This window comes from Pseudozobellia sp. WGM2 (assembly GCF_017810075.1).
Taxonomy (GTDB): domain Bacteria; phylum Bacteroidota; class Bacteroidia; order Flavobacteriales; family Flavobacteriaceae; genus JADNYK01.
Genome location: NZ_JADNYK010000005.1, coordinates 57,672 through 115,342, shown reverse-complemented (window position 1 = coordinate 115,342; position 57,671 = coordinate 57,672). Strand labels below are relative to the sequence as shown.

Genomic DNA, 57,671 nt, shown 5'->3' with positions numbered 1-57,671 from the left:
TTATTTGGTTCGGACTCAAATACACGTTCTCCGGTTCGTATATAAAAGAAGCAGAACGTGCAGCGGATACCTACGCAGTTTCCCACGGTATGGGTGATTATATTCTACAGACCAAAAGTTTTATTCTTGATAATGCGGAAATTGAAGAAAAATACAAAAGCCGTATTCGTAAGTACTACTTATCACCAAAAGAGATTATGACCTTGGTAGAGGAGAAAGAACAAGTGGAAGAAGAAAAAGTTGATTAAAAAATATAGCTCTTTCATAGGCTATCTAAAAAATGTAAAACAGCATTTGCACTACGGCCATTATTTTCTCTCATTTAATAAAAGTAGAATCGCAAAGTATATTGCGTGCAAAAGTTGTGCACCAACCGCTCCCCAATTCTCAATAGAACAACTACCTAAAATTAATAGAGACATCAAAATTATACCCGCCATTAATGTGTATCGCACATAAAACCCAATAAGCATGAACAAACCAATTAACAATTCAATAATCGGTAATGCATAGCTAAAAGGCAAAATCAGAAACTGCGGTATAAGAGACTCGGCCATTGTTTCCATCATCCAACTACTGAAAACTTGGATCTTAGGTAAGCGTACCGCCCCATGACCAAACATACTGATGGCAAGTGGTAGTCGAAGAAAATAGTGCAACGTACTTCTTTTCAAGATATATAAAGTAAAGCGGAAAAAACCATACAGTTCTTTCCGCTATTTGTTTAATCAGTTATTCTTTTCATATTACATCTGGCCACTCATTAGGCAACTCGCCACTGAAGCCCATTTTGGGCAACTCGCTGATCATACGCAATTCTTCACCATTGAGTTCAAAGTCAAATATATCTATATTCTCCAATACTCTTTCTTTTGTAGTCGATTTCGGAATGGGAATAGCACCATTCTGAACTATCCATCGTAAAGAAACTTGAGCGACTGATTTGTTATACTTATCAGCTATACCCTGCAAGGTCTTATTGCTGAAGACTGCACCTTTTGCCAAAGGAGACCAAGCCTCTAATCGAATATCATGTTGTTTACAGAAATCAACAACCTCTGGCTGCCAATACCCTGGGTGAAATTCTATTTGGTTCACCGCAGGTTTTATTTTAGCTGTTTGCAACAAAGGTTCTAAATGTTCTGGCCAAAAATTACTTAAGCCAAGCGATTTAATTTTTCCTTCGGATTGAAGTTCTTCCATAGCTCGCCATGTCTCACTATTGGCTTTTTGCCAGTTTTTCCCAAAATTTTTCTCGTTGGCCGGCCAATGAATCAGGTAAAGGTCTACGTAGTCAAGATTCAACCGTTCTAGAGATTCTGCAAAAGCCTTTTTGGTCTCTTCATAACCTAAGCGATCTCTCCAAACTTTTGTCGTAAGCATAATTTCTTCACGGGCAATACCACTTTGCGCTATGCCCTTACCCACCGCTGCTTCATTTTCATAACGTGCGGCCGTATCTAACAGGCGGTATCCGTTTTGCAAGGCGAACTTGACACTCTCTATACCTTCTTGTTCATTGGCCTCATAAGTACCAAAGCCAATTTCAGGAATGGTTTTACCATCGTTCAAACTGTAATTTTCGATTGTTTCATTTTTTATCTTTTCCATTGATTACTGTTTATTGTTAAACACCATTTTAAAATTTTGTTGGCAATTATCCAAGCAAGATTTAAGGCCCTTATAAAATAATTGTATTTCAGCTCGAAAAACTAAAAGTTCTCCATTTTACAGGAGACTTAGCTTTCTACCCATTATATCTATAGTCATATTAAGAGGATTTTTTTTGGAAACACAACTTGTAAGACCAAAAGCAATCTAATTTTAATTAAACCGGAGACCAAAACGGAAATACTAATAAAGTTCCAAATTATCTAGTACTCGCACTTAACAAGCCAAATGAAAAGCCCTTTAGAAATCATGTATTCAGCAGTAGGTTCAAATACTGACGAAGCCTAAACTTTAGAAGCCGTTTCACGCTGTAAATTAGCTACAAATTCTTCCCATTCTTTAAATTTCTCTTCTCCCATCACCCGTTCCATTTTTACTTGACCACCTTTCTTCTTGTTTCGACCGTTCCATTCAGAAAAGGCATTGGGTTTTACGGTGGTTACCCGCACACCTTCCAGAGCTTTTGAACGAGCCACCTTGTAGTTCTTATTGGCTTGTTTTAAAAAATCGTCAAGTGCTTCTGCCAGTTTATCATCCTCCTTTGAATCTTCTGTACCCAAATACCAGCAATGATAAAAATCATCGTCTATTCTATTGGCACAAAGTGTATACTCAGGAATTTTCATAGAAAACTTTTCCTCTAAATGCTGCACGGCATCATCCATCTTATTTACAGAAAGTTGAGACCCGACCGTATTAAGAAAAAACTTGGTTCTTCCCGTAATTTTTATTTCGGCCCTTTCAATATCAGTAAATTCAATCGTATCTCCGATAATATACCTCCAAGCCCCAGAGACTGTAGAAATTATGAGAACATAGTCTTGATCTTTCTCTACTTCGGATAATCGTAGTGCCGGAGCATCATCAATAAGCGAACCGTCTTGATCGATATATTCCGGTTTGAAAGGAACAAATTCAAAATAGATACCTCCGTTAGTGACCAACTGCATGGCCGAAGTTTCGGGGCGTGCCTGAAATGCCACAAAACCCTCTGAAGCCAAGTATGTATCTATGACCGTTATAGGTTGACCAAGTAAGGCATTGAAACTCTTCTTGTACGGACCAAAAGCGACACCGCCTGAAGTGTAAACCTGCAAATTTGGCCAAATTTCGTGTATGTGGTTTAAATTATGATAATCTATGACCTTTTGTAACATCAATTCCATCCACGATGGTATACCGCTTAAGGCCCCAATATCCCAATTTTGAGCTTCTTCGGCTATTTTTTGTACGCGCTCGTCCCAATCATCTATTTCCGCAATATCTTCGCCCGGCTTATAATAACCCCGAAACCATGTAGGAATATTGCTTGCGCTAATACCGCTAATCTCACCCTCTTGATGACCATCTACTTTTTCTAAATCGGTAGAACTACCCAGCATCAAAATACCTTTCTCGAAAAAATCGGCAGGTAAGTCAAAATTACTTAAGGCATACACTTGCTCGATACCGGCATCACGAATAGAGGTAATCATATCATCGGTTACGGGAATTCGCTTACTACTATTACCTGTGGTACCTGAACTTAAGGCAAAATAATCAGGTGTGCCGGGCCAAGTAATATCGGTCTTGTCTTCGTGAAGTTTCGACCACCATTCTTCATGCATTTTGTTATAATCATGATAAGGTATCGAACTGGAAAATATTTTGCCCCTATCATCGGATTCCAATATTTTCTCAAAGCCGTAATGTTTTCCGAAGGCTGTATCTTGGGCCTTTGTCAATAGTTTTTCAAGAACCTCGTTTTGTTCTTCGACCGGATTTCTCTCACCTGCGAGTTTATCTCTAACATCTATAAAGCCTTTAATAATATTTCCTATGATGGGCATGGTTGTTTTTTTTTACAAAATTAAAACAGCGCTGCACCGAAGAAGTGCTACATAGATGGGGACTTTAGCTCAGAAGTGAAAAATTTATCTTATTCCTGAAATTCTTTGCTTAAAACATCAACAGGATAGGGTACTTTTTCGTCCGTACCCTTTAGAATAGGCATTTGAGCATCTACATCTTTTAAATAATCAGATAAGTTTTGGGCCAACTCCCTAGTTCTTAAGGTATCTACCTCTACCAAATTTTTGGTTTCCCCAATATCTTCCTTAAGGTTGAAAAGTTCCATCTCTTGACTCTCATGGTAGTAAATCAACTTAAAACCACCTTTTCGAATGGCACTTGCCGCGCCAATACCTGGCCCTGACGGGCCCCATTCGTTAGGGTAATGCCATACCAAAGGCCTTACCCCCTCATATTCTTTTTCACCTTTAAGTACCGAGACAAAGCTTTGCCCATCGACCTTTTGAACCGTATTCAAACTATCGATGCCAGCCATTTCTAAAATCGACGGGTAAAAATCTTCTATAATAACTTGATAGCTAGAGGTACTATTTGGTTCAATCTTTTCAGGCCATTTAACCAACATAGGCTCTCGAATGCCGCCCTCTCTCATTGAACCTTTACCACTCGACAAGGGCATATTATGGGTATGTGGTTCACCCCCTCGTGCATGTGCACTTAATCCGCCATTATCAGACATAAACAGAACCACGGTATTTTCTGAAATTTCCTTTTCATCTAAATATTTCATTATATCGCCCAAACTTTTATCCATTCCCTCGACCATAGATGCATATCTTGCCTCCGTACTATCCAATCCTTTCTCAAGATATTTCTGAACGAACCGCTCATCGCCCATAATCGGGGTATGCACGGCGTAGTGAGACATATACAAGAAAAATGGCTGTTGTGTGCCAGCAACGGAATCTAGAGATTTAAGTGCTTCTTGTGTTATAGCTTCCGTTAGAAAAATATCCTTTCCGTGGTATTCTTCCAAGCCGGGTACCGCCCAAATCTCTTTCCCTTTCTTGCCGTTACCGAAATTCTCAGTGCCCAAGTAACTTTCCGGGGCACCGGCGGCATGGCCGGCAATATTAATATCAAAACCCAAATTCAAAGGATTTTCACCGGGCGTACCGATGGCGCCTAAATGAGCTTTACCCGCATGAACTGTGTAATAGCCTATATCATGCAATGCCTGAGGCAAAGGCATGGCATGCACACTTTTAGGGTCACCTGCTACAGGGCTTAATCCATTTACATTCCATTTCGGAAACTTTAATGAATCATGGTTTTTCTCCATAGGTTGAATCGAATCTTTACGGAGCGTCCAATTTGTTACCCGATGCCTAGCGGCATTCATTCCCGTCATTAAGCTAACTCTTGTTGGAGAACAGACGGGTGTGGCATAGGCTTGAGTAAACTTCATGCCCTGTGCCGCCAACTTTTCCATATTTGGGGTATGGTAACGGTCATTGAAAGGTGTGCGCTCAGAATAAAAAGGTACCGAGGTATCTTGCCAGCCCATATCGTCTACTAAAAACAAGACAATGTTGGGCGGCACCTCTTCTACTTCTTCCGATTCGCAGCAACAGAAGAGCATTATCAGTGCACTAAGAAATATATATTTATGCATAATTAATTTGACTTATTTTGACAGAACGACTTCTCTTTGTTGCCAAGTTTTACCTTGAAGGTTTAGATTTGAATTTTTTTGTTTGGGGCCTGGCGTACTTCTACCCATATCGATATAAGACACTAACAAAGACTTTAGTTCTTCAACTTTTTCAGGATGCTGGGCATATAAATTCTGCTTTTCTTCCGGGTCGGTAGATAAATTATAAAGTTGTATCGGAGGTAGTTTTTCTATGCCCTCTGAATTGGGTTTGGGGGCACTCCAACCTCCAGAACCTGGGCAAAGAATCAATTTGAATTCATTTTTTCGAATCGCGAAGCTTCCGTTTATCGAATGGTGAACCGTAGCCTCTCTGAGATATTCGGTTTCCCCACGACTCAAGAATAAAGGCAGCATCGAAAAACTGTCTTCACCTTCATTGTCATTTAACCGTATTCCTGCAATATCGGCAGCAGTAGCCATAAAATCGGTAGTGCATATTGTTTTGTCAGAAACAGAACCTGCTTCTATTTCCTTCGGCCATTTGACAATAAATGGCACCCGATGGCCCCCTTCATAAATATCGGCTTTATGGCCACGATACTTACCGCTTGGGTCATGATCTTTTTCCGCCAATAATTCGAAATTTGCCTGTGGAGAGCACCCATTATCACTAGTGAAAATTACTATAGTATTTTCTGCAAGGCCTTTGTTTTCAATAGTGGAAACCAATTGTCCGACATAATCATCAACCATCATCACAAAATCAGCATAGGGGTTTAAATCACTTTTACCCAACCATTCTTTAGTGGGTAGAATTGGAGTGTGTGGCGACGGTAATGCCAAATACAGAAAGAATGATTTATTTTCTTTTGACCGGTCTTCAACATAATCGATTGCCTTTCTGAAAAAATTAGGGGTAACATCATCATGTACAAAATCAGCTGCCGTAGGCCCTTCTCGCCACCAAGTATATTTTCCTTTATCGACGGTAACCGTATCTACGGCAGCTGTAACCTTACCATTTTCGACATATACATAAGGTGCCATATCTAAAGATCCAGAATGCCCATAAGAATAATCAAAACCCAAGTCTTGAGGCCCATTGGTAATCGGTTTAGTGAAGTCAAGATTGTCAAAATCACGAGCATCCCAACCTTCACCCTCAATTAGGGTGCTGTCTTTTACGGCCCAATCCCAACCGAGATGCCACTTTCCAATAAATGCCGTATGATAATCAGCCTTTTTCAAGACAGAGGCGACTGTGCTTCTTTCCGTTGGAATTAAGGCTTTAGATTTTCCTGTGAGCACTCCACTTTTTAACGGACTACGCCAATTATAGCGCCCTGTTAATATACCATACCTGGTCGGCGTACATACCGCTGAAGAAGTATGGGCATCGGTGAATTTCATTCCACTTGCCGCCAACTTATCAATATGCGGGGTAGGTATTTTACCTTCTCTATTGAATGCCGCAATATCACCGTACCCAAGGTCATCGGTAAGTATGTAAATAATGTTCGGTGACTTCTTAACAGTTTCACCGGGTTCTTTTTTTTGTTCTTTACAGGATATGAAGATAGCCGAGAAAAGAACGAAGTAAATTTTGAGTTGGTGGGTGAACATTGGTTTTGGCTTTTGGTTTGTGTACCCTCTATACGGGTATGGGTTAAAAATACATAATCGACCGTATTTCTTTGACAAACCATTGACTATTTTTGTAATAGTAGAACTTTAAACTAACTTTAAGTTCTGAGCAAAAGAATTCAAGTATTGTATTGCATTGTTGACATAGAAACCACCGGAAATAGCATCAGGGGAAATAAGATTACCGAAATATCTATTTTTAAATATGACGGTTATGAAATTGTAGATGAATTTACTTCGCTGGTCAATCCGCATTGTGAAATACCTTATTTCATTACCCGGTTGACAGGAATCGATAACGAGATGGTTCGTGATGCCCCCACCATTGATGAAATCGCTCCTGAAATTTTACGCATCACCGAGGGTACAATTTTCGTGGCTCATAGTGTCAATTTTGATTACAACATCATTAAAAATGAATTAAAAGAGATCGGTCGTGAGTTTACCAGAAAGAAATTATGTACCGTTCGGCTCTCACGTCAATTGTTGCCCGGTTATCATTCCTATAGTTTAGGCAAACTCTGCTCTTCGTTAGAAATTCCGTTGACCGATAGGCATAGGGCCCGAGGCGATGCACATGCTACAACCCTATTGTTTAAAAAATTATTGCGAGCAGATGGTGCTGAACAAGTTTTTAAGACTTTTCTGAACGCACGCTCTCAAGAGGCTACTTTACCAGCCTCTTTGCCCCGTGATGCTTTTAAGCGATTGCCAAATAAGCCGGGAGTGTATTACTTCAAGAATAACAAAGGCAAGATTATTTATGTGGGCAAAGCTGTGAATCTCAAAAAAAGAGTGCTTAGCCATTTTTATGACAAATCGAGCAAAGAGGTTCGCATGTGTGCTGAAACGGCTGATATAGATTTTGAACTTTCTGGTAATGAACTTGTGGCCCTCTTGATGGAATCATCGGCAATTAAACATTATTATCCCGAGCATAACCGTGCCCAAAAACGCAAAATTCAGCCTTATGGCATTTTTAGTTATGAAGATCGTAACGGCATTAAACATCTTGCCTATAATAAGCTGAAAATGGCCCCAAACGCATTTTCAGTTTTATATAGCCCGACCACTTGTAGATTGTTTTTGGAAGAAATCTGCAAAGTTTATCGACTATGCCCCAAATACTGTCATTTACAGGAGAATGTGAAAACCTGTTCGCACTATAGAATCAATGGGTGTGACGGCATCTGCGAAGGTTCTGAGAACATTGGGGAGTACAATGCCAAAGTTATCAAAGCCATTGAACAGGTCAATTCTGAAAGGGAAAATTTTATTATTCGTGAAAAGGGAAGAGAACCTGATGAAGAAGCCTTTATAATGGTTAAAAACAATGCTTACATAGGGTACGGATTTATTGAAAAGGAAGTAATCATCAACAGCCAAGAAGACCTTACCGCTTATTTGATCGCTCAACCGAATACCCTTGAAACCGAAAGTATTATTCGGTCATACGTTAGTAAGAATTCAAGAAAAGTTATCAATTTGAAAGAGGAAGCCTGGGCATTTTAATCGTTATTTTTTCATCTGCCTGTACATTCTTATTACAAGAAACATCCACACCACAAAAATGAAGCCCACCAAAACTGAATATAGAAGAAGGTAATCCATCACCATTTGTATTTGAGATATTTCATTAGAATAAATCTGGTCGGTTAAAATGTTTCAACTGGAATCTTGAAATTTGATATCATCAGAAAAAATGCCCTACAAATTTTGATTGCACCAGAAAACTAAGCATCATTGTAAACAACAGTAGACCAATACATTTGAGAGTGCCCGTAAAACATATCGTCTTAAATTTCCTACTTAAGATAGTAAAATATATCTTAAATCAAGATGATTTATTGTGTTTTCTTTAACATTAGCGAAATTGTCAATAAAATGCTTCTTGAAATGCTTCATTCGCAAAATAAATTGACTTATTAAGTATTTATTTAAATGCGTAAATACTTCAATCTTAATTTTCAATGGTAGAAAATTGAATATATCTTAGGAAACAAATACTTAGCTCATAAAGATATTTGAGATAAGGTGACTTTTATGGCTCTATTTGAGATTATAATGTAGTCGGACAGACATAATCAGTTACCCGTACTCCCGATGATTTTAGAGCTGCGAAACCACCCTCTACATCAAATAAATTATGAACACCCCTACTTTTAAGAATTGAGGCAGCTATTACCGATCGGTAACCCCCGGCGCAATGCACATAAAAATCTTTGTCCTCGGGAAAATCGTTCATAAAATTATTCAAGAAATCTAGAGGAGTATTAGTAGCCTTTTTTACATGCTCTGAAAGGTATTCGCTTTCTTTTCGCACGTCGAATACGGGTACAGAGTCATTCTCGACCCTCCTCTTTACCTCATCAGCTGATAGTGTAGTTATCGTATCAAAATCTTTCCCCGCTTCTTTCCAAGCTTCAAAACCACCTTTCAAATAACCTATAGTACCATCAAAACCAACTCTAGATAAGCGGGTAACCGCTTCTTCTTCTTTTCCTTTTGGGCAAACTAATAAAAGAGGTTGTTGGGTATCGGCGATAAGCGCTCCTACCCATGGGGCAAAATCTCCATTCAAGCCAATGTATATAGAACGTGGCACATGCCCTTCAGTAAAGTCTTTTTGATGTCTTACGTCTAGAACTATCGCGCCCGTTTCATTAGCGGTATCTTCAAAAGATTTTGGGTCTAAAGCCGTGGTTCCGCGAGTTAGTACATCACCAATATCTTCATAGCCCTCTTTGTTCATTTTTACATTTAAAGGAAAATATTTTGGGGGTGGCAAAAGCCCTTCAGTTACTTCAGCAACAAACTCTTCCTTGGTCATATCGGCACGCAAAGCATAATTCATCTTCTTCTGGTTGCCCAAGGTATCTACCGTTTCTTTCATCATATTCTTACCGCAAGCCGACCCTGCACCGTGCGCAGGATAAACCACCACTTCATCAGCTAAAGGCATTATTTTATTTCGAAGACTATCGTACAAAATACCCGCAAGGTCATCTTGGGTCATATCGGCAGCCTTCTGCGCTAAATCGGGGCGCCCCACATCTCCTAAGAACAAAGTATCCCCAGAAAATATAGCATGGTCTTTTCCTGTTGCATCACGTAAGAGATACGTAGTACTCTCCATAGTATGACCTGGAGTGTGAAGTGCGTGAATGGTAATATCACCCAGCTGAAAAACCTGCCCATCTTCTGCTATAATCGCATCAAAAGAAGGGTTTGCATTGGGCCCGTAGACAATAGGTGCACCCGTCTCTTTTGACAAGGTTACATGGCCACTTACAAAATCAGCATGAAAATGTGTTTCAAAAATAAACTTGATCTGTGCCTTATCAGCCTTTGCCCGCTTTAAATAAGGCTCGACTTCGCGTAAGGGATCAATAATCGCTACCTCACCTCTACTTTCAACGTAATAAGCCCCCTGCGCCAGACACCCGGTATAAATCTGTTCTATCTTCATGGCAATTTTATTTTCTTTAAATACTATTCTTACTTACAAAAATACCTATACCCCCTAGATTCTAATGTAACCTATGTTACCGCTTTCTCAAATTCTGATAAGCGATTTTCTCACTGATAGCAGATGGCAATTCGGTTTGATCAAAATAATAAACGGCTTCTTTCGTACGCACGAACAAATGCTGCTTGGTCAGCACATCTATTATACCGCTACTAAAGATAATATCCCTTGTTGGGCCAATGGCACCTGCTATATAAAATTGCAGACCCCGGCCTTGAAGATCATCTATCACCCTAATCAACATTTGAGCAGCACTTGAGTCGATATAATTGATGGCCTCGGCATTTAAAATGATGCCTTTTAATGAATCTCCCTTACCATCAATACTTTTATAAAGTTGCTTTTTGAAAAAATTCTTGTTACCAAAATAGAGTTGCGAATCAAATCTTATAATGAGTAAATCTTCACGTAACTCTACCTCATTACTAAATCGATCTATATTCTTGTAATAATCGGAACCCTCAATTTTTCCTAAAACGGCGAAGTGGGGTTTTGAACTTTTATAGACCATTATCAAAAGAGATAAGAGCACACCTAAAAGAATACCTTGTGTAATACCTATAAATAAAGTAATCAGAAATGTAAACATTAAAATCGCCAACTCATCTTTGCGATATGACCATAAGTTTTTTGGGTATTCGATATCGATCAATCCCACTACGGAAACCATGATTATACTAGCCAAGACCGCATTGGGCAAATAATAAAATAAAGGTGTTAAGAACAACAATGTTACCACAACCATCATAACACTAAAAAGTAATGCAACCGTTGTTTTGGCTCCCGAAGACCCATTTATGGCCGAACGTGAAAAGCTTCCGGTAACGGGATAAGATTGAAACAATGAACCCAATAGGTTCGAAGCACCAATAGCTATCAACTCTTGATTCGCTACCACAGTTTCCTCCCCGTTTTTTTCTTCAAGTGACTTACCTATCGAAATTGCCTCTAAGTAACCGATTAAAGCCAATGTAAAGGCTATAGGTGCAATTTCAAGCAAATTTTTAAAGGTTACGCTGGGTAGTTCGAAATGAGGTAAACCTGTAGGTATACTGCCCACGATTTTAACTCCGTACGATTGTAAATTGAAAAGATAGACCACTAGAATACCCAGAATTACTACGACAAGAACAGCCGGCATTTTACGATTCAACCGTTTAAACAGTATAATAAAACATATACCGATCAAGCCTATAAGCAAATCAACAATATTGGTCTCCGGTAGTTTTATAGCGGCATTATATACCATTTCATGAAAGCGGTTACTTTTTTCGATTGTGGCCCCCAGTAAATGTTTTAACTGACTAAAAATAATAATCAATGCCGCTGCAGATGTAAAACCACTTATCACAGGTTTAGACAAAAAATTGACCAAAAAACCCATGCGTAGAACGCCCAATACAATTTGTATGGCGCCGACCATAAATGCCAGCAATACAGCCATGGCCACATAGTTCTCTCCTCCAGTAGTTAAAAAAGGCACCAGCCCGGCTGCAACCAAAAGAGAATCCATCGCAACGGGCCCAACCGCCATTTGTCTCGAAGTACCCAAAAAAGCATAAACGACTATTGGAACCAATGAAGCATATAATCCATAAACGGGAGGTAAACCTGCGATCATGGCATAAGCCATACCTTGAGGAATCAAAATAATACCAACGGTGAGACCCGCCAAAATGTCTTTTGTGAACCAACTTTTATTATAAGCCGGCAACCATTGCAAAAACGGAAAGAAGTTTCGCATGAGACAAAGGTAAAACAAATTGAAGCCCTATATGTGACTTGGGTTACATGTTCACTGATTGCAATTCTAAAGATTATTTAGAGGGCCAGTACTTTAATCTGATTTCGGTACATCTCTATTTTGTCTTCATTTTCAAGCTTTTTCAACAACCGTGAAATCACCACTCGAGATGTATTGAGGTCGTAAGCTATCTCTTGGTGCGTCGTTTGTATAACCTCATCATGATTGACCTTGGCCTTATCTTGAAGATGCTTGAGCAAGCGTTCATCCATACGCATAAAAGCCAAGGTGTCGACGGTCTCCAGTAGTTCCATCATTCTGGTATGATAACTGTCTAAAATAAACTGTCGCCATGACTGATATTTGGCCATCCATACTTCCATTTGACTAACTGGAATCATCAATAGCTCGGTATCACTTTCGACCACCGCCCTTATTTCACTCTTATGTTGCCCCATACAGCAAGAAAATGTCATGGCACAGGTATCTCCACTTTCTAAGAAATACAACAAGAGTTCATCACCCTTATCATCTTCACGAAGAATTTTTATAGCCCCTTCGAACAGCAATGGCATATGGGTAAGAGTTTTGCCGATGTCCATTATAACCGTACCTTGAGCTATCTTTTTCTGATGGCCTACACTTTCTATTTCAGAAAGCAGAGATTCTTCAAAAAGATGACCGTAGTGTTGATTTAGCTTTTCATTCATCGCTTTATCTATTACAATTTGGTCAACTGAACTTTGAACACCTTCTCAGTAGTTTTCAAGAATTCGAAACCATCGTGCAGGTTTTGCTGCTCAACAGCATATGGGTAGAACGTAATCGGTTCGATACAGAGCATATTGTCAACCTCTGTCCACAACATAAAATTGCCAAAACCTTCGGTGGTAATTTTGAGCTGTTCTTTGTCTTGAAGTATTATTTCTGTGCAGTTGGGCACTTGTAAAGCTCGACTGCCCACATCTAAAACCTCTTTCAAGGTTATAATTTTATCATCGGCAACTATCGTAGGATTATCGCCATGCAGTTTAAATGCTGGATGATACCCCAGCATAAAAGGCGTGTCTCGCTCTCCGGAAACCGTAAATGATATATTCAGGCCCTGCTCATTCAATTCAAATTTCTTTTCGAACCTGAAACTATACGTCCAGAACAAGTACTGTTTATTCGACTTCTCAGGATATTTCGAATTCAATACCGGGGTTCTCTCGTTGTAATTTTTAGCATATTTTGCTTCAACGGTAGATGTACCCACTTGCTCATAATCAAGCTCTCGGAGCAAACCATGTTGGTCTTGAATTGCGATATCTCGCGGAGTCTGTACCTGAAATTTAGCATCAGCTGTTGGACCAATAATAGGAAACATTTCAGTATCGGCATTACGCCAGCCTGGACTTCCTTTTTGATGAATGAATTCGTGCCCATCCACTTGATAACTCACGAGTTCACCTGTATCTATTTTGACTTCTTGATTTCCTGATTTCAGAATTTCCATAGTTAAATTATATTATAAGAACCCTTGTTTCTTCATCCATTCGTCATTGAACATTTTTCCCACATATCGGCTACCGTGGTCATGAAAAAGCACTACGACGACATCATCTTTTGTGAAATGCTCTTTCAATTGTAACACCCCTTTAATGGCGGCGCCGGCAGAATTGCCCAAAAACATGGCCTCTTCTTTGGCCAATCGTTGTGTATATACCGCAGCATCTTTATCGGTCACTTTTGTGAAACCATCAATGATTTCGAAATTCACGTTTTTAGGTAGTATGTCTTCACCTATACCTTCGGTAACATAAGGATATATCTCGTTCTCGTCAAAAACCCCTGTCTCGTGATATTTCTTGAATACCGAACCATAAGGATCTACGCCCCAAACCTTAATCTTCGGATTTTTCGATTTTAAATACGAACCAACGCCCGAAATAGTACCCCCGGTACCAACGCCCACAACAAAATGTGTGACCTTACCGTCGGTCTGCTCCCATATTTCGGGTCCCGTACTCTTGAAATGTGCTTTGGTATTCGATAGGTTATCATATTGATTCACATACCAGGCTCCCGGTATTTCGCTGGCCAACCTTTTAGCAGTAGAATAATAACTTCTAGGATCATCAGGGGCTACATCGGTAGGGCATACATGAACTTCACTCCCCATCGCCCTCAATATATCTATTTTCTCTTTTGATTGCTTATCGCTCATCACACAGATCAAACGATACCCCTTAATTGTAGCCGCTAGAGCCAGACCCATACCTGTATTGCCCGAAGTTCCTTCGACAATGGTACCACCCGGTTCAAGATCACCTGCCTTCTCAGCATCTTCAATCATCTGCAAGGCCATACGATCTTTGACCGAATTACCGGGGTTGAAAGTTTCGTATTTGGCTAAAACAGTACAAGGTAATTCCGAAGTCAGTTTATTGAGTTTGATCAAGGGTGTATTGCCAATGGTCTCAAGTATATTATTTGCATAGTTCATTCAAAATTAGTTTTTGATTTCATCAGTCTTAAAAAGTTGAGACTTAAAAAGGTCTCTATTTTATTCAAACTGAATTGCCTTTACAGGTGTAATCTTTGTAATTATAAATGAGGGTACCAACAGCATTAACAGGCAAAGAAACAGTACACCTAAATTTAAAAGCAATACAGTTGAAAAATCGATATACACGGGTATATAGTCAATGTAATACTCCTGCGGATTCGGAAATTTTAAAATTCTGAACTTTTGTTGAATGAATATGGCTCCCAAACCAATTAAATTGCCCCAAAAAAGTCCAATACCGATCAAATAGGTCGCATTGTAAAGAAATACCTTTCGAATGCTCCAATTTGCAGACCCCAACGCCTTTAACACCCCGATCATTTGGGTTCGTTCTAAAATAAGCACCAACAAGGCCGTTATCATATTAAAGCCACTTACGATGATAACAATGCCTATAATCAGTAAAATATTAAAATCAAAAAGATTGATCCACTCGAATATTTTATAGTACTTATCTACTATGGTCTGGGTGTCTAGGGTTGATAAGGTCTTTCCGTAAATCTCTTTACTCTTTTCATCGATATCGTCAAAACTGTTTAGAAATATCTCAAAATTGCCGACCTCATCTTTTCCCCATTTGTTCATTCGTTGAATATGCCGAATATCGGTAAATAAGTAGACCCCGTCAAATTCTTCAAATCCACTATCGTACAAACCAGAAATGGTAAAACGTCTCTGATTGGGCAATTTTGACACGTCGTCATCCTTAAGAAAAAAGGCATAGAAATTATCGCCGGTCTTAAGATTCAATCGATTCGCCATAAGACGAGACATTAACACCTGCTCGTTCAATTCTCCGCTAAAATCGGGTAATTCGCCATCAACTATATATTCCTCAAACACAGACCAGTTGTAGTCTTTCCCCACCCCTTTCGCTAAAATACCTTCAAAGGTTTCTTCGGTACGAATGATACCACCTTTACTTGCGACGGCCTGTACATGAGAGATACCATTAATAGTAGTGAACTTAGGGTAGAAATCTTGATTCAGTGAAACGGGTACTATTGAAACATCAGAAGCATTATTATCAAAATTTGAAATTTGAATATGACCGTTAAAGGCAGCAACTTTTTCACGAATCTTATATTTGAGCCCCACACCGGTACTAACGGCAATCAGCATCATAATTAAGCCCAATGCAATAGCTGCAATCGCTATTTTTATTATCGGAGCGGAAATACTAATTTTATGCGCTGCACCCTTGATGAGCCTCTTGGCCAAAAAATATTCAAAATTCAATATATGGCATTTTTATCCTCTTTCAAAAGTACATTTTTCATTTGGTTTTTGGTCTTTTCCTCATGTGCAAACCAAGAGAAAGCCAACAATACGGTTACCAAGACCAATGTGCAGGTAGAAGACTCGGTAATTGCCCCTCCGGTAACCGTTGGTGCTAACCGAACAGAGCGTTATATCAATGAACTTCTAAATAAAAAAGTGGGGATTGTAGCCAATCAGACCAGTGTTATTTTCAAAGCTACAGATCCTGAAGGCGATTCGACCCAAGCACCTTTTAGATATGAGCATTTGGTCGATTCTTTACTCGCCATGAATGTTGACATTAAAACGGTGTTCGCTCCGGAACACGGATTTCGAGGAGCGGCAGATGCAGGTGAGAAGATAAAAGACAGTATAGACCCAAAAACTGGTATTCCTTTAATTTCTCTATATGGAAAGAACAGAAAGCCTTCAGCTGCTCAATTGAATGATTTAGATGTTATCGTTTTCGATATTCAAGATGTAGGTGTCAGATTTTACACCTATATCGCAACATTACAGTTGGTCATGGAAGCTTGTGCCGAAAACGGCAAACCCATTATTGTTCTAGACCGCCCCAACCCCAATGCCCATTATATCGATGGCCCGACTATGGAAAAGGCCCATACCGGATTTTTAGGAATGACCGAAATACCATTAGTATACGGCATGACTATTGGAGAATATGCACAAATGCTGAATGGTGAGGGTTGGCTCGAAGGTGGAAAAAAGGCGGATTTGAAAGTTATTTCTTTAGATAATTGGACGTACGAGACCGAGTATTCGTTACCCATACGACCTTCCCCAAACCTACCGAATGACAAATCTATTAATCTTTACCCCAGTTTAGGTCTCTTTGAAGGTACTAACATTAACGCCGGTCGTGGAACGGAATATCAATTTCAACGCTATGGAGCTTCTTTTTTAGATAGTACGCAATACAGTTTCAGTTACATTCCGAAACCGAACTTTGGATCGAAGCACCCAAAAGAAGAAGGTAAAAAGTGCTTTGGAAAAGATTTATCTGAAATACCCAAGAAAAACGAAGTTTCATTGCACTGGGTAATTGATTCGTATATGAATGCGAAAGACAAAAGCTTGGTCTTTAATACAAGTGGTTTCACTAAACATGCCGGGACCAAAAAACTGCAACAACAGATAGAACAAGGTCTCAAAGAAGAGGAAATTAAGGCCAGTTGGCAACCTCAATTGGAAGAGTTCAAAAAAATTAGGGCAAAATATCTGATGTATTAAGCAATCTTCAGATTGAGAATAATCTTGCGTACATTCAACCAAAACATGTTTACAGTGGTAGACAGTTTGTCTGAAAAATCAGCAAGCATTAGAATATTCTTTTCAAAATTCTGCAAGTCAGATTTACTCAAACTATGTACCCCAGGGTCAAAGTAGGCCATATTCCAATCTGAAAAACTACGTTCATCATCTAATTCTTCACTGACCAGCCGCACTTTTGAATGCCTTGGGTCTTTTTTTATTACTTTAAAAAGAGAACGTACTTGCTCGCGCTCGCCCTCTAGAATCTGAACAAACGAACCATTGTGATAAACGAGACACCCCGTAATGTTCATCGATTTATTGTGATTTCTGGCACTTGCAAGAATCTCATTTACACCATTAGTATCAAAAGGTGTCTTGGCATTTGATTCATAAGTAAGTTTATATATCATCTACTGAATTTCGTTAAGCACAAAAATACTATAAAGTCTATGACCATAGGCTATTTATCAAAAGCCTGTTCAACAGAATAGTCTTCAATGGGCTCAAGACCGGTTGGTTTTCTATATTTATGAAATGGTTGTTTGAGCAATCCCTTAATACTAGAATTTTCTATTTCATCTGGAAAAGTGTCGACCCCATAGACAATTTTTTCCCTCTCAAATTTCATGTAAGTACCGAAAAGGCGGTCCCAAATCGAAAAAATATTTCCATAATTTGAATCGGTATAAGGTAGTTTATAATGGTGGTGTACCTTATGCATATCTGGGGAAACGATGATCCAACTGATAAGTTCATCGGCTTTATGGGGCAACTTTATGTTCGCATGGCTGAACTGTGTAGCAACCAAAGAAAGTGATTGGTACAGCATCACAATACCTATAGGAGTACCAATAACAAAGACACCGGCCAAGGTGAACGTAAAGCGAATCATGCTTTCTAAAGGATGGTGGCGGTTCGCAGTTGTCGTATCCACATTATGATCGGTATGGTGTACCAAATGAACCATCCAGAGGGGTTTTACTTTATGCTCAACCAAATGTGCCAAATACGCACCTACTAAATCTAACAGCAAGACTCCTAAAATCACATAGGCCCATAGTGGCATTTCGGGCAGCCAATTAATAATTCCGAAATTGTTGATCGCAGTCCAATCTGCGGTTTTTAAAAGTAGAAAAGCCAAAGCAAAGTTGACGATTATCGTCGTAAACGTAAAAAAGAGGTTCGGCAACGCATGCCTCCATTTTTTGTATTTGAAGCGGAAAAGAGGCACAGCACCTTCAAGAATCCAGAAAAATGTAATGCCGCCTACCAGAATTAGTGAACGGTGTAGTGAAGGTATACTTTCAAAATAGTTTATAAGTGACTCCATGTATCGGGATGCTACAACAGAAAGGTTTAAGTCGTAAACTTTATCCTTTAGAAATATACAAAATTTAAATCATTAGCTTTTGCAAAGTGGGGTTCACAGATATATCGTAATTTTTTCAGTAAATGAGCTTTTGAAACTGTTTTACTGGTCACATCTGAAAACTTAATATAACATTGATATTATTTTATCTCCGCATCCTTGAACAACCTTCATCTCTAATACTGTCCTATTGATAGATTGTAATTTTAAACGGTATACGAGCTGATGGCCCAAAGATTCTCCTCATTGGGGGATGGGAAACACCAAAAACAAATGATCAAAACTTTAATCGATCAGGTTATAATGATGATTTTGAAAGATTAAACAAGGTTGACCAGTTCGATTTTTTAAGTACAATAACGTAATTTTAAAAGGCATTAATTCAGCTTAACCGGCACCCATACCTCTTCCTCTGAATCTGGATGGTTGTTCTTGTATTTTTCACCCAAAAGTTCAAAATGCGGTCTTTTATCGAGCTTATATTTTGAATTGGGCAACCACTCCTGAAAAATGGATTCCATCGTTTTATGAAAAGTACTCATATCGCCTCTATGCACAAAAACGGCATACAATCCCGAAGGTAATAGCAATGAGTCAAAATCGTCATTAGTGTTTTCAAAATTCGAAACCTCGACAGCGGCCCATTTGGTGAATTCGGCAGTCGGCTCAAATAAGGTTAAATTCGATTCATCATAAATCTGCAAAGAAAATAAATCTGCACCTATTTGATTTTTGATTTGTTTTCTTTTGGACATAAAGCCACTCCACAACTCGAATGTTCGGTTATTCGTCAAACTCATTTGTAAAGCGTGACCTACTAAAATCTTCTCAGCTATTTCTTCAATTCTAGGTTGCACGTTCTATTCCTTATTTTAATTTTATTCGCTCTTTCATAGCCTCAACAATGTTAAAGGCTGCTGGGCAAATTGCAACATTTTTAAGGGTAAGGTTTGAAATTTGTTGAAATTTTTTCCTGTCGGTATGTGGAAACTCACGACAGGCCTTTGGTCGCACATCATAAATCGAACAGTAATTATCGGCACCTAAAAAACTACAGGGCATCTCTTGCAACACATAATCATTATCCTCGTCAATTCGTAAATAGTTCTCAATGAAAACCTGAGGTTTCTGACGAAAAAATTTCGATATTCTTTCGATATCCGCAGTCGTAAATAAAGGCCCCGTCGTTTTACAACAATTGGCGCACTCCAAACAATCGGTGCGCTCAAATTCAGCTTCATGCAACTCTTGCATGATGTAGTCGATATTTTTGGGAGGTCGTTTTTTTAGTTTGGTAAAAAACCTTTTGTTCTCCCCGTGTTTTTCGTTCGCTTTCCGCGGAAGTTGTTCCAGTATCTTATCCATCCTCCTAAAATCTGGTTAAAACTAAGCAAGAAATGTCTAAATAGTCCATTTTTGTAAAACAAACACATCTGTAATGAAAGATATCTTTGGTATAGCACTTCAAGATTACCAACAAGGCAATTATTCGGAAGACATTACCACATGCTCGTCATTGGATGAGGAAGATAGTATACCCCTCCCCTATTTGTTCAGAACTTTCGACGAGATGCCCGAACTGGAACAAAAAGCTCTATCGCTATGTCAGGGCTCTGTTTTGGATATAGGATCAGGCGCTGGCAGTCACAGTCTGTATTTGCAGGAAAATGGTTTTGAAGTGACCGCCTTAGATAGTTCAAAGGGTGCTATCGATACCTGTATACGAAGGGGAGTTGAACGAACGGTACACTCTCCTATTATAGATTTCGACAAAGCTCGATTCGATACTCTTCTAATGCTTATGAACGGTATTGGCATCGTAGGCGAACTGAACCAACTTCATAAATATTTGCTCCATCTTAAAAGCTTGTTAAAACCGAACGGACAAATACTATTGGATTCTAGTGACATTATATACATGTTTGAGCAAGACGAAGATGGCGGCGTTTGGGTGCGCGATACTGGCCATTATTACGGGCAAGTAGAATTTACGACTAGTTATAAAGGTGAAAAAAGTGAACCATTTAGTTGGCTATACGTAGATTATCGTACATTGTCGAATGCCTGTGTCGCCGCAGGCCTGCAATGTGAACTGGTTCAAGAGGGAGAGCATTTCGATTATTTGGCACGATTGTGGTAATCTTAATATTAGTTCTATCATCTTTTACGTTATATAAGATAAAGGCATTCAATGAATAAGACATTTATTATTATCTCGGTGCTCTTTTTGGGTTTGATGCTCGGCTGCTCAAGCGATACTCTAGATGGTGATACACCAGAACAGATTAGACCAGTAGATAAAACGGCTAATCTTCAAGGAACAGGTGATTCTGCACGTGACCTTTTATCGAACGACAATTTTAGGAAGCTAAAAATAGAAATCGCCTATGTCGACGGTTTTCAACCTACACAAGAGGCGATGAACGGTTTTGTCAGCTATCTGAAAGAACGTACGTTCAAAGAAGAAGTCGAGCTTGTTTATCAAGCAGTTCAGTCACCAGATGAAGAAAGTTTGACTTTAGACGAGATTGTAGACCTTGAAGATAAGCACAGAACGGTTTATAATGAAGATGACACCTTGGCCATCTACATCTATTTCGCTGATGCACCCGCCGATGGTGACGATTTAGAAGAAGGGTTGGTTACCTTGGGAGCGGTTTACCGAAATACCTCTATGATAATTCATGAAGCAACCGTTCGCAGGCTTGCAGACCAAAGTTTCTTTATTTCCGATGCCGATGTTGAAAATACCACATTGAACCATGAGTTCGGTCATCTTTTCGGATTGGTCAACTTAGGAACGACACCTATCAACGACCATGAAGATGTGCAAGTAGATGAAAATGGTGAAGCGGAAACCGATGCGCGTGGCAACCCCATTGGAAATAATCACTGTTCGGTTCAAGGATGTCTCATGCGCGCCGAACTACAGTTTGGGGGCCCTTCGAACAAAGGGGCATCGTTACTCTCTAAAAACTCCAATAATTTAGTTGTACCCTGTCGATTGAGCGGTGCAAGTGTTCTAAAAATGTTAGAGAATCATACATCAAAAGGTCTAGCAGATCCACCTGGGCTAGACAACGAATGCCTTCTGGATTTAGCTTCTAACGGGGGAAGATAATCTCAAAAAAATTACCTAAGGTATATTTAGATACTTATGCGTTTGAAGCGATACTTTCCATTTTGGATGCTTCATCACATAATCAACGATCATTGGTGTAACCTTGTCACGAACACTCCACTCAGGTTGTAAATAAAGAATACATTTATCGTTGACCTTTGCTGCTTCTTGTTCGGCAAAAATCAAATCGTGCTTATTATACACTATTACTTTGAGCTCGTGGGCCACTTCATAAATTTCCGCTTCAGGAAGTTTATTCTTTTTTGGGGATAGGCAAATCCAGTCCCAGGTGCCCGTCAAGGGGTAGGCCCCTGAAGTTTCGATATGAATTTGAAGGTCTTTATCTTTTAAAGCATCCGTTAAGGGCTTCATGTTCCAGGTAAGCGGTTCACCACCAGTAACAACAATGGTATTAGAATATTTGGCTGCATTTTCTACAATGTGTTCTACCGATGTCGGCGGATGTGTACCTGCATTCCAGCTCTCTTTTACATCGCACCAATGACAGCCAACATCACAACCTCCTACCCTAATGAAATAGGCTGCGGTACCTTTATGAAAACCCTCACCCTGAATGGTATAGAACTCTTCCATTAGGGGCAACAATGTTCCTTTATCAACCTCCCTTAAAACTTCCTCTTCTAACATTCTGCAAAGATAGGCGTTGCAAATTCCAAAACCCAAAAAACGAAAACCCAATTCCGATTGTGCACAAAACAAGCCGGTCATCTTAGTAAAATGTACCCCTCTGCGCTTCCATAGAGCTAAAATTCCCTTATTTTTACTCAAAATTTCAACCAAATGGCCAGCAAAGAAGAGTTTTTTGACCATATAGAAAAAGGCTACGCCACCAAAGGAGACCATCTTATCATGGGGGCTGCAATGCTCGAAGGGGAAGCTGTTACCAATGCTCATGTAAAAGTACCCTTGAAAACCATGAACCGACACGGACTCATAGCCGGTGCTACGGGAACGGGTAAAACAAAAACCCTACAGGTGCTTGCGGAAAATCTATCTGACAAGGGTGTTCCGGTACTTTTAATGGATTTAAAAGGAGATTTAAGCGGTATCGCACAACCCAGCCCAGGCCATGCAAAGATCGATGAGCGACATGCGAAAATAGGTTTACCCTTCGAGGCCAAATCTTTTCCAGTGGAAATTCTGTCTCTCTCTGAGCAAGATGGAGTCAAACTGCGTGCTACCGTCTCTGAATTCGGCCCAGTGCTTCTTTCTAGAATTCTTGATCTAACCGCAACGCAAGAAGGTATTGTAGCTGTGGTCTTTAAATATTGTGATGACAATAAACTGCCCCTTCTCGATTTAAAAGATTTTAAAAAGGTATTGCAATATGCTACCGGTGGGGGCAAAGCAGAGTTCTCTAAAGATTACGGCCGTATTTCGACCAGTTCTACCGGAGCCATACTTAGAAAAATCATTGAACTCGAACAACAAGGTGCAGACCTCTTTTTCGGGGAGAAATCTTTTGAGGTCGATGACCTCACCCGAGTCGATGAGAACGGAAGAGGCTATATTAATATTATTCGCCTAACGGATATTCAAGATAGACCCAAATTGTTCTCAACTTTTATGTTGAGTCTTTTGGCAGAAATATATGCCACTTTTCCTGAGCAGGGTGACAGCGACAGACCTGAATTAATTCTTTTCATTGATGAAGCACACCTTATTTTTAACGAAGCATCAAAAGCACTTTTAGACCAAATAGAAAGCATCGTAAAACTCATTCGGTCAAAAGGTATCGGCCTTTATTTCGTCACACAGAATCCGACCGATGTGCCCGACGCAGTTTTATCTCAATTGGGGCTAAAGGTTCAGCATGCCTTACGCGCCTTTACCGCTAAAGACCGCAAGGCCATAAAACTGACCGCTGAAAATTACCCTGATTCCGACTTTTACGATACAAATGAAGTACTTACCTCTTTAGGTATTGGTGAGGCCCTTGTTTCAGCTCTCGATGAAAAAGGCCGACCCACCCCATTAGCTGCCACGCTTTTACGTGCACCTATGAGCCGAATGGATGTTCTTACCGATAATGAACTGAAAGCTTTGATCAAGAAATCTGACTTGGTGAAAAAGTATGGCGAAAATATTGACCGGGAAAGTGCTTACGAGATTCTAAATGAAAAAATAGATAAAGCGGAAAAGGAAGCTGCCAAAGAAAAAGCGAAACCCAAAACCACAAGTCGAAGAAGAACCAGCACCAGACAGAATCCTGTAATTAAAGTCTTGACCAGTGCAACTTTCATCAGAGGCGTGCTAGGTGTCTTAAAAAAGGTGATACGTTAGTTACTCTACTATTACTAAAACCATAAAGTTTGAAAATGAGGTATATTATAATATTCAGTTATTTAATTTTAGTTCTTTCGGGCTGCAAAGAAGAGAAAGACACTACTTTTTTAATCACCAAAGATGCCATTGGCAAATTGGACCGAATCAGTCTCGCGCGCGATATAGAGGTTATCTACGCTAATGACTCTATTGTAAAAGATTCATCGATAGTGAACACCTCGAACAATAGTAAAAAATTCAAGATTTTTGAGACCGGTGGTAAACATTTGTTGACCTTGACCCCGAGTTCAGATAGTATACCTACCATTGAAAATATTCGGATCGAAGATAAGAGGTTCACTACCGAAAAGGGGGTAGGTCTCGGCAGCACATTTAAAGATATTAAGGATAATTACTCCATTAGAAAAATTATCACATCAATGAACAATGTGGTGATCCTCTTAAAAGATAGTGATGCTTATTTTACCATCAGTAAAGAGGAACTACCCTCTAGTCTTCGCTACGCATCTAGCGTTAATATTGAAGCGGTTCAAATACCCGATGATGCAAAAATCAAGTATATGATGATTGCTTGGGACTAAGAATTTAATGATTTAGAAAATTTAAATTTTTGAGCGGCTCATTACTTTTCATTTAGCCCTTAATACTATTTTTGCCTCCGCTTACAAAAACCCCTGAAGATTGAATAAGTTGACTCCCAAGGTCTATGGCCAATATTTTAATTTACTTGCTTTTTTCTCAAAAAGAAAAGCGGCTCAAAAGGCTTTTGATGTTTTTAGTACGGTAAGAAAAGGTCGTGTGCAACCACTTCAAGCTGACTATTTGAACAATGCCAAACATCAAGTCATTGAGACCGAAAATCATAGTCTACAAACATACCAATGGCCCGGATCAGGTGAAACGGTATTATTGATTCATGGCTGGGAAAGCAATAGTTTCAGATGGCGCAATCTGATTTCTTTTTTACAAGAGGCAAATTACAATATCGTTGCTTTTGATGCTCCTGGTCACGGTCATTCTTCAGGTTCGAACTTAGACCTACCCTTGTATACCCATTGTATACAAAAAATGGTGGAAACCTATTCCCCAGCGTATCTTGTCGCTCATTCCTTCGGTGGCATGGCGACCTTGTACGGCGAGTACAAATATCAAAACCAGAATGTTGAAAAAATAGTGACCATAGGCTCCCCTGCCGAGTTTCATGAGCTACTAGGGCACTACCAAAAATTATTGGGATTCAACAATCGTGTTCTCGGTGCTTTCAACAAATATATTATTGACCGATTCGGCCTTGAAGTACGTGATTTTTCATCTTCTAAATTTGTTCAAAACAACTCTAAAAAAGGGTTGCTGCTTCATGATGAATTAGATTTACTAGCACCGTTTCATGCATCAAAAGAAGTACATAAACATTGGAAATGCAGTCGCTTTATTCGAACCAAAGGCTTAGGCCACTCGATGCATCAACCAGAAATTAACAAACAGATTGTTGATTTTTTAGAAGAATAGTTATCAAATCGCCATATACTTCACGTGAATAGCAGTTGGAAAATTGGTAGCTGGGGTAAGAAATTTTAGCCCCTTAAGCTTGGAAATCCCAGGGACACCTCTCAACTTTATGAAGCCCTTTCTTAATACTTAAATAAATGCAGTTACTCAGGTTTTTTAACTACAGCCCTAGCCGTCTATTTTTCTCTTCAAGATTCTGTTCGTCATTAGTTACTATTAATTCTTGTATGTATCCTCAATGATTTGCGCGAACGGACTGTAGTAGCCAAATGATTAGCTTATAAAACCGCCGTGGTCAATCCTTTCATTGCTGTTTTATATTTGGCTATCTTTAGTATTTAAGTGTATATGAAAAATCGTTTGTTCTTTTGTTTGCTATTCTTGACGTGCGCAGTATCAGCTGCCCAAATAGTAAAACAACCCATTCCCGATAGACTAGTAGTGCTAACTTTTGACGACGCTCCGGCCAGCCAATATTCCGTAGTTGCCCCTCTATTAAAAGAGTATGGCTTTAATGCTACTTTTTTTGTCTGTGAGTTTCCTCCTAATTATAGAGATAGTTCGCTTTATATGAACTGGAGGCAAATAAAAGCACTAGATACAATGGGGTTTGAGATTGCCAATCATACTCGAACCCATGCCAATGTTAGTAAATTGAAAAAAGAAGGGTTCGATGCTGAACTATCTTATATTGAGCATGTATGCGATTCTTTAAACATTGAGAAACCAAAGAATTTTGCTTACCCCGGTTACGGACTTGACCCCAAATCTTTAAGTTTTTTACAGGATAGAAATTATGTTTTCGCCCGTGCCGGAGGGAGCAGACCTTACAACCCAATTATAGATCACCCCTACCTCATTCCAAGTTGGGCAACCGATGAAAATAACGAAGGGGAAATTTTAGAAGCACTGACCAAAGCGAAAAATGGAAAAATCACTATATTAACTCTTCATGGGGTACCCGATATCGAACACCCTTGGGTTAATACTCCGCCAGAATTGTTTAAAAGCTATCTCGAATACCTCTCTATAAATAATTATACCGTAATCGCTCTCCGAGATTTAGAACAATACATCAATGCGAAAGAGGCTAAGAAAAAAATCGCACCAGATTTCGATAAACCTCTTAAGAATTGATTAGATCATCGGGCAATAACAATTAAACAAATTACAACCAATCCAATTAACTCTACATGAAAAATATAAGTCCGTTTCACATTGCCATACCCGTTCATAATTTAGATGAATGCCGAACTTTTTATCGCGATGTATTGAGCTGTGAAGAAGGTAGAAGTAGTGACCAATGGGTAGATTTCAATCTCTTTGGCCACCAGTTGGTAATTCACTACAAACCTAAATCTCAAATGGAAAGTTTACATCATAACCCCGTAGACGGTCACGAGATACCTGTACCCCATTACGGAGTCGTTTTACCTTGGGATACTTTTGAATCTTTTGCCAACGAGTTAAAAAATAAAAGGGTTCAATTCTTAATCGAACCCTATATTCGTTTTGAAGGTCAAGTCGGCGAACAAGCTACGATGTTCTTTTTAGACCCTGCTGATAATGCCCTTGAGTTCAAAGCGTTCAAAGACAAATCTCAACTTTTCGCCAAATAGATTATTGTGACCATTCGGTCGGAGTTCTGTCCCAACGATGGGTTTTCAGTTTCTTAATTAAATCGGCGGGCAAGCTATTTCCATCACTAGTGGCCGTATTGGCCAAAACATTTCTTTGCTTTCGCATACCTGGTATAGTTGTACCAACGATTTTATTTTCAAGAATAAATCGCAGAGCCATTTCGGCCATGGTCATTCCCTCGGGAATAAGTGGTCGTAAGGCATCGGCATGGTCTACGCTTGAATTCAAGTTTTCGGGCACAAAATAAGTACCTCGCCAATCCCCTTCCGGAAAAACAGTATCCTTTCTTAGGTTTCCTGTAAGTGTTCCCTCATCAAAAGGTACACGGGCAATAACGGCAATATCTTTTTCTTCGCAAAGAGGAAAAAGTTCATCCTCAGGGTTTTGGTCAAAAATATTATAGATTACCTGTACGACATCGATAAGACCGGTCTTAAGGGCCTTAATACCGTTTTCTGGCTCCCAACGATTCACGCTTATGCCCATGGCCCCTATTTTTCCATCTCTCTTTAAATCTTCTACTGCTCTTTGCCACTCTTCTCGATGAGACCAACCGTCGTCCCAAGTATGAAACTGCATCAAATCGATGCGTTCCATCCCTAAATTGACCAAGGTCTTCTCGGTATACTCAACAATATGATTAATAGGATATGAATCTTCAAAAGCATATTCAGGCTTTGCAGGCCATTGAAAATTCTTAGGCGGTATTTTACTCGCCGTGTACAATTTTTCCTTTGGATGTCGACGAACCAACTCACCTAAGAGTTCTTCGCTATGGCCCTCGCCATAACCCCAAGCGGTATCAAAAAAATTAACCCCGTTCTCCACGGCCAAATCAAGCGATTTTGCCGATTGTTCATCATCAGATTGCGTCCATCCGGCCATGCCCCACATGCCATAACCGACTTCACTTACTTGCCACTCGGTTCTTCCGAATCTTCTATATTTCATTTAATGTAGTTTTGAGATAAATTTATCGTAATTCGTTGGATTTTTTTAAATAGTACCTAATCACAAATAGTACAAAAAAATCCGTAATCTATTTTCTAGCTTGGTAATTTACAACTTTTACACTTGTTTTTCCTGATGAACATTTATGTTATCTCAGGTTTACCAAATTAAGTTGTAAGCAGCATTTTTCAGCGTACCAACAGAAAATAAAATACGGACTTAAATTCTAAATAGATAGCTATCTAGAAATCTCTATAATCTCCACCCAAATATTGGTTAGCTTCATTTTCGGCAAACTTGGCCGATTCAGCATCCCAATGAAGTGTTTGATTAGGAAAACGACCTGCAATTACCCCTAAAAGAATAGTTTCCGTCAATCGGCCTGCATAGGAGAAAGGTGCGGTGGTCTGACCTTTGCCCAAACAAGCATCAATAAATTGATGGTAATGTTTTGGCCCCTCAGATTCATAATTTCTAATAGGTTCACCTAAATTGTTAGCTTTTGAAACCTCAGCTATTTCCTTAGAAATATCTACATATTTACCTTTGACAATTTTCTTGGGCAATTGCATAAAATGGGGCAATAATAAACGGCCCTTTTTACCGATGAACATAGCGCCCTGATCAGGCAATTCACCTGCACCTGCCATGCCCGCATCAAGAGATATTTTGTCTTTAACGCTTTCATCTTTCTGCTGTTTTTTACTTGCTGAGCCTTTGCCGCCAGGTAAAATTAAATCTTCATGCTCCGGAGGCATTCCCGGACCATCGTACCAGACCCACTTGAGGTTTTTGGCGGTATATTCAGTACCTGGAAATTCGTATGTTACCGTGTTGTTCTCAGGATATCCGAATCCATTTGGTTCACGGCATTCATTTTTAACGGTCATCGGAACATCTAGATTCAAGGCGTTGTATGGGGTATCGAAGATATGCACCCCCATATCACCGAGTGTTCCACAACCATAATCTAAAAGCTTTCTCCAATTTCCCGGATGGTAATACCCATCTTTGTAAGGGCGCTCTTTTGAAGTACCCAACCACAGGTTCCAATCTAGCTGTGCCGGTACAGGGTCTTCTCCCTCGGGAGCTTCACCGTTATAACCCCATGATTTTGGCGACCATGCACGTACGGTATGCACCTTACCGATAATACCGGATTGTATCAATAGTGTGGCCAATCGGTAATCATAGAATGAATGTACTTGAATGCCCATTTGCGTCACCAAATTCTTTTCTTTGGCCACCTTCATCATTTCTCGCGACTCTTCAACATAATGGGTCAATGGTTTTTGACAGTAGACCGGCTTATTCATCTGCATGGCCTTTAAAGATGCCGGTGCATGTGTATGGTCGGGTGTCGATACGATAACCGCATCAATGTTCTCTCCCATTTCATCGAGCATGGTGCGATAATCGAAAAACACTCTGGCTCCCGGATGTAATTTATGTGCTTTGGCCAAGTTGATAGAATCAACATCACACAGGGCTACAACATCAACAGACTTATGTGAGGAGATAGCCTTTAGGTCTTCACCCCCCATGTTACCCACACCTATATGTGCCGTACGTAATCGTTTACCACTTTGAAAAGCCCAAGCTGCATTCGGCAATAAGGCGAATGATGATACTGCTGCGGCACTTTTTAGAAATTCCCTTTTGTTCATTTTTAGTTAGTTTGGATTTATAGTTTTTTAATCTTGATATTCTTTAGCCATAACGGACTGTCATGATCCTGAAAGCCGATGTACCCGCTTTTAAAGGTACCGTATTTAGGAGAATCTTTCCATTTTCCCTCACTTTTGCGTTTCTCCCAGTCTTCGCTCCACGGCACAAAAGAGAGTAACTTCTTGCCATTCAACCAATGTTCAACATTTTCTGGGGTGAAAATCACGCGAGATGTATTCCACTCACCCGCTGGTTTTATTATCTTTTGTGCTTCATCAGGTACATGCATCGCATAATCGGCACCGGTCTTTTGCCAGTCTTCAAGCTTGGCGTCATTGATCTCTTCCCACTTTAAATCATCTAACATTTGATATTCGGGTGAAATCTCGGGCATACCCCAGTCGCCTTCTTTAATATGATAAAGCATACCACTGTTACCGCCTTCGGGTATTTTCCATTCCCAAGCCAGTTCAAAATTATCGAACTCTTCAGCGGCATAAATAATATCATTGCCCCCTTTTCTGTTCGCCTCGGTTCTCTTTTCGGTATCAAAGGTGAGCACGTCGTCTTCTATAACCCATTGTGGCGATAAATCTTCTCCGTTATATGCTCGCCACCCTTCAGTAGTAGACCCATCGAAAAGATAAATCCACTCTTCGGTATCGGCAGTTGAGGCTGTTTCGGAAGTTTCAATTTTCACTTCTGTTTTTTTCTCTGTCTTACACGAGAGAAGAGTAATTGAAAGGCAAAAAATACTAATAACTTTTTTCATTAAGGTTTAGTTTTGGTGTTTGAATATTTGATAATAGTTATATAAGACAGCATGGTAAGTACTGCTATTAAACAAATCTACTAAAGAACATAGTTAGAATCTTGAAAGTTAATCTGAGATCTTTCTGGTATCAACGCTTATTTTTGCATTAAGTAGGCTTATTTTTGCCCATTTGGTTTTAATCGCAACGAATATATGTTTTGAGTACTAGACTCGCCCTAAAGTATGCGAATCTTATCGAACCAAAGTTAATATTTACTGTGGATTGTTGGCCTTTATGGAAGCCAAGGCGAGAAACAATAAAAAAGCTAGACCTAAGTAACCCATCAACTGGTATGATCCGAAAGTGGAAAGACATAGGCTGAAAATCGACGGAGCCAAGGCGCTGGCCAAAATAAGAAAAGACATTACCTTTCCCGTAATGGCGCCAAGATGGGTGCGACCATAGAACCTAGGCCATACGATAGCGTTAAGTACTGCGAAAAACCCACCAAGAATACCAAAGCCACCTATCAGAAAAGGCACTCCGATAGCAGTAGAAAGAAAAAGGAAACCGACCGATGCTAAAACTCCCCCGAAAATCATTAAGTAGAGGTACAGTTTTAATTTTAGATAGTCACTTAAAAAATTAAACACAGTTGATACCGTTACCGCTACTACTGAGGCAGGTAGAAATATGGAGATAGCATCTTCTTTGGGGAAGCCCTCACTGGCGAATACCGAAACTACATGAAATGTCAGCCCCGTGATGAAAAAGCTATTGAAGGCGAGCATCAGGGCATACATCCAAAAAGCACGGGTGGCTTGAGCTTCTTTGGCCGTATACTGCTTAGCAACGGGCACATGCTTCTTATCATCACTTGACTCTGTAACCTTTCCATCAGGACGAAGCCCGTGTTCTTCCGGTTTATTTTTATAGAATTGTAGGGCAATGATGCTGAAAACCAAAAGACCGATGGCAAGAAACTGCCAAGTCATTTGCCAGCTATACCCTTCTATTAAAGCATTAACCCATAAAGGAGAAGATGAAAAACCAAAGGAAATGGCTACGCTACTGATAGCATTAACCTTGCCTCTATTCTTATCGAACCAAATCATTATCACATTTCTTGAGGCCATGGTGAGCACCCCTTGCCCAGAGAACCTGAGAATGAAAAAAAGAACGGTCATAAGTGAAAACGGAACCAACCAAGTGCTCAAATTCAACCAGCTTTTAATGGTTTCACTCATCTGAACAGACCATGAGCATAAAAAAAGGGCCAAAGCCAAGGTCAGGGCCGCAAAAAATGCCACATAGCGCGCCCCATATTTATCGAACCAAACCCCTGCCCTACCAATGACCAATGAGCTACAAATAGTACCGATCATATAGGCATTACTAAACTGGTTTCGAGATAGGCCCAAAGCATCTTTTACCGGGTCGGTGAAAACGGAAACCCCAATGGTTTGCCCGGGAATACTACAATAAATACCTAGCGTACCGATTACGAGAATTACATAGCCGTAAAATACGGGACTTTTTGCAGGATCAATTATAGAAAAACGGTTAGTAGCTGACATTTTAAAAAGGAAAACGGCAAAAGTAAAGGTTTTATAGGGAGGTGTCAGATTTTACCGCATAAGTTTATAGAACATAATACTGAAACTTAGTTTTAAACGTTACTGAAAGACGAACTAGCCCCATAAGTTTCAAGTATGAAAAAAATACTTTTCTCATTATCTATATTAGGTACAGTTGTGGCCTTCAGTAGTTGTAGTATAGATGACAGTAATGATATCGAAATAATCAAGCCCGGTGATACGGTTATAACGGGAAAAACCCAGGTTTCAAAAATCAGCCTTGTAAAATAGAGCCTTAATTAAAAGTTTAGGCTTGTACCATAAACTCTACTAGCTCTTTTTAACCGGATAAGAATTATAAATTTTGCTATGCGCGAAAGTTTATGGTAAAAGTAGTTCCTTCGTTCACTTTACTGTCTACACTAATATTTCCACCTAGACTGATGACATGTTTATGCACCAAATAAAGCCCCACGCCCTTACTATCTTGGTTGGAATGAAAACTTTGATTCAAGTTGAAAATAAGATGACCTACTTTGTCCATATCAAATCCGAGTCCGTTGTCGGCATAAACTAAAGTTTTCACGTTCTCTTTTTGACTGGCACTTACAGTTATCACTGGTTGTACACCAGGTCTTGCATACTTTATTGAATTGGTCATCAGATTCAGAAATATACTTTCAAGATATGCCCTATTGAAAAATATATGGTCTAAGTCACAGAAATCGACTGCAACTTCAGCTTGGGATCTATTAATCAATGATTTGATTGAGTGACATACCTTTTCAAACACTGGAGCGAAACATACTTTCTCGACACTTTCAGTATGTAGTTCTTTTTCTTTTAAGATGTCCACAAATGAATCTAAAGTATCTTTCAAACCCTCAGCAGATAATTTGACAAATCTTAAAATCTCGAGTGTTTCATCATCTTCAATTTTACTCGAATCTATTAGGTCAACCATTGAAATCAAATTGTTAACTGGAGACCTCAGGTCATGTGAGGTTACATAATTAAGTCTTTTAAGCTCATTATTCAGCTTAGATAGTTCGCTCAAATGAGAAGCTCTTTCTTTTTCCAGTCCCTTTGTAAAACTAATATCTCTTGCTATAGCATATACCAATTTTTCCTCAGGCACGGGTATAGAGGTCCAGTGCAACCAAACCAATTCGCCCGATTTACACACATAGCGGTTCTCAAAATTGACCAAGGGACGATTATTTATCAAATAATCTCTGTGAATCGCGGTACGCTCCCTATCCTCTTCATAAATAAACTCACAAATTTTGCGAGAACGTAATTCATCCTCCGAATACCCTAATAACTCAACAAATGCAGGGTTAATTTTCTTGAAATAACCATCGTAGTCAGCAATACAAAGGCAATCCATCGATAAATTAAAGAAAGGATCTAAAGCTATGTTCATGTAAAATAGAGGGTATAGTTAATGATGTAAGTATCTATTACTATACGGGGGGAAGTATTCTATCAGTGCTATACTGAAAAACACCAAAAATAATGATACGCTACATATTAACGCAAAAGAAGCGCTCTTATTCTTAAATGTTAAAAAAATTATAGAAAATACATTGGGCTATACGAGATATGTGGCTGTATAGGCGCTCCGATGAAAGTCATATTCCAGCGAGGATGATAGTAATTAACCAAAAAAGAATTACATCTCAAGAAATCAGCTTTCTTTATTAGCCCTATGGCGCTCTCTAGCCAACAAAGTGTTTTTCAACAGCATGGCAATAGTCATTGGGCCAACACCACCGGGCACAGGAGTAATAAAAGATGCTTTTTTACTGACATTATCGAAATCAACATCACCGGTAATATAGTACCCCTTTTCTCTTGAGTCATCGGCTACACGAGTGATACCCACATCGATTATTACTGCACCTTCTTTTACCATTTCGGCCTTCAAAAATTCAGGAACGCCAAGAGCGGAAACAATAATATCGGCCTGTTGGGTAAGTTCTTGAATGTTTTTGGTGCGACTATGAGTCAATGTAACGGTACTGTTAGCAGCTTTGCCTTTTTGGCTCATTAGAATACTGATTGGCCTACCAACGATATGACTTCTGCCTATTACGACTACATTTTTGCCTTCGGTATCAACATCGTAGCGTTTTAAAAGTTCCATTATACCAAAGGGTGTTGCCGATATGAAAGACTCCATATCCAAAGCCATTTTACCAAAATTTACGGGATGAAAACCATCTACATCTTTATCTGGATCAACCGCCATCAAAACTTTCTGCTCATCGATATGTTTTGGTAACGGAAGTTGCACTATATACCCATCGATTTCAGGGTTGGCATTAAGCTCTTGAACTTTTTGCAATAAGGTTTCTTCGGTAGTTTCTTCAGGTAATTGAATCAAAGTGGATTCAAAACCGATTTTCTTACACGAACGCACTTTGCTACCCACATAGGTTAGACTAGCGCCATCATTACCCACGAGAACAGCTGCCAAATGTGGCACTTTTTCACCACGCTCTTTCATTTGGGCTACCTCGGCAGCAATTTCATCTTTAATATCGTTTGAAATTTTTTTACCGTCTAAAATTTTCATGCCGTTCTATTGGTAATTTTATTTTCGAAGTGTACTTTTTTTAAAAGCCTTTACGAGAGATATATTATAATTTAACTACGACCTAAGGCGCCGCCCATCATCTGCATCATTTTTTTGCCTCCACCGCCTTGCATCATTTTCATCATCTTGCTCATTTGGTCGAATTGTTTAAGAAGCTGATTTACTTCTTGCACCTCACGCCCACTACCTTTGGCAATTCGCTTTTTTCGGCTGTGATTGAGTTTAGAAGGGTTCGCTCTTTCATCTGGAGTCATTGAATGAATTATGGCTTCGATGTGCTTGAAGGCGTCATCGTCAATATCCATACCCTTTAAAGCTTTGCCCATGCCCGGTATCATGCCCATAAGGTCTTTCATATTACCCATCTTCTTGATCTGTTGAATCTGGGATAGAAAATCATCAAAGCCAAATTTATTTTTGGCAATTTTCTTCTGGATTTTTCTTGCCTCCTCTTCATCAAACTGCTCTTGTGCACGTTCAACTAAAGACACCACATCGCCCATACCCAAAATACGGTCGGCCATACGCGAAGGATAAAAGACATCGATGGCCTCCATCTTTTCACCCGTACCAATAAATTTGATAGGTTTATCAACGACCGATTTAATAGAAATAGCGGCACCACCACGGGTATCACCATCTAACTTGGTCAATATCACCCCATCAAAATTCAAGACATCGTTAAATGCCTTTGCGGTATTCACCGCATCTTGACCTGTCATAGAATCGACCACAAATAGGGTTTCTTCCGGCTGAATGGCGGCATGAATGTTCGATATTTCGTTCATCATCATTTCATCCACGGCCAAGCGACCCGCGGTATCGATGATAACTACATTATAACCTTCAGATTTGGCCTTTGCAATACCCGCTTGGGCAATTGCTACGGGGTCATTATTTTCCCTGTCGGAATAGACCTCAACCCCAATCTGTTCGCCGACCACATGCAACTGATCAATTGCCGCCGGGCGATAGACATCACAGGCTACCAATAATGGCTTTTTGGTTTTTTTGGTCTTCAAGAAATTTGCAAGCTTACCAGAAAAAGTAGTTTTACCCGAACCTTGCAAACCGGACATTAATATTATCGAGGGGTTGCCAGAGAGATTGATGCCTTCACTTTCTCCTCCCATTAATTGGGTCAACTCGTCTTTAACGATTTTAACCATTAATTGCCCTGGCTGTAGGGTGGTCAGTACATCTTGGCCCAATGCCTTTTCTTTTACCCTATTGGTAAATTCTTTGGCGATTTTAAAGTTAACATCTGCATCTAAAAGTGCCCTACGAACCTCTTTTGTAGTTTCTGCAACATTAATTTCAGTAATCTGCCCATGCCCTCGGAGGGTATGTAAGGCTTTATCGAGTTTTTCGCTTAAATTATCGAACATCGTTCAAGTACATTTTGAAGAAAGGCAAATTTAATAATAACTATGGGAAAGATAGAGGTATTCGTATAAAAATAAGTTATCGTTCAAAGCCCTATTGGCAAACTAGTGCAGTTATAGGTGAGCAAAGGTTAGCAATAGCTTCACCTTTGACCTGAGAAGCCCAAACCTTAAAACCATATGAAATCAAAAAGCACCCATCTATGACGGGTGCTTTTCTCTTTGTGGGGTACAATTTCAGATAACCTATCTGAAAATTCTTCTATTAACTTGTTTCTTCGCATTGCATGACCAATACTATGATTTCATCACTTCTTTTGAGATTAAACCGACCTTCACCGCATGTGATAACTTCCCATTCGCCGATATAATTAGCGAGTGTTTTTTTCAGATCTGATAACGTAATCACGTTACCTGAGATTGACCAACTTCCTTCGTCAACTACAGTTCCATTAGGGTTTCTAACGTAGATATGCATTTCACTTGAAAATTCAATGATCAATTCTTCGAAGAAAGTTCCATCCTCGTTTAAAATCTCCCAACTACATTCTTTTAGATTCTCCTTGACATATGACTCTGAACATTCGTTAGGCTTATAATCGCAGGCCTTTTCTAAAACAATTTTGTTTTCGTCATCAGTAAACAGTTTTATCTTTTCGTCGGCAATTTCATATACCCACCAATCACCGTTAAAGTCACTAGAACTATCGAACTCTACTTCGAGAACGACTCTATAGTCAGAAACGCTGGTACTCCATTCACCTTCCATTGAATACCCCAACTCATTACTTGCAACCACCCTTCCTTCTTCACTAAAAGTCAAAAAGTAATTAACGTATTGCTCGCTATTATCTACTGTTGATTTCTCTAATCTTCTGATTTCCCAAGGGCATTTGACCAAAGCGCTATTCAGACTCTCTTCAGTAAAATCGTCATCGTTATAATCATCATCGTCGTCTTCATCACAGACCATTTTAGCATTCTCAATGGCATCGGCCAACTCACTATTACTATTGACCGTAATGTTTGTGCTATCGGCATGCAGAAATGATATAGGAAAATCAAAACTCATCAAATCACTTTCATTCAAGCCTGCAAAAAACCTTCTAAATTGAAAATCATTTTCTACTTCTACCGTATTGGTCAACTGAAAATTAGGGTTGTAGGTGAAAATAGTCAATGGGTATACTACATCGATACATTCGATATCATCATCATCGCCCCCTTCCACACATTTCTCTGCAATGCTTTGAAAATCTTCGGAATTCGCAACTGTAACTTCAGTATAATCTGATAACGTAATGGTAACTGGGAAAATCAAACCCATATCATAATCTACCTCATCTAATTCATCTAGAGCTTCTTCAATAAGCTCGAGATCGGCCATTGCTTCTACCATAATCTCTGACTGATTGATTACCACGGTATATGGAAATTGAATATCAAAACAACTTGCACCGTCAACTATGTTGTCGTAAGAACCGTCATTATCGACTATTCTTTTCATCAACTCCATTTCATTGGCATTTGCGGCCAAGGTCTGTTCCTGATCAATATCTTCGACGAAGGGCTCTTCATCTTGGCAGGAAATTAAAGTCATCGCAGCACCCAGTAGGAAGGCATACAGCGAAAGTCTAAAATAATATTTCATAACGATTTGGAAATTTTGTCACTTCAAAAGTAAAACAACAATCTTTTAAAATACCCTACTTGGTCAATTTCAGATTTTTAAAATATCTTTGAACAAAACCTACCTCATTGAAAACCGAAAATAAAGACAATGTTTGCGAAGAGCAGGTCTTCGGAGCCATCTTCAAAGCTAACTCTAAAACGGTTTTTAATTATATTTATTACAAATTCGGCAATGAAGAAAAGGCCTACGACGCTGTTCAAGAGGCATTTATGAAATTATGGGAGAATTGTGGCAAGGTTTCACCGGTAAAAGCAAAGTCTTATGTTTATACCGTCGCCAATAATTTGTACCTCAATGTGATAAAAGCCGAAAAAATACGTTTGAAATATGCCGACCGTAGTTTGAAGGCGACAAATGAATCTCCTGAATTTTTAATGGAGGAAAGCGAATTCAAAGAAAAATTGGACAGGGCCTTGAACAGTTTGCCAGATAATCAACGAACCACTTTTTTATTAAATCGTATCGACGGCAAGAAATATGCAGAAATTGCAGAAATGGAGGGACTAAGTGTCAAGGCTATCGAAAAGCGCATGCATTTGGCACTTAAATCGCTTCGAGAAAAAATTGATGGAATCTAGAATAGTAGGGTTTTTCTATAGATGATTGTTATAGAGCATATAAGCTAGAGAAATGCAAGAGAATTATTTAGCAAAATGGTTGAATGGCGAACTCACGGAGACAGAACTCGCAGAATTTAAAAATTCTGATGAGTATGCCACCTATGCACAAATTCTTGAAGCTTCTAAAGCGTTAGAATCACCAGAATTTGATGCTGATAAGGCTTTGACCGCAATTAAGAATCGACAAACTTTGAACGATAGTAAAGTAGTTCAGCTACATCCTTTCAAAAAGTTCATAAGAGTCGCAGCTGCAGCTGCAATTATTATGTTCGGAGCCTATTTTTATCTAAATACCCTTGACGAAAAATATGTAACCGACTACGCCGAAAGTAGAGAGATCTTACTACCGGACAACTCTGAGGTAGTTCTTAATGCCGATTCGCAAATTACGTTCAGCGAGCGCAATTGGAAAGATAGTAGAAATGTAAAGTTAAATGGCGAGGCTTTCTTTAAAGTCGCAAAAGGCAAACAGTTTACGGTTGAAACCGATGCTGGCACAGTGGCCGTTTTAGGTACTCAATTTAATGTAACGCAACGAGAAGGTCTTTTTGAGATTGTCTGTTTCGAAGGTTTGGTGAGCGTAACCTACAATAAAAAAATGACCAAATTACCTGCAGGTAATTCTTTTAGGGTAATCGACGGTCGAATTATTGCTACACAAGAACAAAGTAGCTTATCTCCCTCTTGGCTTAACAAAGAAAGTTCTTTCAAGAGTGTACCGCTTAAATATGTTTTAGAGGAGTTTGAGAGACAACACGATATTCAGGTTGAAACTAAAAATATCGATATCGATCAATTGTTCACCGGCACCTTTAGCAATACAGATAGAGAACTTGCGTTAAAGAGCATTAGTACGCCTTCACAAATAAAGTTTAAATTAGAGGGCACCAAAGTGCTCTTCTATGGCGAATAAAATCCTGAACAAAATTCTTGTTTGCCTTAGTATTGTCTGCTTCATTTTCTCTTTAAAAACCCAAGCACAAGAAAGCACCTCTAATACAGAACTAACTGTTTTACTTCAGCAACTCGAAACGATTCACAGTGTTAAATTCTCCTATGTCGATGAGTACATTCGTGGAATAAGAGTAAATGTTCAAGCCACCAAAAACTTAGAAGCCGTTATTGAAAAAATCGAAGCCAAAACTCAGCTGCACTTCGAAAAATTAAGCAAGCGTTACTATGCAATTAGCTTGAACAAAACTTTAGATATTTGCGCTACTGTATTGGATAACTTTAAGCAAAATACAGTCAATGGCGCTACCGTCGAAGTACTGAGTAGTGGGTTAGGAACCGTTACGGATGAAAACGGATATTTTTCCCTAAAGAGCGTTCCTAAAGATGCTGTTCTACGGATTACATTTGTTGGTTTTAAAAACCTGATTATAGCCGCCTCAGAGCTAACGGGTCAACAGCCATGTAAAATACTATTATTAGCGCAATATTATCAACAGCTCGAAGAAGTCGTGGTTTATGAATTTTTGACCAAAGGGCTTATTAAACAAACTGATGGAAGCATTGAAATGAACAATGAAGAATTTGGTATTCTTCCTGGTCTTATCGAGCCAGACGTTCTTCAGACCGTACAGGCATTGCCCGGCATAAAAAGTATTGACGAAACGGTTTCTGATATAAATATCAGGGGGGGCAGTAACGATCAAAACCTAATTCTTTGGGAAGGCATAAAAATGTATCAATCCGGTCACTTTTTCGGACTCATCTCTGCATTCAACCCTTATTTAACTGATAACGTCACACTTATCAAAAACGGCACTAGCAGTCAATATGGTGATGGTGTAAGCGGCATTATTGATATGCGAACCAAAGATGATATAGCGAACCGATTCTTGGGTGGAGCAGGTTTTAATCTTATTGGTGGTGATGCCTATGCGCATATTCCATTAAAGGAAAACGTTGCCGTACAATTTTCAGCGAGACGATCGATTACCGATTTGGTGAACACCCCGACATATAAAAATTTCTTTACCAGAGTATTTAATGAAAATGAAGTAGCCCAAGACGGAAATTTTTTTTTCTATGATATCACAGGCAAACTATTGTATGACATCAATGAAGAGCACAAATGGCGGTTCAGTTTTATAAACATCAATAATCTATTGGATTATTCGGAACGAGAGATGAATAGCGAAGAAACGACCCAAAGTACTCTTGACCAGACCAACCTGTCGTCCGGTACAAATCTGAAAAGTGACTGGAGTGAAAACTTTGCGTCCGAAATCAATGCCTACTACACGCGTTATAATCTCGAAGCTCAAAATATTGGTATGAATGCACAGCAAGTGTTATTACAGCATAATGAGGTCGAAGAGAGCTCGGTTAAATTGAAAACGATTTACAAGCCCACTACACAATTGAACTGGCTCAATGGCTATCAATTTACAGAAACGGGCATTTCAAATAGAACCAACGTTTCACAACCTCCTTTTCAAAGCAATGTGAGAAATGTGGTTCGAAGTCATGCCGTATTTTCAGAAATCGATTATGAAACTGAAAATCAAAAGCTTTTTCTTAGGGGAGGCCTTCGTTTCAACCTTTTACAGAATCCCGATACCTTTGAAGAATTTATTCTTGAACCACGCTTAAGTATCAATTATGCACTCACAAGAGAATTAAAAGTTCAAGCTCTCGGAGAGTTTAAAAGTCAGGCCACAAACCAAATTTTAGATTTGGAGCAAAATTTTTTGGGTATAGAAAAAAGAAGATGGATCGTATCTGACGGAACCACGCTCCCCATTACCAAAAGCAAACAGGGCTCATTAGGTCTCAATTATGATTCTGAAAACTTTTTTGTAGGTGCTGAAGCGTTCTATAAAGAGGTTGATGGTATTAGTACTTCGACCCAGGGATTTCAAAATCAAGATCAGTTCAATGGTGAAATAGGAAAATATGAGGTAAAGGGCATGGAGTTTCTCATCAACCAAAAAACCGATATCTATAGTGTTTGGGCAAGTTACACCTACAACATTAATGATTATAATTTTACTGATGTAGTTCCTTCGAAATTTCCGAATAATTTAGATATCAAACACACCCTTACTTTTGCTGGAACATATACGTTAAACGCTTTTAAATTTAGCCTCGGACTTAATTATCACACTGGCCGCCCTTTTACCCAACCGGATAGCGATGAGCCTGTAGACACTACATTTTTTCCGAACCGGATAAATTATAACGAGCCTAACAGCAGTCGACTGCCAGAATACTTGCGTGCAGACGCCTCGGCCATCTATAATTTTGAAATCAAGGAAAATTTAAAGGCTACTGCGGGCGTTTCGGTTCTGAATTTTACCGACCGAAAAAACACCATCAATACCTATTACCAACTTAACGGCCAAAGTGAAATAGAAACCATCTCCACTACCTCATTAGGCTTAACCCCAAACCTGAGTTTTAGAATTCGATTTTAATACCAGTATTGTACTAGACTTGGTCAGTTGTTTTTATTTAAATCCATTCGTTAAGAGCAGTCAAATCTCAAATAAAAGTTAAACATTTTTTTATTTCTAACCGATTGTTTAGTTTTGTCCTGTAGTATTACTTTAAATGGCAAGAAGAAAGCAATATATAGAGACAGAAGTTATCGACAAAGCAATGAATCTGTTTTGGCGCAATGGTTATGAGACCACCTCTATGCAAATGCTGGAAAAAGAAATGGGTATCAATAAATTTTCTATTTATTCCAGTTTTGGCAGTAAAAATGGTGTCTTTCTAAAAAGTCTTGATTGCTATAAGAATAAATTAAATGCACTACTCTTCAAATTAAGGGCATCAGAACTGGGCATTGAGGCTATACGGGAATACTTTCACGACTTTGTAGCTTTCTCGAAAGAAACCCAGTTTGGTAAGGGATGTTTGATAGCCAATACCGCTAATGAAATTGGCGTTGAGGCCGATAAAAAAATTAAAGACGTCTTAAATTTATACACAACTGAGGTCAGACAGGTTTTTCTAGATAGTTTAAAAAGAGATAGCAACTTAACTGAACTCGAACTTGAACAAAGCGCCGATTATTTGATTATTTCTATGTTCGGACTTTCATCGGCTACACGAATATTTAATCCGACACAGTTAGAGAACTACATCGAAAACACATTCAAAAGAATATGACATTTTTTTTGAATTTAAACTAAACGAACGTTTAGTATTATTAATTTAAATATATTAGAATTATGAGTACACAAACAAGTGAAACCTTAAAAATACATACTATTGAAACTGCTCCTGAAGAGAGTAAGGCTCTATTAGAGAATTCTCAAAAAGCCTACGGGTATATACCCAACTTACATGGTGCATTGGCAGAAGCCCCGGGTCTATTGAAAGCCTACCAATCGATTCATGAACTGTTCGTAAACTCTTCGTTCAACAATGATGAACTGACCGTTGTTTGGCAAACCATCAACGTTGAGCATGAATGCCACTATTGCGTACCCGCGCATACTGCGATTGCCAAATCGATGAAGGTAGACGACGAAATTACTGAAGCACTTCGTAACGGCACCACTTTACCTACCGAAAAATTGCAGGTGTTGCACGAAACCACTTTAGAAATTGTTCGTAATCGAGGTAACATTGGTAAAGAACAAATCAATACATTTTACAATGCAGGCTTCACCCAAAGGCAATTGTTAGAAATTATACTTGGGCTTTCACAAAAGGTCATCAGTAATTATACCAATCACATTGCAGAAACCCCTGTAGACAAACCATTCCAAAAATTTGAATGGAGCAAAAATTAATAATCTTAATTTGGGTTTTGAAAAGCGTCGGTTGTTCATCGACGCTTTTTTAATTTAAGCCTTAAAAATTAAATGTTTGCTCCATCATAACATCCCATTGCCCATTGCAGGCATTACCCTTATCTTATACGAACAAGTCACAACTTAATCCCTAAAGCCTCAAACTATGATAAAACAAAGACCCAAAATCCTATTTTTTGATGTAAACGAGACTCTCTTAGACCTCACTCCTTTAAAAAAGAAGGTTGCAGAGTCTTTGGGCGGAAGAGAGGACTTATTAGCACTTTGGTTCACTACTATGCTCCAGTACTCCTTGGTCACTTCCGCAAGCGGAAAATATGAACATTTTGCACATATTGGTGCTGCTACCCTTCAAATGGTGGCTGCCAATAATGATATTTCACTATCGGAAGAAAAGGCACGAAAAGTTGTAAGGTCTTCATTAAGAGCTCTACCACCTCATCCAGAGGTGAAAGAATCACTTGAAGCCTTAAAGAATGCAGGGTATACTCTGGTTTCTTTCACCAATGGTTCAAACGATGGGGTCAAAGCTCAATTTGAGTTTGCCGGTCTCACCGACTATTTCGACAAGAGACTTAGTGTTGAAGATGCGGGAAAATTTAAACCTTTCAACGAATCTTATGTATGGGCCGCCAATAAAATGAAAGCACGACCAGAAGATTGTATGATGATAGCTGCACATGGTTGGGACGTTGCCGGGGCCCTATGGTCAGGTTGGCGTGCCGCTTTTATCAAGCGCCCGGGCCAACAGCTATTTCCTTTGGCACCTAAAACCGAAATCGCAGAAGATAATCTACGGAAAGTCGCTGATATTCTACTTCAGTATCAATAGCTTTGATTGGTCAGTTCTTCTACTACATTCGCTCGGGCACACCTATACCCAGTAATCTAAATGACGATTCTATCACCTCACTTACTTTTTTGGCCAATTGAACCCGTAATGCCTTTTTAGCGGCATCGGTTTCCCCCAAAATAGATACCTGTTGGTAGAAAGAGTTAAATTCTTTAACCAGATCATAGGTGTAATTGGCAATCAATGCCGGACTATAATTAGCGGCAGCCAATTGTATCGTTTCCGGAAAAAGCTGCAACTGCTTGATTAGCTCTTTTTCCTTTGGATCTAACTGTTCGATGTTATTAGAGCCACCCTCAAAAGCATTCGTTTCAACAGCTTTTCTTAGAATAGATTGAATTCTGGCGAAAGTATATTGAATAAAAGGCCCTGTGTTCCCTTGAAAATCAACCGATTCTTCGGGGTCAAAGAGAATCCTCTTTTTTGGGTCTACCTTCAAAATATAATATTTCAACGCCCCTAGACCGATCATTTTATAAAGCTCTTGTTTTTGAGCCTCTGAATACTCTTCCAATTTCCCCAATTCTTCGGAAATATCGGCAGCGGTTTGCGCCATTTCTTTCATCAGGTCATCGGCATCGACTACGGTGCCCTCTCTACTTTTCATCTTTCCGCTAGGCAAATCGACCATACCATAACTAAGGTGATGAAGGTTTTCAGACCATGAAAAACCAAGTTTTTTAAGAATCAAAAACAAAACCTTAAAGTGGTAATCTTGCTCGTTACCGACCGTATAGACCATTCCTTCAACATCAGGATGGTCTTTTACACGCTGTATGGCCGTACCAATATCTTGGGTCATATAAACGGCAGTTCCGTCGGAACGGAGCACGATTTTTTCATCAAGACCCTCATCGGTCAAGTCAATCCAAACGCTACCATCATCCTTTCTGTAGAAAACATCTTTTTCAAGCCCTTGGGCGACCACATCCTTTCCTAATAAATAGGTATCACTTTCATAATACAGTTTATCGAAATCGACTCCTAAATTGGCATAAGTTTCTTCAAATCCCTCGTAAACCCAACCGTTCATTTCTTTCCATAGCGAAACGACTTCATCATCACCAGCCTCCCATTTTTGCAACATCTCTTGGGCTTCCAGCAAAATTGGAGCTTCCTTTTCGGCTACTTTTTTATCGGTTCCGCTAGCTACCAGCTCTGAAACTTGTTTTTTATAGGCTTTATCGAACGCTACGTAATAATTACCTACGAGTTTATCGCCTTTTAAGCCCGTACTTTCGGGTGTCTCGCCATTTCCGAAACGTTTCCAGGCCAACATACTCTTACAAATATGAATACCACGGTCATTAATTATTTGCGTTTTATAAACTTTCTTGCCCGAAGCCTTCAAAATTTCAGCAACGGAATAACCCAATAAATTATTTCTAATATGGCCTAGGTGCAGCGGCTTGTTAGTATTTGGCGAAGAATATTCGACCATTACGGCTTCGTCATCTTTTTGGGCCTCAAAACCGTAATCAGCTACATCTTTTATTTCTTTAAAGAAGTTGACGTAAAACGCATCGCCTATAACAATATTCAAAAACCCCTTAATCACATTAAAGCCTGAGACCGCTTCGACCTCTTTCTCTAAATAAGCTCCTATTTGTTCTCCAATTTGCACCGGATTTCCCTTGATGAAACGAAGCATCGGGAATACTACAATGGTAATATCACCTTCGAAGTCTTTACGTGTCGGCTGAAATTCTACTTGAGGTAGCTCTATAGAAAAGAGTTCGGTTGCAGCTTCTTTTACCTTGGCTTCTAAAATAGTCTCGAGTCCCATGTATTCTTCAAGTTATAAGGCTGCAAAACTAATCATTTTTTACGCTTTTCTTATGTTGATGCGTTCATATTAGTTCGCAAACCGCCATTGAGCTCTTTTGCTTTTGACTAACTTTATGAAAAATATGTTCGTTGATTTTTTAATTAAAATCGCTCATGCACTAAGCTGTTAACTATGCTTTTTAATGTTTCTTACAGCAACAAAGAAATCACCCGAAAAATAGATGAAGCGGTCGGCAAGCCCTTCATGCTTAAAATACGATGGGCTATGGGCGGTATCGGCTCGCCCAGATTGTTTATTACCGAAACCAGTTTAGAAATAAGCAACCTACTCATTCTTGATAATAATCGTAATCAATGTAATATAGAAATGCGCCCTAAGGGCATTATTGTGCGTTTCCGGTCATTACTTGAAACCTATGCGCTTGTTATACCCTACTACAAACTCAATATCTATAAAGGCGATTTGGGCATATATTCGATTTACCGAGATCATTATTTCATAAAAATGAAGGCTGACACCAAGGCGATTCAAAAATTCTTCAAAAAGCTCTTAGGCTACAAGGCCGATAATATGCCCACGTCTATAGAAGACCTTTAAAATAATGTACATCGAATGAAGATATTACTTACAGGGGCGAATGGCTATATCGGAATGCGTTTGCTTCCCCAATTGTTAGAGGATGGCCATCAAGTTCTCTGTACTGTTCGCGATGAGGGCCGTTTTTCGATTACGAAAGAAATGCGGTCTCAAATAGAGGTTGTGGAAATTGATTTTCTGAAGGAAGTCGAACCAGACAAGATTCCTAAAGACATTGATGCCGCATACTTTCTAATACATTCGATGAGTGCCTCTACCGACGCCTTCGATGAACTGGAAGCAAAAACCGCTCGGAATTTTAACACCTATATGGGCCAAACCAAAGTAAACCAGGTTATATACCTCAGTGGAATCGTCAATGAAGAGCAGCTTTCAAAACACTTACAATCAAGAAAAAACGTTGAGAACATTTTATATGAAGGCCCCTTTAAACTCACCGTATTAAGGGCAGGTATCATAGTCGGTTCAGGAAGTTCCAGTTTCGAAATTATTCGTGATCTGTGCGAAAAATTACCTGTTATGATTACGCCCAAATGGGTATTGACCAAAACACAGCCCATTGCCATTCGAGACATCATTACTTTTCTAACCGGTGTTTTGGGGAACAAAGACACCTATGAAGATTCTTTTGACATAGCCGGACCCGATGTGCTAAGCTATAAAGAAATGCTTGAAAAGTATGCTGAAGCCCGAGGGTTCAAAAATTGGATTTTTACCGTGCCCGTGATGACACCTAAACTATCGAGCTATTGGCTATATTTCGTAACCTCTACCTCGTACAAATTGGCCATGAACCTCGTCGACAGTATGAAAATAGAGGTAATCGCTAAAGACAAAAGACTTCAAGAAATTCTGAATATTCAGCCACATACCTATAGCGAAGCCATTGATATGGCCTTCAAAAAAATAGAACAAAATTTGGTCATAAGCAGTTGGAAAGATAGCATGATCAGTGGCCGTTTTAAAAAAGACCTTGAAAAATACATTCAGGTGCCTAAATATGGAGTTTTAACCGACCACCAAAAAATTAAGGTTGAAGACCCCACAGGAGTACTAGAGAACATCTGGAGAATCGGCGGCGAAACAGGGTGGTATTACGGTAATTGGCTCTGGAAAATACGGGGATTTTTAGACAAGCTCTCCGGAGGTGTGGGATTACGACGTGGAAGAACGCACCCCAACAAACTTTTTGCCGGTGATTCGCTTGATTTTTGGCGTGTTCTATTAGCCGATAAAGAGGCTAAACGCCTATTACTCTTTGCAGAAATGAAATTACCTGGCGAGGCATGGTTAGAATTTAAAATTGATGATGACCAAATTCTACATCAAACTGCCACATTTCGACCAAGGGGCCTAAAGGGACGTTTATATTGGTACAGTATTGTTCCTTTTCATTATTTTATCTTCGGTGGTATGATTCGCAATATTGCACGAAGTACATAAAATCGATTCTAGTAAAAGGTTCAAATACCAAAAATGAAAATATTCAAAAACCCTTTACTAGCCCTTTCCATTGGTTTTATTTTTCTGTTTACGCTTTGGGTATTTTTAGCGACCGAAAGCAGTTATGAAGCCATAGAAATCGCTTCCATTTGGGTACGTAACTATTTTGGATATTTCTATCTTTATCTAGGCCTCGGCTGCGTACTTTTATTATTGGGCATAGCATTTTCTCCCCTCGGTAAAATAAAATTAGGAAAGAAAAATTCAAGACCCGAGCACAGCCTTTGGGCCTGGACGGCCATGCTCTATAGTGCCGGTATGGGGGCTGGCATACTTCTGCGAGCGGTTCAAGAACCCGTCTTCATGCAGCAGAATCCACCTTACCCTTCTAAACTTTCACCAGAAACCCTGGCTCTCGAATTTACTTTTTATCAGTGGGGCTTTACTGCTTGGGCCTTTTACGGGCTATTTGCCATGGTAGTCGGTTACGCCCTCTTTGTACGAAAGAAAAGAGTATTGGTTAGCTCTACAATCGAAGATAACATCAAAAGCCCTACGGCTCTAATTGGTATAGATGTCATGACAGTAATTACTACTGTGTTCGGCCTGATTGCCGCAATCGGCCTGGGCACGACGCAAATCAACGGAGGGCTGAATCATGTTTTTAAGACCGATTTGGGGTTGATTTCAACCTTGTTGTTGACCACATTAGTTTCCGCAATTGCCTTCGTTTCAGCTTGGCAGGGAGTCAATAAGGGTATAAAAGTCATCTCTAAACTCAATATTTTAATTACTGTAGCCATATTGCTGTTCATATTTATAAATAGTGATACCAGTGCCATTTTACTCGCATTTCTAACGGCGACATGGCAGTACCTAATTGACTTTATACCTATGAGTTTAGCCTGGGAAAGGTACGACCCCAGTATTGCTTTTTTAACAGATTGGACCTTTTATTACTGGGCTTTCTGGTTGGCCTGGGCTCCATTTACAGGAATCTTTATAGCGCGAATTTCGAAAGGTAGAACCTTAAGACAGTTATTATTAGGTGTTTTGATCATACCATCTCTGGGAACCTTCTTTTGGTTCTCGGTTTTCGGTGAATCATCATTTCAAATCATCGAATCTATGGAAACCTATGACGAGAGGTTTGCCAATGTATTCACTTCAATATTTGTATTCTTTGAAAATTATCCTATGGCCACGGTACTCAACTTTACGACCCTTTTTTTACTGATCAGTTTTTTGGTCACTTCGGTAGATTCTGCAGTTTTTGTACTCAGCATGTTTACCGATCGGGGCAAAAAGAACCCAAGCAAGAAGTACAGACTTATCTGGTCGGTCTTTATTCTAATGGCCACTATCGCCCTTCTTCTTTTGGGTAGCGCCAAACCCGATATCGATGTGCTCACCGCAGTTCAAAAACTGCTGGTAATTACCTCGTTGCCCTTTGCTCTTTTTATGGTGTTCATGGCATTTTCTTTTTTGATGGGAATTAAAAGCAGGAATAAGGCATAGTTTACATACCCAGGTAGGCGATTTCAATATTTATTCCAACATCTCAAATGTGTTGAATGACACAAAACACAATCTTAGACCATGTATTCTAAAAGTGTAAGATTTTATTTTTTACCGGTATAATTACATCAAATACTTATTTCTTATATTTAGTTGAGATAAAGTAATCTTCCCCGCCTAGTTTCACAATCGGAATAAGTTATAGTAAGTGAAAAATGCAGATGTAAAAATTTCTAGGATAAGTCAAAAAATATCATCTATATCAGATGGGGAATATTACTCCGTTTGCTGGATCAAAGATGGTGTAAGTTCCATAGAAATCAATCAAACAAAATTTATAGACATTTCGAATTCCATTTTCTTCTTGCAACCCAACTATAATTGGACCATAACTAATCGATGTGTCGAGAGTTCTTCTGGCTATGTTCTTTATTTGCCAAAATCAATTCTTGAAAACCCTACCTTTAAAAATCTACATATAACCGAAGTGCGACTCTTTGGCGACAGCGAAATACCGAAGATTACCTTGGCCCCGGGTATTGAAAAACGAGTTCAATCTATAGTTGAAATGATAGACGAACTGGTCAGCACCAATTTGAAAAATCGAGAAGAAGCTATATTGGCGCTGTTACATACTTTTTTTGTTTACTGTGATGGTAAGTGCAATATTAAAACCACCATTACCGATAACAATTCAAAGTCGGCGTTGGTTTACAAATTCAAAAGACTCATTGACGAGCGTATCTGTAGCCATCACAGAATAAGTGATTATGCCGACATGCTTCATATCTCCGATAAATATTTGAATGAATGTGTTAAGGATGTACTCGGGGTAAATGCCAAACATCTTATAGATGAACAATTGATAATGCGCTCTAGACATCAATTAAAATTCTCTGATTTGGTCATAAAGGAAATCGCATTTAAGCTAGGTTTCTCCTCTCCTGACTACTTTAGCTCTTTTGTGAAAAAACATACAGGTATAACACCTACACAGTTAAGAAGGGAGTAACCGTTCGGAAATTCTAGGGTATTACCGTATTTCTCAAAACATTGCAATATCGTTCTATCCATATCTTGCCCTAGAACATTAAAATTTACAAAATGGATAGAAAGAAATTTATTCGCACCACGAGCTTAGGCCTTGGGCTAACCCTTGTACCTGGTTTCGGCTCATGTCAAAACTTAACTGAAAATCTGAATGCCCACACCGACCTGAGTTCTAAGATAATTAGAGATCAGGAGGGAGAATTGCTCAATGTTATCGGAGATATACAAACCCATAAACTAGCAGGAAGCGATACTGGAAACCAAATTGTTGAGTGGGTCGACGATGTCGAACCCGGAGTTGGTATTCCACCGCATGTTCATACGAAAGAGGACGAAATTTTTAGGGTAATTAAAGGGGAAGTTGAAATCATGGTAGATGGCAAAACAACTATTCTGAAAGCAGGTGATATTGCTTTTGCTCCAAAAAACTTGCCTCATTCATGGATGGTGGTCGGTAGTGAAAAAGCTAAAATGATTACCAGTGCATTTCCAGCAGGTATCGAAAAAATGTTTCAAGAACTTTCCGACTTACCTGAAGGACCCCCTGATTTTGCCAAAGTCGCCGAAATATGCGCAAGCCATGGGGTCAACTTTGTCTAAAGCATGCTTTTCTAACTGACCTACTACTTCCCCCGTTAATAAATTATAATAACTCATCAACAATCGTTTTGACCTTCATCGAGTAAACTTTTACTTTTACGTTTACGATGAAACAATATCACGATTTACTTCAACATGTGCTCGAAAGTGGTAACCAAAAAGGTGACCGTACGGGTACCGGTACCAAAAGTGTTTTTGGCTACCAGATGCGCTTTGACCTCAGCAAGGGTTTCCCCATGGTCACCACGAAAAAATTGCATCTAAAATCTATTATTTACGAACTTTTATGGTTTTTGAAAGGCGATACCAATATAGGCTACCTTCAAGAGAATGGTGTTCGTATCTGGAACGAGTGGGCAGATGATAATGGCGACCTCGGCCCAGTGTATGGTCACCAATGGCGTAACTGGAACGACGATGAAATCGACCAAATAAAAGAGGTTATCCATTCTTTAAAAACCAATCCGAACAGTAGAAGAATGTTGGTGTCTGCTTGGAACCCTAGCGTGTTACCGGATACTTCAAAATCTTTCTCAGAAAATGTTGCCAATGGTAAAGCGGCCTTACCCCCTTGCCATACCTTTTTCCAATTTTATGTTGCAGACGGTAAGCTTTCGTGCCAATTGTACCAAAGAAGCGCCGACATTTTTTTAGGCGTGCCCTTTAACATAGCCTCCTATGCACTTTTCACTATGATGATGGCGCAAGTTTGCGGTTATGAGGCCGGTGATTTCGTTCATACTTTTGGAGATGCCCATATCTACAACAATCATATGGAGCAGGTAGAACTGCAATTAAGCAGAGAGCCGAGGCCTTTACCAAAAATGATTCTTAATCCTGAGATTAAAGATATATTCGACTTTAAATTTGAAGACTTTACATTGGTCGACTACAATCCGCACCCCCATATAAAGGGTATTGTAGCGGTCTAGAACAATAATCCCAAGACAAAAAAAATACGGATATAGCTAAAATCGATGCTATATCCGGATTTTATTTATTGTTCTGAAAACTTTAAAAACATTACGTTCAAATCTTCTTGATTCAATTCTCCATTGGCTACTACAATACGATGTTTGAAGGTGGTACTATCACCTTTATCCAACTTAAAATTCAAGCTTTCGGCACCCTCACTGAACACTTCTTGCCCTAAAGGGTTGGCAGCAAAAAGACCGTAACCCCTAGAGTGCCAATACGTAGGGTATCCCACATTTGATTTGTGGTCGATAATAGCTAAGGCTATTTTTTCGTCTTCAATATTCGAGAAAAGATTTACCCAATTCGAACGTTTGCCCCAAGTATCCAACCCTTCAATACCATCGGCATTTACGTATTTACCATTAACACCTTCGTTATTGAGTTTTTCCACGGGTGTAGGGTTTCCGTTGGCATCTGTGAAAATAGATGGTTTATCTGAAGGCAGCTCTAAAGCTCTAGTTACTCGTATACCCAACATACCCTCTTTATTATCTTTGAACAAGACATCTTCAGAAGCTGCCGTAAGTGTCGTAATTCTATCAATAGTGTATACCGAATCTTTTCCTTTAAAGACAAAAGTGGTATTTTCTTTGAGTAAAATTTTCCCATCAGGTGCTTCCCAATCCATTGTAACCTTTAGGCTAGCTTGGTCATCACCATCTTCTGTGGCCTCAATACTCTTATGAACTATGGTGCCATACTTAGCACGATCTTCAACCTTTATCGAGTCGGAGTTATTCCAAAAATCAAGTCCGTTCACTTCACCGTAATTGAACCAGACCCCAACATGATGCGGGTGGTCTACCCGCTCGCCCGTTGAAGGTTCTAATGGGAACTTACGGGTAATTTTGGTACCCGCAGGTGTTACTAAAGGATAGAGCACCGGTTTTTTAATATTCTCAGGATATCGGTATGCGGTGAACAACTTGCCATCGATCATAACCTCAACCATTTTATCGGCTTCATTCTTTACCAGTTTAATTCTTTTATCGGCATCTTCTGACATAGCTGTCGTTTCATCTTTTTTGGGTTCCTCTTTACAGGAAATTAAACATATAGCAAAGCATAATGTAATCGTTTGCACAACAGTGCGAAATTTTAGAGAACCTGAAATCATTTCTATATATAGTTTGTAGTTGATTATTGTTAACAACATTAGTTGAGACTGGCAATTTTTATATTCCGGAAGCTTGTGGTCATATCACGTCCTGGGTGTAATTGCAAACCTATTGGGCCTTCTTCGGGCACATCTGAAGCCTCGTAGGTAACCACTTCTTGATTATTTAGCCAGACCGTGTATACATTATCGACCACTTTGATTTTAATCGTGTTCCACTCGTTCGGTTTTAATATATCGGCCACACCCTCAGCTTCTACAGGATAGCCTTTGCCGACAATATATGGTGAACCTGTCATATCTCGTTTTAAAGAGCCGGAAATACCCATCTGAATCTGCTGCGCTTCCTCTCTTAAGAAAATTCCTGTATCAACGGTACCTTCGCCATAAAGAAAATCAGTTTCCACTACGAAATCGTTATAGTTTTTATCGGTCCATAAAATAGAGCCCGTTTTTTCAGGGTCACTTTTGGCAAACAGCACGCCGTCATTGACAGACCACCAAATATTATTTTCAGGCTCGACCCAACCTTTTAAATTTTTACCATTGAAGGCTTTTTTAAGTTTGACCTCTTGTGCATAGGTATATTGCGACGCACTCAAAATCAGTGCCAGCAACAACCAAATCTTTCTTTTCATCTTTTAAGTTTTAGTGTTGATTATGCCATGAAAATAGACAATTATTTGTTATTCTTAATCACACGCCCCTATTATTTGCGTTAACCTAAAGATTATATGCGATAATTTTGAAAACATCATATTACGTATCTTTAAAAGGTAATTAAATCGCAGATGATACTTACCGATACACTCTTAGATTTTTTTCTGGAGACCCGACAACATACAGAGCATATTTGCCAACCTTTAGAGATTGAAGACTATGTGGTTCAACCCATTGTCGATGTTTCTCCTCCGAAATGGCATTTGGGTCATTCGACCTGGTTTTTCGAAGAATTTATACTGAAACCTCATGCAGAGAATTACAGATTATTCTCAGACGACTTCGCTTTCGTATTCAATAGCTATTATGAGACCGTAGGCAAACGAGTAATACGTTCAGACCGAGGTAATCTATCGAGACCCTCGGTAGAGAAAGTTTATGAATACCGGTCATATGTTACCGATGCGATTAATAGATTATTTGCTGACGGACAGAATCGACATCTGAATGATTTACTTGAGATCGGAATACACCATGAAAAGCAACATCAAGAGTTATTGATTACCGACATCAAGTATATTTTGGGTAATAACCCGTTATTGCCTATTTATTCAGAAAATTTCGAGGAACATGTGGTTGAAAATCACGAGCAAGATTGGATACCGGTGGTCGAGGGTATCTATGAAATCGGGCATGATTCGGAAGATTTCTGTTACGATAATGAACTAGGCAGACATAAGGTCTATCTTCAACCTTTTGAAATTTCAAATAAATTAGTGACCAATGCTGAGTTTATAGCCTTTATTTCAGCAGGTGGATATAATAACTTTCAACTTTGGCATGCCGAAGGTTGGGATTGGGTCAATCAAAATAATATCAAATCACCGCTATATTGGCATAATATTGATGGTGAATGGTTCTACTATACCCTGAACGGATTACAAAAGGTGAACCCCGAAGCCCCAGTAACACATATCTCTTACTATGAAGCTTTTGCCTATGCCCAATGGAAAGGTTATAGATTGCCTACCGAATTTGAATGGGAAACGGCTCAGAAATACTTCCCTTGGGGAAAGAGATGGGAATGGACAGAAAGCGCCTACCTACCTTACCCCAACTATCAAAAAGCAGAGGGAGCACTTGGTGAATACAACGGTAAATTCATGGTCAATCAAAAAGTACTTCGTGGCGCTTCGGTAGCTACATCTAAAAAACATACAAGACATACCTATCGCAATTTTTTCCAACCTTCTTTAAGGTGGCAATTTACAGGCTTTCGCTTGGCACATTAGACTGTGTGTTTTATTTGCTCAACTCGACTATATTATCATGCAAGAAACTATCACCCCTACTATTGAAACACAATTTGAAAAAGAGATACGCCAAGGCCTAACTGATTTTCCGAAACATTTATCGTCAAAGTATTTTTATGATGAAAAGGGAGATGCCCTTTTTCAGGCCATCATGAAGATGCCAGAATACTACCTTACCGATTGTGAGTTTGATATTCTCACCCAATACCAATCTGAAATCGGCACACTTTTTTCTTCTGATAACAAACCTTTCAAGCTTATCGAGCTGGGTGCGGGTGATGGGAAAAAGACCAAAATTCTTTTAAAATACTTTTCTGATCAAAATTATAAATTTAAGTACCAACCTATCGATATTAGTCAAAGTGTACTAAACGGACTGAAAAAATCATTATCGGAAGAACTTCCCCAGATTAACACAGTACCTAAACAAGGTACCTATTTCGAGGCCTTGAAGGAAATAAACGATGAAAATGGAACTCGAAAAGTCATACTTTTTTTGGGTTCGAATATTGGTAATCTTCTACATAAACAGGCTATTGAGTTTCTTAAAAGTGTGCAAGAGTTGATGCACAAAAATGATTTTTTATTTTTAGGATGCGATTTAAAAAAGAATCCGCAGACCATTTTAGATGCATATAACGACAAAGCCGGCATTACCGCCAAGTTCAATAAAAATATTCTTGCTAGAATAAATTCTGAGCTTGATGCCAACTTCGATTTAGGTGCATTCAGACACTGGGAAGTCTACGACCCTGAAACTGGTACCGCCAAGAGCTTTTTGGTCTCTGAGATTGCCCAAACAGTAAGAATTGAAAAACTTAATCTTGAAATATCATTTTCCCCTTGGGAAACGATACATACAGAAATATCACAGAAATACGATGATGCGACCGTCAAATGGTTGGCCGAACAATCAGGTTTCGAGATTTACGAACAATATGCGGACAAAAACAACTATTACAAAAACTATGTACTACGTACCGCCCGTTAAAGCGGGTAAGTTTCAAATACTTTTAACGACATAACTCTTATGGTAAATTAAACAACCGGAAAATGAAAGCTATTTGGAACGATACTGTAATCGCGGAGAGCGATGATACATTAGTAATTGAGAACAATCACTATTTTCCTGCTGAAAGTATAGATAAGCAATATTTTAAAGAAAGTACCAGTCATACGACCTGCCCGTGGAAAGGTGTAGCTTCGTATTATACCATAGAGATCAACGGAAAAATAAACAAAGATGCAGCATGGTACTACCCCGAAGTAAGTGAGCTTGCCAAAGACATTAAAGGCAGGGTTGCCTTTTGGAAAGGGGTGAAAATTGAGCCATAAAGCTCCTACTAACGAACAGTAGAAGCTGCTAGATAATTTAAATAATACAAAATAAAAGCCGGTAACGTTTTCAAAACGAAGCCGGCTTTCATATTTCTAAGCTTTTGACTAGCTATTAAAGCTCAAGAAGCGCATTTTCACCTCCGGCATAATCGTTCCACTTATAACCATCGGCCTCCGTTTCATTAACATAGTTGCCATCGATGATATACTTGAACTCATAAGAAGATTCTTTGGGTAATTCTAAAGTACCTTTAAAGCTACCATTCTTCAATTTTTTCAATGAGCTAGCTTTGTTCGCCTTCCAATTGTTGAAATCTCCAACAACAGCAACTTTTGCAGCTTCTTCTGCAGGTACTGTGAAGGTTACTTTACATACTGGCCTTGTCTTTAAATATTGTTTTGAAATTGCCATATTTAATTATTTTAATTATTGATAGATTTTCACTGTTACGTTTGCGCAAAACTAACGTATTAATAACCTCATTTACAATGATCAAGGTATTTTTATCATTTTCGCAATTATAAGATAACATTTAATTATCTCATGTAAAAAAAACCCATGGTATTTTTTGTTTATACAAGTTAAGTAGCTGAACTTAAAATTTTTACCAGCTTATCAATTTCCGCTTCAGTATTGTAAAAATGAAAACTAAAACGAATTCCTGCTCCACGTTGAGAGCAAAGCACTCCTTGTTCCGTAAGTTTTTGATAAAGAGCATCATCCCCTTTTATATTAAAAATGGTGCTGTGGTCATTTCTCTCCACTGTCGCTTTGTCCAAAAGATGTAAATCTGTAAATGCTTTTTTAGCTTTTTTAGATAAATGCTGCAAGTGATTTTCGATTTCGGCCATGCCTAACCCTTCTAAATATTCTAAAGAAAATTTAAGGCTTCCGAAGTTCAGTGTATCTAAATGACCAGGTTCGAAATGTTTATTGAATGGTATGTTATCTCTACTTTGAAGATTATGGTTTGATGCGTTAAAGCCTACCGTGTTCAAATTAAATCTATCTTTCACTTCATTTTTAAATAGCATAAAACCATTACCATATCCGGAGAGCAACCACTTATAGGCACTTGACCCTAGTATGTCTATAGGAGATTCTTCAAAATTGAAATCGACGGTACCGCAGAATTGTGTACCATCGGCTATAATTATCAATTCAGGATACTCCTTCTTTATATCTCTTAAGAAATTAAAATCTATTTTGATACCGGTCGCCCACTGCACCAAACTCAAAGCCAAAATTGAAATATTATCGGTTTTGAGCTTTTCATAAATATTCTGCTCTAAATTTTCATCTAGCGCCGCGTATGAAAT

The 57,671-nt window shown here is 39.1% G+C and carries 55 protein-coding genes (2 of these 55 cut by a window edge); 26 read left to right on the top strand and 29 right to left on the bottom strand.

Annotated elements, in window-relative coordinates:
* A protein-coding gene (locus IV512_RS13185; RefSeq protein WP_209404106.1) for a hypothetical protein crosses the window boundary here: on the top strand, window positions 1-248 show its 3' portion. It extends 337 nt beyond the left edge of the window; only the last 248 of its 585 coding nucleotides appear in the window; the start codon falls outside the window, past its left edge; it ends in the stop codon at window positions 246-248.
* A gap of 60 nt (window positions 249-308) precedes the next feature.
* Here IV512_RS13185 and IV512_RS13180 read toward each other — a convergent pair whose 3' ends face one another.
* The 5 genes from IV512_RS13180 to IV512_RS13160 all read right to left on the bottom strand — a co-directional run bounded on the left by IV512_RS13180 (window position 309) and on the right by IV512_RS13160 (window position 6,742).
* Complete coding sequence (locus IV512_RS13180; protein WP_245224818.1) at window positions 309-674, bottom strand: DoxX family membrane protein; 366 nt, start codon at window positions 672-674, stop codon at window positions 309-311.
* 67 nt (window positions 675-741) lie between these two features.
* Window positions 742-1,611: an aldo/keto reductase gene (locus IV512_RS13175; protein WP_209404104.1), complete on the bottom strand. Its 870-nt coding sequence runs from the start codon at window positions 1,609-1,611 to the stop codon at window positions 742-744.
* 344 nt (window positions 1,612-1,955) lie between these two features.
* Complete coding sequence (locus IV512_RS13170; protein WP_209404102.1) at window positions 1,956-3,500, bottom strand: GH3 auxin-responsive promoter family protein; 1,545 nt, start codon at window positions 3,498-3,500, stop codon at window positions 1,956-1,958.
* Between the two features lie 89 nt (window positions 3,501-3,589).
* On the bottom strand, window positions 3,590-5,137 hold the full coding sequence (locus IV512_RS13165) for a sulfatase (protein ID WP_209404100.1): 1,548 nt from the start codon (window positions 5,135-5,137) through the stop codon (window positions 3,590-3,592).
* 12 nt (window positions 5,138-5,149) lie between these two features.
* On the bottom strand, window positions 5,150-6,742 hold the full coding sequence (locus IV512_RS13160; RefSeq protein ID WP_209404098.1) for an arylsulfatase: 1,593 nt from the start codon (window positions 6,740-6,742) through the stop codon (window positions 5,150-5,152).
* Between the two features lie 147 nt (window positions 6,743-6,889).
* Here IV512_RS13160 and IV512_RS13155 point away from each other — a divergent pair, with 147 nt between their 5' ends.
* The gene (locus IV512_RS13155; protein WP_209404096.1) at window positions 6,890-8,275 is read left to right on the top strand and encodes an exonuclease domain-containing protein; all 1,386 of its coding nucleotides are present in this window, start codon (window positions 6,890-6,892) and stop codon (window positions 8,273-8,275) included.
* Window positions 8,276-8,822: 547 nt separating this feature from the next.
* On the opposite strand, the gene IV512_RS13150 is transcribed toward IV512_RS13155, so the two are convergent.
* The 6 genes from IV512_RS13150 to IV512_RS13125 all read right to left on the bottom strand — a co-directional run bounded on the left by IV512_RS13150 (window position 8,823) and on the right by IV512_RS13125 (window position 15,826).
* Window positions 8,823-10,232 (bottom strand): rhodanese-like domain-containing protein, encoded by a 1,410-nt coding sequence (locus IV512_RS13150; protein ID WP_209404094.1) that lies wholly within the window; start codon window positions 10,230-10,232, stop codon window positions 8,823-8,825.
* Window positions 10,233-10,308: 76 nt separating this feature from the next.
* A complete protein-coding gene (locus IV512_RS13145) occupies window positions 10,309-12,036 on the bottom strand; it encodes a SulP family inorganic anion transporter (RefSeq protein WP_209404092.1) in 1,728 nt (575 codons plus the stop codon).
* 77 nt (window positions 12,037-12,113) lie between these two features.
* Window positions 12,114-12,746, bottom strand: coding sequence for a Crp/Fnr family transcriptional regulator (locus IV512_RS13140; RefSeq protein ID WP_209404090.1), 633 nt, complete (start codon window positions 12,744-12,746; stop codon window positions 12,114-12,116).
* 11 nt (window positions 12,747-12,757) lie between these two features.
* Window positions 12,758-13,534, bottom strand: coding sequence for an aldose 1-epimerase (locus IV512_RS13135; RefSeq protein ID WP_209404088.1), 777 nt, complete (start codon window positions 13,532-13,534; stop codon window positions 12,758-12,760).
* A gap of 12 nt (window positions 13,535-13,546) precedes the next feature.
* Entirely contained in the window at window positions 13,547-14,524 is a 978-nt protein-coding gene (locus IV512_RS13130) for a PLP-dependent cysteine synthase family protein (protein ID WP_209404086.1), read from the bottom strand.
* A 60-nt stretch (window positions 14,525-14,584) separates the two neighbouring features.
* Window positions 14,585-15,826, bottom strand: coding sequence for an ABC transporter permease (locus tag IV512_RS13125; RefSeq protein ID WP_209404084.1), 1,242 nt, complete (start codon window positions 15,824-15,826; stop codon window positions 14,585-14,587).
* A gap of 3 nt (window positions 15,827-15,829) precedes the next feature.
* On the opposite strand from IV512_RS13125, the gene IV512_RS13120 reads away from it, so the two are divergent.
* Window positions 15,830-17,098, top strand: coding sequence for an exo-beta-N-acetylmuramidase NamZ domain-containing protein (locus tag IV512_RS13120; protein ID WP_209404082.1), 1,269 nt, complete (start codon window positions 15,830-15,832; stop codon window positions 17,096-17,098).
* On the opposite strand, the gene IV512_RS13115 is transcribed toward IV512_RS13120, so the two are convergent.
* The 4 genes from IV512_RS13115 to IV512_RS13100 form a co-directional block, all read right to left on the bottom strand.
* Window positions 17,095-17,532, bottom strand: a complete 438-nt coding sequence (locus IV512_RS13115) for a BLUF domain-containing protein (protein ID WP_209404081.1) — start codon at window positions 17,530-17,532, stop codon at window positions 17,095-17,097. The genes IV512_RS13120 and IV512_RS13115 overlap by 4 nt on opposite strands.
* Before the next feature lie 50 nt (window positions 17,533-17,582).
* Window positions 17,583-18,452, bottom strand: coding sequence for a sterol desaturase family protein (locus IV512_RS13110; RefSeq protein WP_209404079.1), 870 nt, complete (start codon window positions 18,450-18,452; stop codon window positions 17,583-17,585).
* A gap of 416 nt (window positions 18,453-18,868) precedes the next feature.
* Window positions 18,869-19,348 carry a GyrI-like domain-containing protein gene (locus IV512_RS13105; RefSeq protein ID WP_209404077.1) on the bottom strand — a complete coding sequence of 160 codons (480 nt, stop codon included), beginning with the start codon at window positions 19,346-19,348 and terminating at the stop codon, window positions 18,869-18,871.
* Window positions 19,349-19,358: 10 nt separating this feature from the next.
* Window positions 19,359-19,856, bottom strand: coding sequence for a YkgJ family cysteine cluster protein (locus tag IV512_RS13100; protein ID WP_209404075.1), 498 nt, complete (start codon window positions 19,854-19,856; stop codon window positions 19,359-19,361).
* Window positions 19,857-19,929: 73 nt separating this feature from the next.
* Here IV512_RS13100 and IV512_RS13095 point away from each other — a divergent pair, with 73 nt between their 5' ends.
* Together IV512_RS13095 and IV512_RS13090 are read left to right on the top strand one after the other, a co-directional pair.
* Complete coding sequence (locus tag IV512_RS13095; RefSeq protein WP_209404073.1) at window positions 19,930-20,631, top strand: bifunctional 2-polyprenyl-6-hydroxyphenol methylase/3-demethylubiquinol 3-O-methyltransferase UbiG; 702 nt, start codon at window positions 19,930-19,932, stop codon at window positions 20,629-20,631.
* A gap of 51 nt (window positions 20,632-20,682) precedes the next feature.
* Window positions 20,683-21,612, top strand: a complete 930-nt coding sequence (locus IV512_RS13090; protein ID WP_209404071.1) for a hypothetical protein — start codon at window positions 20,683-20,685, stop codon at window positions 21,610-21,612.
* 15 nt (window positions 21,613-21,627) lie between these two features.
* Here the strand turns inward: IV512_RS13090 and IV512_RS13085 are convergent, their stop codons facing one another.
* Window positions 21,628-22,260, bottom strand: a complete 633-nt coding sequence (locus IV512_RS13085) for a 7-carboxy-7-deazaguanine synthase QueE (protein WP_209404618.1) — start codon at window positions 22,258-22,260, stop codon at window positions 21,628-21,630.
* A gap of 153 nt (window positions 22,261-22,413) precedes the next feature.
* On the opposite strand from IV512_RS13085, the gene IV512_RS13080 reads away from it, so the two are divergent.
* The 5 genes from IV512_RS13080 (at window position 22,414) to IV512_RS13060 (ending at window position 27,047) form a co-directional block, all read left to right on the top strand.
* Window positions 22,414-23,916, top strand: coding sequence for a helicase HerA-like domain-containing protein (locus tag IV512_RS13080; protein WP_209404069.1), 1,503 nt, complete (start codon window positions 22,414-22,416; stop codon window positions 23,914-23,916).
* 35 nt (window positions 23,917-23,951) lie between these two features.
* The gene (locus IV512_RS13075) at window positions 23,952-24,500 is read left to right on the top strand and encodes a hypothetical protein (RefSeq protein ID WP_209404067.1); all 549 of its coding nucleotides are present in this window, start codon (window positions 23,952-23,954) and stop codon (window positions 24,498-24,500) included.
* A 100-nt stretch (window positions 24,501-24,600) separates the two neighbouring features.
* Complete coding sequence (locus IV512_RS13070; RefSeq protein ID WP_209404065.1) at window positions 24,601-25,428, top strand: alpha/beta fold hydrolase; 828 nt, start codon at window positions 24,601-24,603, stop codon at window positions 25,426-25,428.
* 348 nt (window positions 25,429-25,776) lie between these two features.
* Complete coding sequence (locus IV512_RS13065) at window positions 25,777-26,565, top strand: polysaccharide deacetylase family protein (protein ID WP_209404063.1); 789 nt, start codon at window positions 25,777-25,779, stop codon at window positions 26,563-26,565.
* Between the two features lie 56 nt (window positions 26,566-26,621).
* Window positions 26,622-27,047, top strand: coding sequence for a VOC family protein (locus IV512_RS13060; protein ID WP_209404061.1), 426 nt, complete (start codon window positions 26,622-26,624; stop codon window positions 27,045-27,047).
* 1 nt (window position 27,048) lies between these two features.
* Here IV512_RS13060 and IV512_RS13055 read toward each other — a convergent pair whose 3' ends face one another.
* The 4 genes from IV512_RS13055 to IV512_RS13040 form a co-directional block, all read right to left on the bottom strand.
* Complete coding sequence (locus IV512_RS13055; protein WP_209404059.1) at window positions 27,049-28,020, bottom strand: aldo/keto reductase; 972 nt, start codon at window positions 28,018-28,020, stop codon at window positions 27,049-27,051.
* 242 nt (window positions 28,021-28,262) lie between these two features.
* Complete coding sequence (locus IV512_RS13050; protein WP_209404057.1) at window positions 28,263-29,687, bottom strand: Gfo/Idh/MocA family protein; 1,425 nt, start codon at window positions 29,685-29,687, stop codon at window positions 28,263-28,265.
* Between the two features lie 17 nt (window positions 29,688-29,704).
* Window positions 29,705-30,460 (bottom strand): DUF1080 domain-containing protein, encoded by a 756-nt coding sequence (locus IV512_RS13045; RefSeq protein WP_209404055.1) that lies wholly within the window; start codon window positions 30,458-30,460, stop codon window positions 29,705-29,707.
* Window positions 30,461-30,715: 255 nt separating this feature from the next.
* Entirely contained in the window at window positions 30,716-32,020 is a 1,305-nt protein-coding gene (locus tag IV512_RS13040) for an MFS transporter (RefSeq protein WP_209404053.1), read from the bottom strand.
* A gap of 135 nt (window positions 32,021-32,155) precedes the next feature.
* Between IV512_RS13040 and IV512_RS13035 the strand changes: the two genes are divergently transcribed.
* Window positions 32,156-32,311 carry a hypothetical protein gene (locus tag IV512_RS13035; protein WP_209404051.1) on the top strand — a complete coding sequence of 52 codons (156 nt, stop codon included), beginning with the start codon at window positions 32,156-32,158 and terminating at the stop codon, window positions 32,309-32,311.
* A 76-nt stretch (window positions 32,312-32,387) separates the two neighbouring features.
* On the opposite strand, the gene IV512_RS13030 is transcribed toward IV512_RS13035, so the two are convergent.
* From IV512_RS13030 to IV512_RS13015, 4 genes are all read right to left on the bottom strand, one after another.
* The gene (locus IV512_RS13030; protein ID WP_209404049.1) at window positions 32,388-33,446 is read right to left on the bottom strand and encodes a PAS domain S-box protein; all 1,059 of its coding nucleotides are present in this window, start codon (window positions 33,444-33,446) and stop codon (window positions 32,388-32,390) included.
* A gap of 264 nt (window positions 33,447-33,710) precedes the next feature.
* Window positions 33,711-34,601 carry a bifunctional methylenetetrahydrofolate dehydrogenase/methenyltetrahydrofolate cyclohydrolase FolD gene (folD, locus tag IV512_RS13025; protein ID WP_209404047.1) on the bottom strand — a complete coding sequence of 297 codons (891 nt, stop codon included), beginning with the start codon at window positions 34,599-34,601 and terminating at the stop codon, window positions 33,711-33,713.
* Between the two features lie 71 nt (window positions 34,602-34,672).
* Window positions 34,673-36,010 carry a signal recognition particle protein gene (gene ffh, locus IV512_RS13020; protein ID WP_209404045.1) on the bottom strand — a complete coding sequence of 446 codons (1,338 nt, stop codon included), beginning with the start codon at window positions 36,008-36,010 and terminating at the stop codon, window positions 34,673-34,675.
* A gap of 262 nt (window positions 36,011-36,272) precedes the next feature.
* Window positions 36,273-37,658, bottom strand: a complete 1,386-nt coding sequence (locus IV512_RS13015) for a hypothetical protein (protein WP_209404043.1) — start codon at window positions 37,656-37,658, stop codon at window positions 36,273-36,275.
* Window positions 37,659-37,765: 107 nt separating this feature from the next.
* Here IV512_RS13015 and IV512_RS13010 point away from each other — a divergent pair, with 107 nt between their 5' ends.
* The 6 genes from IV512_RS13010 to IV512_RS12985 all read left to right on the top strand — a co-directional run bounded on the left by IV512_RS13010 (window position 37,766) and on the right by IV512_RS12985 (window position 43,927).
* Entirely contained in the window at window positions 37,766-38,278 is a 513-nt protein-coding gene (locus tag IV512_RS13010; RefSeq protein WP_209404041.1) for an RNA polymerase sigma factor, read from the top strand.
* 52 nt (window positions 38,279-38,330) lie between these two features.
* On the top strand, window positions 38,331-39,233 hold the full coding sequence (locus IV512_RS13005; RefSeq protein ID WP_209404039.1) for a FecR family protein: 903 nt from the start codon (window positions 38,331-38,333) through the stop codon (window positions 39,231-39,233).
* Window positions 39,223-41,745, top strand: coding sequence for a carboxypeptidase-like regulatory domain-containing protein (locus IV512_RS13000; RefSeq protein WP_209404037.1), 2,523 nt, complete (start codon window positions 39,223-39,225; stop codon window positions 41,743-41,745). The genes IV512_RS13005 and IV512_RS13000 overlap by 11 nt, the downstream gene beginning before the upstream one ends.
* 136 nt (window positions 41,746-41,881) lie before the next feature.
* Complete coding sequence (locus IV512_RS12995; protein ID WP_209404035.1) at window positions 41,882-42,445, top strand: TetR/AcrR family transcriptional regulator; 564 nt, start codon at window positions 41,882-41,884, stop codon at window positions 42,443-42,445.
* A gap of 62 nt (window positions 42,446-42,507) precedes the next feature.
* A complete protein-coding gene (locus tag IV512_RS12990) occupies window positions 42,508-43,074 on the top strand; it encodes a carboxymuconolactone decarboxylase family protein (RefSeq protein WP_209404033.1) in 567 nt (188 codons plus the stop codon).
* A 166-nt stretch (window positions 43,075-43,240) separates the two neighbouring features.
* The gene (locus IV512_RS12985) at window positions 43,241-43,927 is read left to right on the top strand and encodes a haloacid dehalogenase type II (RefSeq protein WP_209404031.1); all 687 of its coding nucleotides are present in this window, start codon (window positions 43,241-43,243) and stop codon (window positions 43,925-43,927) included.
* Window positions 43,928-43,949: 22 nt separating this feature from the next.
* Here the strand turns inward: IV512_RS12985 and argS are convergent, their stop codons facing one another.
* Window positions 43,950-45,734 carry an arginine--tRNA ligase gene (argS, locus tag IV512_RS12980; protein ID WP_209404029.1) on the bottom strand — a complete coding sequence of 595 codons (1,785 nt, stop codon included), beginning with the start codon at window positions 45,732-45,734 and terminating at the stop codon, window positions 43,950-43,952.
* 174 nt (window positions 45,735-45,908) lie between these two features.
* Here argS and IV512_RS12975 point away from each other — a divergent pair, with 174 nt between their 5' ends.
* From IV512_RS12975 to IV512_RS12950, 6 genes are all read left to right on the top strand, one after another.
* Window positions 45,909-46,334, top strand: a complete 426-nt coding sequence (locus IV512_RS12975; protein ID WP_209404027.1) for a hypothetical protein — start codon at window positions 45,909-45,911, stop codon at window positions 46,332-46,334.
* Window positions 46,335-46,349: 15 nt separating this feature from the next.
* Window positions 46,350-47,777, top strand: coding sequence for an SDR family oxidoreductase (locus IV512_RS12970; protein ID WP_209404025.1), 1,428 nt, complete (start codon window positions 46,350-46,352; stop codon window positions 47,775-47,777).
* Window positions 47,778-47,810: 33 nt separating this feature from the next.
* Window positions 47,811-49,295, top strand: coding sequence for a BCCT family transporter (locus IV512_RS12965; RefSeq protein WP_209404023.1), 1,485 nt, complete (start codon window positions 47,811-47,813; stop codon window positions 49,293-49,295).
* Window positions 49,296-49,503: 208 nt separating this feature from the next.
* Window positions 49,504-50,307, top strand: coding sequence for a helix-turn-helix domain-containing protein (locus IV512_RS20055; protein ID WP_209404021.1), 804 nt, complete (start codon window positions 49,504-49,506; stop codon window positions 50,305-50,307).
* A gap of 92 nt (window positions 50,308-50,399) precedes the next feature.
* On the top strand, window positions 50,400-50,945 hold the full coding sequence (locus tag IV512_RS12955; RefSeq protein WP_209404019.1) for a cupin domain-containing protein: 546 nt from the start codon (window positions 50,400-50,402) through the stop codon (window positions 50,943-50,945).
* 107 nt (window positions 50,946-51,052) lie between these two features.
* Window positions 51,053-51,877, top strand: coding sequence for a thymidylate synthase (locus tag IV512_RS12950; RefSeq protein WP_209404017.1), 825 nt, complete (start codon window positions 51,053-51,055; stop codon window positions 51,875-51,877).
* A gap of 65 nt (window positions 51,878-51,942) precedes the next feature.
* On the opposite strand, the gene IV512_RS12945 is transcribed toward IV512_RS12950, so the two are convergent.
* Window positions 51,943-52,929 (bottom strand): PmoA family protein, encoded by a 987-nt coding sequence (locus IV512_RS12945; RefSeq protein ID WP_209404015.1) that lies wholly within the window; start codon window positions 52,927-52,929, stop codon window positions 51,943-51,945.
* Between the two features lie 149 nt (window positions 52,930-53,078).
* On the bottom strand, window positions 53,079-53,678 hold the full coding sequence (locus IV512_RS12940) for a DUF1080 domain-containing protein (protein WP_209404013.1): 600 nt from the start codon (window positions 53,676-53,678) through the stop codon (window positions 53,079-53,081).
* A gap of 153 nt (window positions 53,679-53,831) precedes the next feature.
* On the opposite strand from IV512_RS12940, the gene egtB reads away from it, so the two are divergent.
* The 3 genes from egtB (at window position 53,832) to IV512_RS12925 (ending at window position 56,348) form a co-directional block, all read left to right on the top strand.
* Entirely contained in the window at window positions 53,832-54,992 is a 1,161-nt protein-coding gene (gene egtB, locus IV512_RS12935; protein WP_209404011.1) for an ergothioneine biosynthesis protein EgtB, read from the top strand.
* 37 nt (window positions 54,993-55,029) lie between these two features.
* Window positions 55,030-56,004 (top strand): L-histidine N(alpha)-methyltransferase, encoded by a 975-nt coding sequence (egtD, locus tag IV512_RS12930; protein WP_209404009.1) that lies wholly within the window; start codon window positions 55,030-55,032, stop codon window positions 56,002-56,004.
* A gap of 62 nt (window positions 56,005-56,066) precedes the next feature.
* The gene (locus tag IV512_RS12925; protein ID WP_100869464.1) at window positions 56,067-56,348 is read left to right on the top strand and encodes a DUF427 domain-containing protein; all 282 of its coding nucleotides are present in this window, start codon (window positions 56,067-56,069) and stop codon (window positions 56,346-56,348) included.
* Between the two features lie 115 nt (window positions 56,349-56,463).
* Here IV512_RS12925 and IV512_RS12920 read toward each other — a convergent pair whose 3' ends face one another.
* Together IV512_RS12920 and IV512_RS12915 are read right to left on the bottom strand one after the other, a co-directional pair.
* Window positions 56,464-56,763, bottom strand: a complete 300-nt coding sequence (locus IV512_RS12920; protein WP_209404007.1) for an isoamylase early set domain-containing protein — start codon at window positions 56,761-56,763, stop codon at window positions 56,464-56,466.
* Window positions 56,764-56,933: 170 nt separating this feature from the next.
* A protein-coding gene (locus tag IV512_RS12915) for an aminotransferase class V-fold PLP-dependent enzyme (RefSeq protein ID WP_209404005.1) crosses the window boundary here: on the bottom strand, window positions 56,934-57,671 show its 3' portion. 351 nt of this gene lie beyond the right edge of the window; the window shows 738 of its 1,089 coding nt (coding positions 352-1,089); its start codon lies off the right edge, out of view — the gene reads right to left on this strand; the stop codon is at window positions 56,934-56,936.

What these genes read in the sequence shown, in the direction of transcription:
- IV512_RS13175 (WP_209404104.1), bottom strand. Translation starts at nt 1,611, where the DNA reads ATGGAAAAGATAAAAAATGAAACAATCGAAAATTACAGTTTGAACGAT.
- IV512_RS13170 (WP_209404102.1), bottom strand. Translation starts at nt 3,500, where the DNA reads ATGCCCATCATAGGAAATATTATTAAAGGCTTTATAGATGTTAGAGAT.
- IV512_RS13165 (WP_209404100.1), bottom strand. Translation starts at nt 5,137, where the DNA reads ATGCATAAATATATATTTCTTAGTGCACTGATAATGCTCTTCTGTTGC.
- IV512_RS13160 (WP_209404098.1), bottom strand. Translation starts at nt 6,742, where the DNA reads ATGTTCACCCACCAACTCAAAATTTACTTCGTTCTTTTCTCGGCTATC.
- IV512_RS13150 (WP_209404094.1), bottom strand. Translation starts at nt 10,232, where the DNA reads ATGAAGATAGAACAGATTTATACCGGGTGTCTGGCGCAGGGGGCTTAT.
- IV512_RS13145 (WP_209404092.1), bottom strand. Translation starts at nt 12,036, where the DNA reads ATGCGAAACTTCTTTCCGTTTTTGCAATGGTTGCCGGCTTATAATAAA.
- IV512_RS13140 (WP_209404090.1), bottom strand. Translation starts at nt 12,746, where the DNA reads ATGAATGAAAAGCTAAATCAACACTACGGTCATCTTTTTGAAGAATCT.
- IV512_RS13135 (WP_209404088.1), bottom strand. Translation starts at nt 13,534, where the DNA reads ATGGAAATTCTGAAATCAGGAAATCAAGAAGTCAAAATAGATACAGGT.
- IV512_RS13130 (WP_209404086.1), bottom strand. Translation starts at nt 14,524, where the DNA reads ATGAACTATGCAAATAATATACTTGAGACCATTGGCAATACACCCTTG.
- IV512_RS13120 (WP_209404082.1), top strand. Translation starts at nt 15,830, where the DNA reads ATGGCATTTTTATCCTCTTTCAAAAGTACATTTTTCATTTGGTTTTTG.
- IV512_RS13115 (WP_209404081.1), bottom strand. Translation starts at nt 17,532, where the DNA reads ATGATATATAAACTTACTTATGAATCAAATGCCAAGACACCTTTTGAT.
- IV512_RS13110 (WP_209404079.1), bottom strand. Translation starts at nt 18,452, where the DNA reads ATGGAGTCACTTATAAACTATTTTGAAAGTATACCTTCACTACACCGT.
- IV512_RS13100 (WP_209404075.1), bottom strand. Translation starts at nt 19,856, where the DNA reads ATGGATAAGATACTGGAACAACTTCCGCGGAAAGCGAACGAAAAACAC.
- IV512_RS13095 (WP_209404073.1), top strand. Translation starts at nt 19,930, where the DNA reads ATGAAAGATATCTTTGGTATAGCACTTCAAGATTACCAACAAGGCAAT.
- IV512_RS13090 (WP_209404071.1), top strand. Translation starts at nt 20,683, where the DNA reads ATGAATAAGACATTTATTATTATCTCGGTGCTCTTTTTGGGTTTGATG.
- IV512_RS13085 (WP_209404618.1), bottom strand. Translation starts at nt 22,260, where the DNA reads ATGTTAGAAGAGGAAGTTTTAAGGGAGGTTGATAAAGGAACATTGTTG.
- IV512_RS13080 (WP_209404069.1), top strand. Translation starts at nt 22,414, where the DNA reads ATGGCCAGCAAAGAAGAGTTTTTTGACCATATAGAAAAAGGCTACGCC.
- IV512_RS13075 (WP_209404067.1), top strand. Translation starts at nt 23,952, where the DNA reads ATGAGGTATATTATAATATTCAGTTATTTAATTTTAGTTCTTTCGGGC.
- IV512_RS13065 (WP_209404063.1), top strand. Translation starts at nt 25,777, where the DNA reads ATGAAAAATCGTTTGTTCTTTTGTTTGCTATTCTTGACGTGCGCAGTA.
- IV512_RS13060 (WP_209404061.1), top strand. Translation starts at nt 26,622, where the DNA reads ATGAAAAATATAAGTCCGTTTCACATTGCCATACCCGTTCATAATTTA.
- IV512_RS13055 (WP_209404059.1), bottom strand. Translation starts at nt 28,020, where the DNA reads ATGAAATATAGAAGATTCGGAAGAACCGAGTGGCAAGTAAGTGAAGTC.
- IV512_RS13050 (WP_209404057.1), bottom strand. Translation starts at nt 29,687, where the DNA reads ATGAACAAAAGGGAATTTCTAAAAAGTGCCGCAGCAGTATCATCATTC.
- IV512_RS13045 (WP_209404055.1), bottom strand. Translation starts at nt 30,460, where the DNA reads ATGAAAAAAGTTATTAGTATTTTTTGCCTTTCAATTACTCTTCTCTCG.
- IV512_RS13040 (WP_209404053.1), bottom strand. Translation starts at nt 32,020, where the DNA reads ATGTCAGCTACTAACCGTTTTTCTATAATTGATCCTGCAAAAAGTCCC.
- IV512_RS13035 (WP_209404051.1), top strand. Translation starts at nt 32,156, where the DNA reads ATGAAAAAAATACTTTTCTCATTATCTATATTAGGTACAGTTGTGGCC.
- IV512_RS13030 (WP_209404049.1), bottom strand. Translation starts at nt 33,446, where the DNA reads ATGAACATAGCTTTAGATCCTTTCTTTAATTTATCGATGGATTGCCTT.
- folD (WP_209404047.1), bottom strand. Translation starts at nt 34,601, where the DNA reads ATGAAAATTTTAGACGGTAAAAAAATTTCAAACGATATTAAAGATGAA.
- ffh (WP_209404045.1), bottom strand. Translation starts at nt 36,010, where the DNA reads ATGTTCGATAATTTAAGCGAAAAACTCGATAAAGCCTTACATACCCTC.
- IV512_RS13015 (WP_209404043.1), bottom strand. Translation starts at nt 37,658, where the DNA reads ATGAAATATTATTTTAGACTTTCGCTGTATGCCTTCCTACTGGGTGCT.
- IV512_RS13005 (WP_209404039.1), top strand. Translation starts at nt 38,331, where the DNA reads ATGCAAGAGAATTATTTAGCAAAATGGTTGAATGGCGAACTCACGGAG.
- IV512_RS13000 (WP_209404037.1), top strand. Translation starts at nt 39,223, where the DNA reads ATGGCGAATAAAATCCTGAACAAAATTCTTGTTTGCCTTAGTATTGTC.
- IV512_RS12995 (WP_209404035.1), top strand. Translation starts at nt 41,882, where the DNA reads ATGGCAAGAAGAAAGCAATATATAGAGACAGAAGTTATCGACAAAGCA.
- IV512_RS12990 (WP_209404033.1), top strand. Translation starts at nt 42,508, where the DNA reads ATGAGTACACAAACAAGTGAAACCTTAAAAATACATACTATTGAAACT.
- IV512_RS12985 (WP_209404031.1), top strand. Translation starts at nt 43,241, where the DNA reads ATGATAAAACAAAGACCCAAAATCCTATTTTTTGATGTAAACGAGACT.
- argS (WP_209404029.1), bottom strand. Translation starts at nt 45,734, where the DNA reads ATGGGACTCGAGACTATTTTAGAAGCCAAGGTAAAAGAAGCTGCAACC.
- IV512_RS12975 (WP_209404027.1), top strand. Translation starts at nt 45,909, where the DNA reads ATGCTTTTTAATGTTTCTTACAGCAACAAAGAAATCACCCGAAAAATA.
- IV512_RS12970 (WP_209404025.1), top strand. Translation starts at nt 46,350, where the DNA reads ATGAAGATATTACTTACAGGGGCGAATGGCTATATCGGAATGCGTTTG.
- IV512_RS12965 (WP_209404023.1), top strand. Translation starts at nt 47,811, where the DNA reads ATGAAAATATTCAAAAACCCTTTACTAGCCCTTTCCATTGGTTTTATT.
- IV512_RS12955 (WP_209404019.1), top strand. Translation starts at nt 50,400, where the DNA reads ATGGATAGAAAGAAATTTATTCGCACCACGAGCTTAGGCCTTGGGCTA.
- IV512_RS12950 (WP_209404017.1), top strand. Translation starts at nt 51,053, where the DNA reads ATGAAACAATATCACGATTTACTTCAACATGTGCTCGAAAGTGGTAAC.
- IV512_RS12945 (WP_209404015.1), bottom strand. Translation starts at nt 52,929, where the DNA reads ATGTCAGAAGATGCCGATAAAAGAATTAAACTGGTAAAGAATGAAGCC.
- IV512_RS12940 (WP_209404013.1), bottom strand. Translation starts at nt 53,678, where the DNA reads ATGAAAAGAAAGATTTGGTTGTTGCTGGCACTGATTTTGAGTGCGTCG.
- egtB (WP_209404011.1), top strand. Translation starts at nt 53,832, where the DNA reads ATGATACTTACCGATACACTCTTAGATTTTTTTCTGGAGACCCGACAA.
- egtD (WP_209404009.1), top strand. Translation starts at nt 55,030, where the DNA reads ATGCAAGAAACTATCACCCCTACTATTGAAACACAATTTGAAAAAGAG.
- IV512_RS12925 (WP_100869464.1), top strand. Translation starts at nt 56,067, where the DNA reads ATGAAAGCTATTTGGAACGATACTGTAATCGCGGAGAGCGATGATACA.
- IV512_RS12920 (WP_209404007.1), bottom strand. Translation starts at nt 56,763, where the DNA reads ATGGCAATTTCAAAACAATATTTAAAGACAAGGCCAGTATGTAAAGTA.